Annotated in this window: 50 protein-coding genes and 1 pseudogene (2 of these 51 running past the window's edge); 28 read left to right on the top strand and 23 right to left on the bottom strand. The window is 70.3% G+C overall.

The window, feature by feature from the left end:
* From OG811_RS28945 to OG811_RS28930, 4 genes are all read left to right on the top strand, one after another.
* Positions 1 to 150: the end of a beta-galactosidase gene (locus tag OG811_RS28945; RefSeq protein WP_406070258.1), read on the top strand. 1884 nt of this gene lie to the left of the window's left edge; only the last 150 of its 2034 coding nucleotides appear in the window; its start codon lies off the left edge, out of view; its stop codon occupies positions 148 to 150.
* Positions 147 to 2285: an alpha-glucuronidase gene (locus tag OG811_RS28940; protein WP_406070256.1), complete on the top strand. Its 2139-nt coding sequence runs from the start codon at positions 147 to 149 to the stop codon at positions 2283 to 2285. The genes OG811_RS28945 and OG811_RS28940 overlap by 4 nt, the downstream gene beginning before the upstream one ends.
* Positions 2286 to 2601: 316 nt before the next feature.
* On the top strand, positions 2602 to 3930 hold the full coding sequence (locus OG811_RS28935; RefSeq protein ID WP_406070254.1) for a PHB depolymerase family esterase: 1329 nt from the start codon (positions 2602 to 2604) through the stop codon (positions 3928 to 3930).
* Between the two features lie 40 nt (positions 3931 to 3970).
* The gene (locus tag OG811_RS28930; RefSeq protein ID WP_406070253.1) at positions 3971 to 5353 is read left to right on the top strand and encodes an endo-1,4-beta-xylanase; all 1383 of its coding nucleotides are present in this window, start codon (positions 3971 to 3973) and stop codon (positions 5351 to 5353) included.
* A gap of 102 nt (positions 5354 to 5455) precedes the next feature.
* Here the strand turns inward: OG811_RS28930 and OG811_RS28925 are convergent, their stop codons facing one another.
* From OG811_RS28925 to OG811_RS28905, 5 genes are read right to left on the bottom strand one after another with little or no spacing between them, the layout of a single operon-like run.
* On the bottom strand, positions 5456 to 6934 hold the full coding sequence (locus OG811_RS28925) for a hypothetical protein (protein WP_406070252.1): 1479 nt from the start codon (positions 6932 to 6934) through the stop codon (positions 5456 to 5458).
* The gene (locus OG811_RS28920; RefSeq protein WP_406070250.1) at positions 6931 to 7509 is read right to left on the bottom strand and encodes a hypothetical protein; all 579 of its coding nucleotides are present in this window, start codon (positions 7507 to 7509) and stop codon (positions 6931 to 6933) included. The genes OG811_RS28925 and OG811_RS28920 overlap by 4 nt, the downstream gene beginning before the upstream one ends.
* Before the next feature lie 47 nt (positions 7510 to 7556).
* A complete protein-coding gene (locus tag OG811_RS28915; RefSeq protein ID WP_406070248.1) occupies positions 7557 to 8084 on the bottom strand; it encodes a hypothetical protein in 528 nt (175 codons plus the stop codon).
* A complete protein-coding gene (locus tag OG811_RS28910; protein WP_406070247.1) occupies positions 8081 to 8365 on the bottom strand; it encodes a hypothetical protein in 285 nt (94 codons plus the stop codon). Before OG811_RS28910 ends, OG811_RS28915 begins: the two co-directional genes overlap by 4 nt.
* 46 nt (positions 8366 to 8411) lie before the next feature.
* Positions 8412 to 11315: an AAA family ATPase gene (locus OG811_RS28905; RefSeq protein WP_406070245.1), complete on the bottom strand. Its 2904-nt coding sequence runs from the start codon at positions 11313 to 11315 to the stop codon at positions 8412 to 8414.
* A 362-nt stretch (positions 11316 to 11677) separates the two neighbouring features.
* Between OG811_RS28905 and OG811_RS28900 the strand changes: the two genes are divergently transcribed.
* The 5 genes from OG811_RS28900 (at position 11678) to OG811_RS28880 (ending at position 17620) form a co-directional block, all read left to right on the top strand.
* Positions 11678 to 13258, top strand: coding sequence for a DHA2 family efflux MFS transporter permease subunit (locus tag OG811_RS28900; RefSeq protein ID WP_406070244.1), 1581 nt, complete (start codon positions 11678 to 11680; stop codon positions 13256 to 13258).
* Between the two features lie 167 nt (positions 13259 to 13425).
* Positions 13426 to 14001, top strand: a complete 576-nt coding sequence (locus tag OG811_RS28895; RefSeq protein ID WP_406070243.1) for an IS607 family transposase — start codon at positions 13426 to 13428, stop codon at positions 13999 to 14001.
* On the top strand, positions 13998 to 15455 hold the full coding sequence (tnpB, locus tag OG811_RS28890; RefSeq protein WP_406070242.1) for an IS607 family element RNA-guided endonuclease TnpB: 1458 nt from the start codon (positions 13998 to 14000) through the stop codon (positions 15453 to 15455). Before OG811_RS28895 ends, tnpB begins: the two co-directional genes overlap by 4 nt.
* 222 nt (positions 15456 to 15677) lie before the next feature.
* Positions 15678 to 16844 (top strand): winged helix DNA-binding domain-containing protein, encoded by a 1167-nt coding sequence (locus OG811_RS28885; protein WP_406070240.1) that lies wholly within the window; start codon positions 15678 to 15680, stop codon positions 16842 to 16844.
* A 32-nt stretch (positions 16845 to 16876) separates the two neighbouring features.
* Complete coding sequence (locus tag OG811_RS28880) at positions 16877 to 17620, top strand: YqjF family protein (protein ID WP_406070238.1); 744 nt, start codon at positions 16877 to 16879, stop codon at positions 17618 to 17620.
* A 37-nt stretch (positions 17621 to 17657) separates the two neighbouring features.
* Here OG811_RS28880 and OG811_RS28875 read toward each other — a convergent pair whose 3' ends face one another.
* A complete protein-coding gene (locus OG811_RS28875; protein WP_406070236.1) occupies positions 17658 to 18635 on the bottom strand; it encodes an aldo/keto reductase in 978 nt (325 codons plus the stop codon).
* 297 nt (positions 18636 to 18932) lie between these two features.
* Between OG811_RS28875 and OG811_RS28870 the strand changes: the two genes are divergently transcribed.
* Positions 18933 to 19292 (top strand): GNAT family N-acetyltransferase, encoded by a 360-nt coding sequence (locus tag OG811_RS28870; RefSeq protein WP_406070234.1) that lies wholly within the window; start codon positions 18933 to 18935, stop codon positions 19290 to 19292.
* Between the two features lie 54 nt (positions 19293 to 19346).
* On the opposite strand, the gene OG811_RS28865 is transcribed toward OG811_RS28870, so the two are convergent.
* Positions 19347 to 19757, bottom strand: coding sequence for a VOC family protein (locus OG811_RS28865; protein ID WP_406070233.1), 411 nt, complete (start codon positions 19755 to 19757; stop codon positions 19347 to 19349).
* Positions 19758 to 19851: 94 nt separating this feature from the next.
* On the opposite strand from OG811_RS28865, the gene OG811_RS28860 reads away from it, so the two are divergent.
* The 5 genes from OG811_RS28860 to OG811_RS28840 all read left to right on the top strand — a co-directional run bounded on the left by OG811_RS28860 (position 19852) and on the right by OG811_RS28840 (position 23561).
* The gene (locus tag OG811_RS28860; RefSeq protein WP_406070231.1) at positions 19852 to 20202 is read left to right on the top strand and encodes an ArsR/SmtB family transcription factor; all 351 of its coding nucleotides are present in this window, start codon (positions 19852 to 19854) and stop codon (positions 20200 to 20202) included.
* Complete coding sequence (locus tag OG811_RS28855) at positions 20199 to 20681, top strand: SRPBCC family protein (protein WP_406070229.1); 483 nt, start codon at positions 20199 to 20201, stop codon at positions 20679 to 20681. The genes OG811_RS28860 and OG811_RS28855 overlap by 4 nt, the downstream gene beginning before the upstream one ends.
* Positions 20682 to 20840: 159 nt before the next feature.
* Positions 20841 to 22214 carry a cellulase family glycosylhydrolase gene (locus OG811_RS28850; protein WP_406070227.1) on the top strand — a complete coding sequence of 458 codons (1374 nt, stop codon included), beginning with the start codon at positions 20841 to 20843 and terminating at the stop codon, positions 22212 to 22214.
* Between the two features lie 138 nt (positions 22215 to 22352).
* Complete coding sequence (locus OG811_RS28845) at positions 22353 to 22931, top strand: hypothetical protein (protein ID WP_406070226.1); 579 nt, start codon at positions 22353 to 22355, stop codon at positions 22929 to 22931.
* Positions 22932 to 23006: 75 nt separating this feature from the next.
* A complete protein-coding gene (locus tag OG811_RS28840) occupies positions 23007 to 23561 on the top strand; it encodes a dihydrofolate reductase family protein (RefSeq protein ID WP_406070224.1) in 555 nt (184 codons plus the stop codon).
* Between the two features lie 6 nt (positions 23562 to 23567).
* Here the strand turns inward: OG811_RS28840 and OG811_RS28835 are convergent, their stop codons facing one another.
* Entirely contained in the window at positions 23568 to 26609 is a 3042-nt protein-coding gene (locus OG811_RS28835) for a BTAD domain-containing putative transcriptional regulator (RefSeq protein ID WP_406070222.1), read from the bottom strand.
* Between the two features lie 424 nt (positions 26610 to 27033).
* Here OG811_RS28835 and OG811_RS28830 point away from each other — a divergent pair, with 424 nt between their 5' ends.
* Both OG811_RS28830 and OG811_RS28825 read left to right on the top strand, forming a co-directional pair.
* Positions 27034 to 28908, top strand: a complete 1875-nt coding sequence (locus tag OG811_RS28830) for an adenylyl cyclase (RefSeq protein WP_406070221.1) — start codon at positions 27034 to 27036, stop codon at positions 28906 to 28908.
* Positions 28909 to 29128: 220 nt separating this feature from the next.
* On the top strand, positions 29129 to 31516 hold the full coding sequence (locus tag OG811_RS28825) for a discoidin domain-containing protein (protein ID WP_406070219.1): 2388 nt from the start codon (positions 29129 to 29131) through the stop codon (positions 31514 to 31516).
* 946 nt (positions 31517 to 32462) lie between these two features.
* Here the strand turns inward: OG811_RS28825 and OG811_RS28820 are convergent.
* Positions 32463 to 32804, bottom strand: a complete 342-nt coding sequence (locus OG811_RS28820; RefSeq protein ID WP_406070218.1) for a hypothetical protein — start codon at positions 32802 to 32804, stop codon at positions 32463 to 32465.
* A 71-nt stretch (positions 32805 to 32875) separates the two neighbouring features.
* A complete protein-coding gene (locus tag OG811_RS28815) occupies positions 32876 to 33412 on the bottom strand; it encodes an NUDIX domain-containing protein (protein WP_406070216.1) in 537 nt (178 codons plus the stop codon).
* A gap of 476 nt (positions 33413 to 33888) precedes the next feature.
* Here OG811_RS28815 and OG811_RS28810 point away from each other — a divergent pair, with 476 nt between their 5' ends.
* Positions 33889 to 35298, top strand: a complete 1410-nt coding sequence (locus OG811_RS28810) for an IS1380 family transposase (RefSeq protein WP_406070215.1) — start codon at positions 33889 to 33891, stop codon at positions 35296 to 35298.
* A 113-nt stretch (positions 35299 to 35411) separates the two neighbouring features.
* On the opposite strand, the gene OG811_RS28805 is transcribed toward OG811_RS28810, so the two are convergent.
* Positions 35412 to 36491, bottom strand: a complete 1080-nt coding sequence (locus tag OG811_RS28805) for a hypothetical protein (RefSeq protein ID WP_406070214.1) — start codon at positions 36489 to 36491, stop codon at positions 35412 to 35414.
* Positions 36492 to 36861: 370 nt separating this feature from the next.
* On the opposite strand from OG811_RS28805, the gene OG811_RS28800 reads away from it, so the two are divergent.
* Positions 36862 to 37425 (top strand): helix-turn-helix domain-containing protein, encoded by a 564-nt coding sequence (locus OG811_RS28800; protein WP_406070212.1) that lies wholly within the window; start codon positions 36862 to 36864, stop codon positions 37423 to 37425.
* 668 nt (positions 37426 to 38093) lie between these two features.
* Here OG811_RS28800 and OG811_RS28795 read toward each other — a convergent pair.
* Positions 38094 to 38975 (bottom strand): metallophosphoesterase family protein, encoded by an 882-nt coding sequence (locus tag OG811_RS28795; RefSeq protein ID WP_406070210.1) that lies wholly within the window; start codon positions 38973 to 38975, stop codon positions 38094 to 38096.
* A 141-nt stretch (positions 38976 to 39116) separates the two neighbouring features.
* On the opposite strand from OG811_RS28795, the gene OG811_RS28790 reads away from it, so the two are divergent.
* Positions 39117 to 39968 (top strand): alpha/beta fold hydrolase, encoded by an 852-nt coding sequence (locus tag OG811_RS28790; RefSeq protein ID WP_406070209.1) that lies wholly within the window; start codon positions 39117 to 39119, stop codon positions 39966 to 39968.
* An 83-nt stretch (positions 39969 to 40051) separates the two neighbouring features.
* On the opposite strand, the gene OG811_RS28785 is transcribed toward OG811_RS28790, so the two are convergent.
* The gene (locus OG811_RS28785; RefSeq protein WP_406070208.1) at positions 40052 to 41068 is read right to left on the bottom strand and encodes a methyltransferase; all 1017 of its coding nucleotides are present in this window, start codon (positions 41066 to 41068) and stop codon (positions 40052 to 40054) included.
* Between the two features lie 262 nt (positions 41069 to 41330).
* Between OG811_RS28785 and OG811_RS28780 the strand changes: the two genes are divergently transcribed.
* Positions 41331 to 41879: a DUF1062 domain-containing protein gene (locus tag OG811_RS28780; RefSeq protein ID WP_406070206.1), complete on the top strand. Its 549-nt coding sequence runs from the start codon at positions 41331 to 41333 to the stop codon at positions 41877 to 41879.
* A 48-nt stretch (positions 41880 to 41927) separates the two neighbouring features.
* Here OG811_RS28780 and OG811_RS28775 read toward each other — a convergent pair whose 3' ends face one another.
* The gene (locus OG811_RS28775; RefSeq protein WP_406070205.1) at positions 41928 to 42332 is read right to left on the bottom strand and encodes a hypothetical protein; all 405 of its coding nucleotides are present in this window, start codon (positions 42330 to 42332) and stop codon (positions 41928 to 41930) included.
* A gap of 156 nt (positions 42333 to 42488) precedes the next feature.
* On the opposite strand from OG811_RS28775, the gene OG811_RS28770 reads away from it, so the two are divergent.
* Positions 42489 to 42959, top strand: a complete 471-nt coding sequence (locus OG811_RS28770; protein ID WP_406070203.1) for a molybdenum cofactor biosysynthesis protein — start codon at positions 42489 to 42491, stop codon at positions 42957 to 42959.
* A gap of 174 nt (positions 42960 to 43133) precedes the next feature.
* On the opposite strand, the gene OG811_RS28765 is transcribed toward OG811_RS28770, so the two are convergent.
* The 3 genes from OG811_RS28765 to OG811_RS28755 all read right to left on the bottom strand — a co-directional run bounded on the left by OG811_RS28765 (position 43134) and on the right by OG811_RS28755 (position 44554).
* On the bottom strand, positions 43134 to 43511 hold the full coding sequence (locus tag OG811_RS28765; RefSeq protein WP_406070201.1) for a nuclear transport factor 2 family protein: 378 nt from the start codon (positions 43509 to 43511) through the stop codon (positions 43134 to 43136).
* A 104-nt stretch (positions 43512 to 43615) separates the two neighbouring features.
* Positions 43616 to 44164, bottom strand: a complete 549-nt coding sequence (locus OG811_RS28760) for an ATP-binding protein (RefSeq protein WP_406070199.1) — start codon at positions 44162 to 44164, stop codon at positions 43616 to 43618.
* Between the two features lie 57 nt (positions 44165 to 44221).
* On the bottom strand, positions 44222 to 44554 hold the full coding sequence (locus OG811_RS28755; protein ID WP_406070198.1) for a nuclear transport factor 2 family protein: 333 nt from the start codon (positions 44552 to 44554) through the stop codon (positions 44222 to 44224).
* 180 nt (positions 44555 to 44734) lie between these two features.
* On the opposite strand from OG811_RS28755, the gene OG811_RS28750 reads away from it, so the two are divergent.
* Positions 44735 to 45121, top strand: a complete 387-nt coding sequence (locus OG811_RS28750) for a DUF2267 domain-containing protein (protein WP_406070197.1) — start codon at positions 44735 to 44737, stop codon at positions 45119 to 45121.
* Positions 45122 to 45332: 211 nt separating this feature from the next.
* Here the strand turns inward: OG811_RS28750 and OG811_RS28745 are convergent, their stop codons facing one another.
* A complete protein-coding gene (locus OG811_RS28745; RefSeq protein ID WP_406070195.1) occupies positions 45333 to 47738 on the bottom strand; it encodes a ricin-type beta-trefoil lectin domain protein in 2406 nt (801 codons plus the stop codon).
* 245 nt (positions 47739 to 47983) lie between these two features.
* Positions 47984 to 48856 carry a copper resistance protein CopC gene (locus OG811_RS28740; protein WP_406070194.1) on the bottom strand — a complete coding sequence of 291 codons (873 nt, stop codon included), beginning with the start codon at positions 48854 to 48856 and terminating at the stop codon, positions 47984 to 47986.
* A gap of 103 nt (positions 48857 to 48959) precedes the next feature.
* Here OG811_RS28740 and OG811_RS28735 point away from each other — a divergent pair, with 103 nt between their 5' ends.
* Genes OG811_RS28735 through OG811_RS28725 form a run of 3 tightly spaced genes read left to right on the top strand, consistent with a single transcriptional unit; the run spans position 48960 to position 51586 of the window.
* On the top strand, positions 48960 to 49436 hold the full coding sequence (locus OG811_RS28735) for a hypothetical protein (protein ID WP_406070192.1): 477 nt from the start codon (positions 48960 to 48962) through the stop codon (positions 49434 to 49436).
* A 5-nt stretch (positions 49437 to 49441) separates the two neighbouring features.
* On the top strand, positions 49442 to 50782 hold the full coding sequence (locus tag OG811_RS28730) for a hypothetical protein (protein WP_406070191.1): 1341 nt from the start codon (positions 49442 to 49444) through the stop codon (positions 50780 to 50782).
* Between the two features lie 36 nt (positions 50783 to 50818).
* Positions 50819 to 51586 carry a nucleotidyltransferase domain-containing protein gene (locus OG811_RS28725; RefSeq protein ID WP_406070190.1) on the top strand — a complete coding sequence of 256 codons (768 nt, stop codon included), beginning with the start codon at positions 50819 to 50821 and terminating at the stop codon, positions 51584 to 51586.
* A gap of 107 nt (positions 51587 to 51693) precedes the next feature.
* Here the strand turns inward: OG811_RS28725 and OG811_RS28720 are convergent.
* Positions 51694 to 52653, bottom strand: a pseudogene (locus tag OG811_RS28720) (dihydrolipoyl dehydrogenase family protein); the annotation flags it as partial.
* 227 nt (positions 52654 to 52880) lie between these two features.
* Here OG811_RS28720 and OG811_RS28715 point away from each other — a divergent pair.
* The gene (locus OG811_RS28715) at positions 52881 to 53354 is read left to right on the top strand and encodes a hypothetical protein (RefSeq protein WP_406070189.1); all 474 of its coding nucleotides are present in this window, start codon (positions 52881 to 52883) and stop codon (positions 53352 to 53354) included.
* Positions 53355 to 53433: 79 nt separating this feature from the next.
* Here the strand turns inward: OG811_RS28715 and OG811_RS28710 are convergent, their stop codons facing one another.
* Complete coding sequence (locus OG811_RS28710; RefSeq protein ID WP_406070187.1) at positions 53434 to 55068, bottom strand: hypothetical protein; 1635 nt, start codon at positions 55066 to 55068, stop codon at positions 53434 to 53436.
* A 238-nt stretch (positions 55069 to 55306) separates the two neighbouring features.
* Positions 55307 to 56881 (bottom strand): FAD-dependent oxidoreductase, encoded by a 1575-nt coding sequence (locus OG811_RS28705; protein ID WP_406070185.1) that lies wholly within the window; start codon positions 56879 to 56881, stop codon positions 55307 to 55309.
* Positions 56882 to 56956: 75 nt separating this feature from the next.
* Between OG811_RS28705 and OG811_RS28700 the strand changes: the two genes are divergently transcribed.
* Positions 56957 to 57553, top strand: coding sequence for a helix-turn-helix domain-containing protein (locus tag OG811_RS28700; protein ID WP_406070184.1), 597 nt, complete (start codon positions 56957 to 56959; stop codon positions 57551 to 57553).
* A gap of 11 nt (positions 57554 to 57564) precedes the next feature.
* On the opposite strand, the gene OG811_RS28695 is transcribed toward OG811_RS28700, so the two are convergent.
* Positions 57565 to 57671, bottom strand: the final stretch of a protein-coding gene (locus OG811_RS28695) for a class I adenylate-forming enzyme family protein (RefSeq protein ID WP_406070182.1). Its footprint extends 1327 nt past the window's final position; 107 of the gene's 1434 nt are visible here — the last part of the coding sequence; the start codon falls outside the window, past its right edge — the gene reads right to left on this strand; the stop codon is at positions 57565 to 57567.

The raw sequence follows: 57671 nt of genomic DNA, 5'->3' as shown, positions 1-57671 counted from the left end.
CTGTTGTTCCTGCTCAACCACCGTGCCGAGCCGGTCGAGGTGACCGCCCTGAGCAGTGGCGGCGACCTACTCACCGGTGACCGGCAGGTGGTCGGTTCCTCCCTGCGGCTGCCGGCGTACGGCGTCGTCGTGCTGCGGGAGGACGCGTGAACGCCGATGAGTTCGTGGATTTGGAGAAACTGGTGTTCGTCGAGGAACCGGTGGACAGCGACGAGCCGCGCGTACACGCGGCCTGGCTGCCCCCGGAGGCGTTCCGGGCGCTCGGCGCGCGCCGCGTTCTCGTACACGGCGACGGGTTGCTCGTCGCTACCGTCCTCGACGAGGTCGCGCGTGCCTGCGCACGCTACGGCGGGCGGGTGTGGCATTCCCCCTCCTGGGACGTGGACGTCGACGTGGTGCTCGCCCTACGTGGTGCGGCTCCGCTGCCGAGCCCCGGCGCGGAGGCGGCGCGCGCGGCGGGGGAGTCGGCACTGACGGAGATCGGCGACGGCGAGACGCTCGGCGACGAGGGGTTCCTGCTGGCCCGGGCGGACAACGTGACCGCGGTGCTGGCCGACGCCCCCGCCGGCCTGCTGTACGGGTTGTTCCACCTGGTCCGGCTCTGTGCGGCGGCCTTCGACCCGGCCCGTCCGCCGGAACGGCACCGGCCCGCGCTGCGCCGACGGATGCTGAACCACTGGGACAACGTGGCCGTGCACCCGGTGATGGGCCAGGTCGAACGGGGGTACGCGGGCGGCTCGATCTTCTGGCACGACGGCCAGCCGCGTGGCGACCTGGCCCGGGTCCGGGAGTACGGGCGACTGTTGGCTGCGAGCGGCGTCAACGCGATCTCGGTGAACAACGTCAACGTGGGCCGGACAGAGGCGCTGCTGCTCACCGACCGGCTCGGCGACGTGGCCGAGATCGCGGACGTGTTGCGCCCGTACGGCATTCGGGTGCACCTGTCGGTCACCTTCGCCGCGCCGGTGGTCCTCGGTGGGCTGTCGACCGCGGATCCGTTGGACGGGGCGGTGCGGAGCTGGTGGGCCGCGACCACCCGCAACGTTTACGAGCGTATCCCGGACTTCGGCGGCTACGTGGTGAAGGCCGACTCGGAGGGGCAACCCGGCCCGTTCACCTACGGGCGTGACCACGCCGACGGGGCGAACGTGCTGGCGGAGGCGCTCGCCCCGCACGGGGGAGTGGTGCACTGGCGGGCATTCGTCTACAACCACCACCAGGATTGGCGGGACCGGTCCACCGATCGGGCGCGCGCCGCGTACGACCACTTCGCCCCGCTCGACGGGCGGTTCCGCACCAACGTGGTCGTCCAGGTGAAGTTCGGTCCGGTGGACTTCCAGACGCGTGAGCCGGTCTCCCCGGTGATCGCCGCGATGCCCGCGACCCGGCTGGCGGTGGAGTTGCAGGTCACCCAGGAGTACACCGGCCAGCAGCGACACGTCTGCCACCTCGGTCCGTGGTGGAGTGAGGTGCTGCGGTTCGCGCCCTGGGGGCCGGTCGGTCGGTCGGTGGCCGACGTGGCCGCCGGGGAGGCGGGCGCGGGCGGCGGCCTGGTCGCGGTCGCCAACGTGGGCGACGACCTCTTCTGGACGGGACACCCGTTGGCCCAGGCCAACCTGTACACCTTCGGGCGGCTCGCCTGGGATCCCCGGCTGGACGCGCGGGCGGTTCTCGACGAATGGATCGGGCTGACCTTCCCGCCGTCGGCGATCGCGGACCCGGAGCTGGTCGGTCGGACGCTGCACGAGATCATGGACGACTCCTGGCGTACCTACGAGCGGTACACGGCCCCGCTGGGCGTCGGCTTCATGGTTCATCCCGGCGACCACTACGGCCCCGGCGTCGACGGGTACGAGTACACGCGGTGGGGCACCTACCACTTCGCCGACCGCGACGGTGTGGGCGTGGACCGTAGCCGCGCGTCGGGCACCGGGTTCGCGGGCCAGTACCCGCCGTACTGGTCCGAGGTGTACGAGTCGCCCGACAGTTGCCCCGACGAGGTGCTGCTCTTCTTCCACCATGTGCCGTACGGGCACGTCCTGCGCAGCGGGTCGACCGTCATCCAGCACATCTACGACACCCACTTCGCGGGCGTCGAGGAGGTGGTGGCGATGCGACGGCGGTGGAAGACGCTGAACGGAATGATCGACCCGGCCGTGTACGAGCGGGTGGCCGAACGCCTCGACGAGCAGCTGCGGTGTGCCACCGAGTGGCGCGACCAGATCAACACGTACTTCTTCCGCAAGTCCGGGGTGCCGGACGAGCGAGGGCGGCGCATCCACTGATCGGGGGCGCGGGGAGGCCGGGCCGTACGGCCCGGCCTTTCGTAGGGGTGGCGCGAGAGAGGTGGCAGTCCGCCAGGTTTCGGGAAGGTCCCGATAATAACTCGCGACCAGTCGCCGGTGACCACGCCCGCCGATGTCCAATGCCGTGCAGGTGGCCGCCGAATTCGTTGCAGCGAAAGGTTTCCGGAAGTCTTGACAATCGAGCGTGCTCGATTGAAGCTGACTTGGTCACGCGAGCCGCGGTCAGGGTCGGGCGAAGGGCAGTCCTCGACTTAAGTCCCCTTCCACGCGCCTATCTTCCGAGGGATCGCAACCGATGACACTGAAAACAAGAATGCTTGGCGTCGTCATGGCGCTCGTGACGCTGGCCGCCGCCGCGCTGACGTTCGCCACGCCCGCGTCGGCGGCGACGCTCACGCAGGTGACGAACTTCGGCACCAACCCCACCAACCTGCAGATGCACCTGTACGTTCCGGACCGGGTGGCGTCCCGGCCGGCGATCCTCCTGGCCCTGCACTACTGCACGGGAACGGGCCCGGCGTTCCACTCGGGCACGCAGTACGCGTCCCTCGCGGACCGGTACGGGTTCATCGTGATCTACCCGTCGGTGACCCGCAGCAGCAAGTGCTGGGATGTGGCCTCGCCGCAGGCTCTGCGGCGTGGCGGTGGCAGTGACCCGGTCGGGCTCATGGCGATGGTCGACTACGTGCGGCAGCGGTACGCCGCCGACCCCGCCCGGATCTTCGCCACCGGCACCTCCTCCGGGGCGATGATGACCAACGTCATGCTGGGCGACTACCCGGACGTGTTCGCGGCGGGTGCGTCCTTCGCCGGGGTTCCGTTCAGCTGCTTCGCCACCGGCGGCAGCTCGGAGTGGAACAGCGAGTGCGCGAACGGACAGCTCATCAAAACCCCGCAGCAGTGGGGGGACCTGGTTCGCGGGGCGTATCCCGGCTATACCGGCCAGCGGCCACGGATGCAGATCTGGCACGGCACCAACGATGAGACGCTGCGCTACCCGAACTTCGGCGAGCAGGTCAAGCAGTGGACCAACGTGCACGGGTTGAGCCAGACCCCGACGTACACCGACTCACCGCAGTCCGGCTACACCCGCACCCGGTATGGCAGCAGCGGCCCGATGGCCCCGGTCGAGGCGATCAGCATGCAGGGTGTCACGCACAACCTGCCGGTCGACGCCGCGCAGGTGATCCGCTTCTTCGGGCTGGACGGCACCACGCCGCCGCCGACCACCCCGCCCCCGACCACCCCGCCGCCGACGACTCCGCCGCCGACCACTCCGCCTCCGACGACCCCGCCGCCGACTGCGGGTGGGTGCCGGATCGGCTACACGGTCAATGCCTGGAACTCCGGTCTCACCGCGAGCGTGACCATCACCAACACCGGTTCCACCGCCGTGAACGGTTGGGCGCTGACCTTCACGCTGCCCTCCGGTCAGAGCATCACCAACGGCTGGAACGCGCAGTACTCGCCGGCGAGCGGCGCGGTGACCGCCCGCAACGTCTCCTACAACGCCACCATCGCGCCGAACACGTCGGTCGACATCGGCTTCCAGGCCACCCACACCGGTGGCACCGGTAAGCCCGCGTCTTTCGCCCTGAACGGGGCCACCTGCTCGGTGTCCTGATCTCCCTTTCCAGCCCCACCACCACAGAAGGAGTCGCACGATGAGAAACGCGAAGTGGAAGGCGGCATCAAGAGCCGCAATCGCGCTGACCGGCGCAGGTGCCCTCGCCGCCGGCATGGCGCTGGTCCTGACGGCGCCCGCCGCCGCCGGCACCACGCTCGGCGCGTCCGCCGCTGAGAAGGGTCGGTATTTTGGTACGGCGGTGGCGGCAGGCAGGTTGAATGACGGTGCGTACACCACGATTTTGAATCGTGAGTTCAATATGGTGACGCCCGAGAACGAGATGAAGATCGACGCGACGGAGCCGCAGCAGGGTCAGTTCAGCTACGGTGCGGCCGAGCAGATCGTCAACCATGCTCGTAGTCGTGGGATGAACGTGCGGGGTCACACTCTGGCGTGGCACTCGCAGCAGCCCGGCTGGATGCAGAACATGAGTGGCAGTGCGTTGCGGCAGGCGATGCTCAATCACGTTACGCAGGTGGCGACGCATTTCCGGGGCCAGGTGGTGGCGTGGGACGTGGTGAACGAGGCGTTCGCCGATGGTAGTTCGGGCGCTCGCCGTGACTCGAATCTGCAGCGCACGGGTAATGACTGGATCGAGGCGGCGTTCCGGGCCGCGCGTGCCGCGGATCCGGGCGCGAAGCTCTGCTACAACGACTACAACACCGACGACTGGACGCACGCCAAGACGCAGGCGGTCTACTCGATGGTGCGTGACTTCAAGCAGCGTGGCGTGCCGATCGACTGTGTGGGGTTGCAGTCGCACTTCAACAACAACTCGCCGTACCCGGGTAACTACCGCACCACGCTGTCCAGCTTCGCGGCACTCGGGGTCGACGTGCAGATCACCGAACTGGACATCGAGGGCGCGTCCGCGACCTGGTACCGCGGTGTGGTCGAGGACTGTCTGGCGGTGGCGCGGTGCAACGGCATCACGGTGTGGGGCATCCGGGACAGTGACTCGTGGCGGGCCTCGCAGACCCCGTTGCTGTTCACCAGCAGCGGCGCGAAGAAGCCCGCGTACGATGCTGTCCTGACCGCGCTGAACAACGGCACGACCCCACCGACGACGACCCCGCCCACCACCACTCCTCCGCCCACGACTCCGCCGCCCACCACCCCGCCGGCCAACGGCGGGTGCACCGCGACGGTGACGGTGAACCAGTGGACCGGCGGCTTCGTGGCGAACGTACGGGTGACGGCCGGCTCGTCGGCGCTCAATTCCTGGACGGTGACGATCGCGTTGCCCTCGGGCGCGACGGTCACCAACGCCTGGAGCGCCGACCGCAGCGGTAACACCGGCACGACGAACTGGACCAACGTGGCCTACAACGGCCAGGTCGGCGCCGGACAGTCCACGGAGTTCGGCTTCCAGGCCAACGGCACCGCCGGCAGCCTGAGCCCGACCTGCGCGGCACGCTGACGCCACACCGGCCGGTGTGGAGGGTCTCCCTCCGCACCGGCCGGCACGCCCGCGCCCGCACCGGCCCCGCACCAATCGGTGCACGGTCGGTGCGGGCGTCCGTCAGCTGCGGCAGATCTTTTTGTCTGGCTGGATGTCCAGCTTGTTGAACACGTTGTCGACCTTCCCGATACCGGCCTTCGCGTCGATCGACCCGGCGTTGACCAGATCCAGGAAGGCGTTGATCGCCTTCACCAGGCCAGCGGGGACGCTGTAGCCGACGCCGTAGTCCAGGTAGAGGCCGAGCTGGGTGCTGCGGCAGAGCGCGATCGGCGCACCCAGCGCGGAACCGACAGTCAGCCCGACCGTGGCGGTGACCGTGGCGTACAACCCGGCGGTGAAGCCGAACGCGCCCAGACCGGCCCGGAAGGCCGCCTGGTAATGGACGATGATCCCGCTCACACCGACCGACGGGCCGTAGATCGAGTCGGTGATGCTGTTCCGGACGGTGAGGTTCCAAGGCTCGGTGACGCCGAACTCGCCGTCGGCGTACCCGAACCCCAGTGAGCCGCCCAGCGACCACTCGCCGCTCGCCTTGATGTTGCCGTCCTTCGCGCTGAAGGCCGTCTGCACCCCGATGAGCTGTGTGGCGGTGATGGAGAACGGCACCCCGAGGATCTGGCCAACCGGCACGCTGAAGTCCAGCGGGATCGGGATGCGCTTGTTGATGTTCTGCCCCCGGTCGGTGGCTCCCGCGATCCCGATCCGCAGTGCGGCCAACCCGGCGATCCGCAGCTCTGCCCGTCGGACCGTGGCGCCGCGGATCTCCAGATGGAACCGGGCCGTTGGGCTCTTCATCACCAACTGCACCGTGCCCTCGATGCGGATTCCGCCGCCGTCGTAGCTGAACTGCGCGCCGACACCGCTCGCGCAGCAGATCGGCTTGATCGCGAACCCGGCGACCTGCTGCTCGCCCAGCACCCTCGCCCGCCGCGTGACGCCGAATGTGGCCGCACCACCCACCTGCCCAGCCCGGGCGACCGTCGTCACGGGCGTCGTCGACCCCGTGCCGCCGCCCGCGCCGCCGCCTTCGGCGTCGTACTCGGCCCAGAAGGGCGTGCCGGCGTCGTAGCGGGTCGGGCTCTGCAACGACACCGGCCGGTCGCCGGTGAAGGTGCCGTCGCGGATCACGTCGGTGATGTCCACCGGCCCCAGCAGCACCGCCAGGTCCTCCCCGTCGCGGCGCAGGTCGAGCACCCGTCCCACCGCCCGCCCGGTGAGGAACATGACCTTCCCCCGGGCGAGTTGGTCAGCGCCGTCGGCGTCCGGGTTGATGCGCCAGGTCAACGCGTCGTCGGAGAGCCCGCGCACCGACCCGCTACCGCCGCCCACGAACACCACGTCGGGCTGGTAGGTAACCTTCGGGTCGGGCGCGGGCGCAGCGCCGTACCGCTGGTCCCCGCCGGTGTCGCCGGGCGGCTTCGGACCCGCCGCACCCCGCTCGCAGGCGGCGAGAAGCAACAGGGTCACCGTGAGCAGCGCGGCCGTCGTCCGGCGACGCCACGAACCGGGCGCCAGCACGTCGCCTTTCCCCCCGGTCACAGGCGGCCGGCGACCGTACGGGCCGCGGATTCCAGGGCCGCGCGGTACGTCGCCGGGTCGTCGCTGCGGACCAGACGGACGCAGGCCCACACCCCGCCCTTGCTGACGAAGACGGTGCCGTCCTCGGCGTACGCCTCGTCACCCGCACCGCTGATCGGGTTCAGCTCGTGTCCGAGTTCGCGATCGATGTCGAGGAACTTCTTCGCGCCGTCACCGACGTACACCTCCACCTGTGCTGTCGGGCCGGTCGTCGGCCCGGTGTAGGTGCAGGTGCTCCGATCCGCCGACGGCTTCTCCAGCGGCGGCTCCAGCGGTGTGCCGGCGAGCTTCTCGGCCTCCTGCTTGGGCAGCAGGGCGCAGGCGTCGACGGCCGCCGCGGCCGGTGGCGCCTGCGCCGACTCGTCCGACGGGTCGCCGTCGGGCGTGGCGGCCACGCTGCGCTGAACGTCCACCACCGGGGCGTCCCGGTCATCGTCCGAGCCGCCGACCAGTGCGCAGCCGCCGAGCGCGGTGAGGGTCACGACTGCGGTGAGGACACCGCCGCCGCGTCTCCATACCGGTGCGAGGTGGGTCACCGTCGCTCCCCTTCTTGTCACGGGCTCGGCGTGTCCCGGCCTCGGTCTCACAGCGGGAGGGCGTCGAGCACCGTGCGCAACGTCGACTCGTATCCGCCGGGCTTGGCACTGATCCGCTCGAAGCTGCTCAGGATCACGGTGTAGCTGCCCTTGTCGCTGACCACGACGGCCTCGCCCTCAATGTCCTTGACCGCGAGGTACGCCTTGCGGCCCTTGTCGACGTCCTTCACCTCGCGGTAGACCTGGGTGGCCTGCTGGCGCTGGTAGGCGTAGGTGCTCTCGCCAGCGAGCGGCGAGGCGGTGGTGACGGTGAGCGAGGCGACGCCCTTGCCGTCGCCGAACAGGCAGTTGCCCTTGTCCTGCATCGGTTGACCGACGAGGTCGGAGACCTGGGGCGCGGTGAACGGGCACGCCGGCCGGGGCGCGTCGGGCAGGGCGGCGTCGCCGTCGGCGTCGACCTCGACGCCGGCCCCGGCGGCGGGGTCGCTGCCGCCGGTGTCGTCGGGGCCGCAGGCGACGAGCGGGAGCAGCAGCAGCGAGCACCACAGTGGTGCGATCAGTCGGCGCACAGTCATGCTTCCTTCACCTGTCGTGGGGGGTCCGGGTTGGTGGGGCTGATCTGAGGTGGACGAATCCACCAGGCCGGAATCAGCCGGTCGACCCGCCACGCGCTGCCGGCGGCGGCCGCGGCCACCACCTCCGCGTCGGGGCCTTCGACCAGCGCGATCACGACATCGTCGGTGGGCAACCGGATGGCGGCGACCAGCCGACAGCCGGGAGTGGTGATCAGCGGTGCCGCCGTGCCCGCCTCTGAGGAGCAGTCGTACTGCTCCAGGACGAACAGGTGGTTGGCCATGACCTGACGCTAGGCCGCGGCCGACGGCGAGGAATCGGGTGTTTCCCTATGTTTGCGCGTCTGCCCTGGTCATCGCCGCGCCAAGCTCGGCCCGGGTGGAGATGCCGAGCTTGCGGTAGACCCGGGCGAGATTGGCCTCGACGGTCTTCGGGCTGACGAACAGCTCGTCGGCGATGGCGCGGTTGGTCCGGCCGCGCGCCGCCAGCCGTGCCACCCGCTCCTCGGTGGCGGTGAGGTGCCGTGGTGTCGGTGCGCGGTTACCGACGCGGGCCAACTCGGCCCGGGCGCGTTCCGCGAACGCCGCCGCGCCGATCGCGCTGAACTCCGCGACCGCCGCCTCCAGCGCCTGCCGGGCCGGCAGCTTGCGGCGCGACCGACGGTGCACGATGCCGGCCACCAGCAGGCAGCGTGCGCGGTCCAGTGGCAGCACATCCGACGGTACGGCGTCCCGCGCCGCCGCCAACGCGTCCAGTGACGCGTCGGGGTCGACGCCGGTGGCGCTGTCCAGCAGAGCGCGGGCCCGGGCGGTGCCCAGCGTCGTCCAGGGGCGCGGTAACCGGCGATGTCGGGCGGCCAGGCGCTCCAGCACGGCTGCGGCGCGATCGAGATCACCCGCCCCGACGCACGCCTCGATCCAGTCCGGCTCGAATCGCATCGCCAGTGGCTCCACCAGGCCGTTCGCGTCGATCGTCGCGGCCAGAGTCGTGTAGGCGGCGGCAGCCTCCGCCATCCGGCCGGCGGAGAGCGCCACGAACCCCGCCAACTGCTGGTGGATCCGCCGGCACCAGTCGTCGTCCAGGTCGTCGGCGGTCCGCAGCCCGGCCTGCACGACCCGGCTCGCCTCAGCCAACCGTCCCCGGTGCGCGTCGAGCAGCGCGGCCAGCCAGGTCTCACCGACCAGACCGGTGCCGAGTTGGTCACCAAGTTCTCGGGCGGCGGAGATGTGCCGTTCGGCGTCGTCCCAGCGTCCCGCCAGCAACTCGGCCTCGCCGAGGTGGGAGAGCAGCTCGTGTTGCAGCGGTTCGTCGCCCCGGGCCTCGGCGCGAGCGAGCATCCGGTGCAGCCGGCGCCGCGCACGGTCCGCGTCGTCGATCGACTTCCACCAGATCGCGGGCACCGTGCTCGCCAGCCACGCCGGTTCGTCGCCCTCCAGAGCGAGGGCCCGGTCCAACAGGTCGGTACGCGGTGCCCGCCCGAGTCGTACCTCCTGGAAGAAGAGCAGGACCAGGGCGGCGGCGAGCAGGTCGTGATCGTCGTCGCGTCCGTCGAGCAGTGCGGCGGCGGCTTCGGCGTGCTCCCGGGCCGACTCGGTGCGGTCGTCGAAGACCGCGAGGTGGGCGTGGATGCGGCCGGCCAGGGCCGAGTCGGGCCGCGCTGCCGCCAGTGCTCGGGTGCCATTGTCGATCGCCACGCGGCTGGCCTCACCACCGGACCAGGCGACGACGGCGCGCAGCAGCAGCGACTCGGCCCGTACGTCGCCGTCGAACTCGGCCGCGACCGCCTCGGCCGCGTGCCGGGCGGCGGGATAGTCGCCGCTGTCGAACCGGCAGCGAGCCGCCGCGAGCCGCCGCCGGCCGAGGCGTGCCGGATCGTCGGCCGGGGTAAGTTGGCCGGCGCGGTCGTGCAGCTCGGCGGCGAGGTCGGGCGCGCCCCGGCTCTGCCACCGGTCGGCCGCGTTGGCGAGGATGTCCGCGACCGCCGCGTCCGGTGCTGTCGTGCAGAGCGCCAGGTGCCGGGCTCGCTCGTCCGGATCCGCGAGCCGCTGCGCCAACCGCCCGTGCAGCCGGCGACGCACGCCCGGCGGGATACCGGCCCGGACCGCCGCCGCGTGCACCGGGTGGGTGAACCGCACGGCCGTCGGCGTCACGACGATCAGCCCGGCCTCCTCGGGCGCGTCCAGTGCCACGGTGGACACCCCGGCCGCCGCCAGGTCGGCGAGTGTGGGCACGGTCAGCAGCGCAGCCAGCCGCACCGCGTCGCGGCTCGCCGGGGACAGTTCGGCCAGGACGTCGGCGAGCAGGTGGTGCATCGACGCGGCCACCGGCAGGTCCTCGCCGGCCGAGGGCTGGCGCGGCAGGCGCTGCACCGCGCGCACCACCTCGATGGCCAGCAGTGGGTTGCCCGCGCACTCCCGGGCGACCCGCACGAGCATCGGTCGGGTGAGCGTGACGGCGAGCTGGTCGCGCAGGACGTGGTGCAGCGCGCCGACGTCGAGTGGCGGCACGTCGACCCGTGCGAGCGCCCGGCCGTCGCGGACCTCGTCGAGCCCCAGCGGCACCTCCTCGCGCGTGTCCTGGCTCTGTCGGCGGCTCACCAGCGTGGCCAGCCCGGTGGCCCGGCGCAGCGCGTACCGCAGGGCACGTTCGCTGGGCCGGTCCAACCACGGGGCGTCGTCCACGGCGACGAGCACGACGGGGTGGGTGTGCGCGGTCGTGGCGGCTTCCAGCAGCGACCGGGTGGCCGCCGCGACGACCCGTACGTCGACGGCCTCGTGGGCGTCGCCGGAGAGGAGCACAACCTCGGCCGCGATCCGCTGCGGCCGGGGCAGCGCGGCGACCCGGTCGGCGAGTGGGCGGAGCAGGTCGGCCAGCGCCGCGTACGGTAGCTCGGCCTCGGCCTCGGTGGGCGCGCAGCTCAGCACCAGCCATCCGGCCTGCGTGGCCTGTGCGAGCAGTGCTCGCCACAGCTCGGTCTTGCCGATGCCGGCCGGCCCCTCCAGGAGCACCGGGCCGGGTTGGCCCAGCAGGTGCCAGGCGCGGTCGAACACCTCGTCCCGCCCGACGATGGCGCGTCGCATGCGGGGATTCTGGCACCCGAGCAGGTCGACGGAACATCCCGCCAACGGGTGACCGCACTCGTCGAGGTCGAAGGTCGTCACCACGACCACCCGGATCGGGTCGGCGACGCCCGGCCGCCTGGTGCGTCCGTTGAAGCAGAGCAAAGGATGCACCGAGGGCGGGCACCACCGGCGCCGGCCAGAACCGGGATGCGTACGTCATGCCATCCCGGCACCGACGGCGGACGGCCCGCCACCGGTGTGGTCCGGGCCGTCCCGGTGGGTCAGCGCTGGATGGACCCGTCTCTAGCTCGCGGTTCTGCCGGCTGATCGACACCCCGCCGACCGGCTGTTATCGGACGACCGTTCGGATGCGGGGCCGGGCGGTCACGAAATCCGGCGGCGAATCGTCACAGCTGGCGGATAGTCTGCCTCCGCGCGTCGTTACCTCGGTACGTCGCCGCTCCGCGCCTGGTTGGTGCGGCATCGCCGCCACCGGATACCTTTGGCCGGCTCAAACGACTTCAGGAGAGTCTGTGACACAGCAATCCGTCGCGACATCGGACAAACTCGACGCCGCGGTGCTCAAGGTGGCGGGCGTCGTCGTCCTTGGTGCGATCATGTCGATCCTCGACGTGACGGTGGTCAGCGTGGCGCTGCCCAAATTCCAAAGTGAGTTCGACGCGTCCTACGCCCGCGTCGCCTGGACGATGACCGGCTACACCCTCGCCCTGGCCACCGTGATCCCGCTCAGCGGGTGGGCGGCTGACCGGTTCGGCACCAAACGCCTCTACATGGTGGCGCTGGCGCTCTTCACGATCGGGTCCGGTCTCTGCGCCACGGCCGACTCGATCGGCGAACTGATCGGCTACCGGGTCCTGCAGGGTCTCGGTGGCGGCATGCTGATGCCGCTGGGCATGACCATCATGACCCGCGCGGCCGGCCCGCACCGGATCGGCCGACTGATGGCCGTCCTCGGCATCCCGATGCTGCTCGGGCCGATCGGTGGCCCGATCCTCGGCGGATGGCTGATCGACACCGCGAGCTGGCACTGGATTTTCCTGATCAACCTGCCGATCGGTGTCGTCGCGCTGATCTACGCGCAGATGGCGCTGCCGAAGGACGCTCCCGAGCCGTCGCAGTCGTTCGACTTCATCGGCATGCTCATGCTCTCGCCGGGCCTCGCCCTCTTCCTCTACGGCGTCTCGTCCCTGCCGGAGGCGGGCACGTTCGCCGAGGCCAAGGTGTGGGCCCCGATGCTGGTCGGCGGCGCGCTGGTGGTGTCGTTCGTGCTCTACTCGTTCAAGCCCCGGCACCCGCTGCTCGACCTGCGGCTGTTCCGCAACCGAAGCCTGACCATCGCCTCGGTGACGCTGTTCGTGTTCATCATCGCGTTCATGGGCGCCGGGCTGCTGTTCCCGAGCTACTTCCTGCAGGTGCGCGGCGAGTCGACGCTGGCCGCCGGCCTGCTGATGGCTCCGCAGGGCCTCGGCGCGATGATCACCATGCCGATCGCCGGCACGTTGGCCGACCGGGTGCCGATCGGGCGCACGGTCCCGTTCGCGCTGGCGCTCATCGTCGCCGGGTTCTTCAGCTTCACGCAGGTCGACCCGCAGACCTCGTACTGGCTGCTCGGCGGCTCGCTGTTCGTCATGGGCCTGGGCATGGGCGGCACGATGATGCCGATCATGACGTCGGCTCTGCGGACGTTGCAGGCGCAGGAGGTGGCACGCGGCTCGACGCTGGTCAACATCCTCCAGCAGATCGGCGGGTCGGTCGGCGCCGCCGTGATGTCGGTGATCCTCACCAACGAGCTGAACGGCTCCCGGCCGATCCCCGGCCTGGTGGACCCGAGCGGTAAGCCGATCACCGAGGCCGGGCTGGCCATCGCCGCCCAGCAGCGGCCGGAGCTGCTCCAGCAGATGCCGGTGGATCCGTCGATCATCGAGCGCGGGCTCGACTTCGCCGCCAAGTCGTTCGCGACCACGTTCTGGGTCGCGTTCGCGCTGGTCGTGCTCACGTTCATTCCGGCTGCCCTGCTGCCGCGTCGACGTCGGCCGGCGCAGCTCGACGACCAGCAGGCGGATCAGGTCAAGGTGCCCGTCGTCATCCACTGAGCGACCCGCCCGCCGCGCTCGACACCACACGAGATGTCGAGCGCGGCGGTTGCGGACGGGGCGTCAACGGTGAAGGCGGGGCCCCCAGGCCAGCGCCGAGGGGGGTTGGCAACAGCTCCGGGTTTTATGGGCAATTATAGTCGAACATTTACATGTATTGTGGGGGTGTGAAGCTCTCAGGCTGGGCACGCGGGCAGGGCGTGACCTATCAGACCGCCTGGCGGTGGGTGAAGGACGGCAAGATGCCCGTCCCTGTCCGTCAGGCGCCGTCGGGTACGTGGATCGTGGAAGAGGCGCGGTGCGCAGCCGGTCGCGTGGTCGCTTACTGCCGCGTGTCCTCCAGCGATCAGAAGGGTGACCTGGACCGCCAGACCGTGCGGGTTGTGGAGGGGGCAAACGCGCAGGGCCTCGCCGTGGCGGAGATCGTGACTGAGATCGGCTCTGGCCTGAACGGCAAGCGCCGCAAGCTGCATCGCCTCCTCGCCGACCCGACTGCGGCGGTGATCGTGGTCGAGCACAAGGACCGGCTGGCCCGGTTCGGTGTGGAGCACCTGCAAGCCGCGCTCGCTGCGACCGGGCGTCGCCTGGTGGTTCTGGACCCGGAGGAATCCACGAACGACCTGGTCAAGGACATGGCCGACGTGTTGACGTTGATGTGTGCCCGGCTGTATGGGCAGCGGGCGGCGAAGAACCGTGCCGCTCGCGCTCTGGTCGCCGCGACCGGCGAGGAATCGTTGGTGTGAAGAAGTTCGAGCCGCGGCCCGGTTTCGTGGTCCAGGCGTTCCGTTTCGCGTTGGATCCGAACGCCACGCAGGAGCAGCGGCTGCGGTCGCACTGTGGTGCGGCTCGCGCCGCCTATAACTGGGCCGTCTGCTGGGTGATGGCGTCGTGGTGGCAGCGGAAGGCGGAAGGGTCGTACGGCATCGCCGAGGAGGAGCTGACGCCGTGGCGGCCGTGGTCGCTGCCGGCGTTGCGGAAGGTGTTCAACGAGGTCAAGAAGACCGACCCGCGTTTCGCCGGCTGGTGGCAGGAGAACTCCAAGGAGGCGTACAGCACGGGCCTGGCGAACGCGGCGGCGGCGTTCGACAACTACGCCACGTTCAAGCGCGGGCAGCGTGAGGGCAAGCGGGTGGGCATGCCCCGGCCCAAGTCCAAGCACACCGCCCGGCTGGCTTGCCGGTTCACTACCGGCGCCATCCGTGTGGAGCCGGACCGGCGGCATGTCACGTTGCCGCGGCTGGGGACGATCCGCACCCACGAGTCCACCCGCAAGCTGCACCGCCGCATCGGCAACGGCACCGCCCGCATCCTGTCCGCCACGGTCAGGTTCGAGCGGGGCCGGTGGTTCGTCTCCTTCCAGGTCGAGATCCAGCATGCCACCGGCCGCGCTGCGGCACGTCCGGACGTGGTCGCGGGTGTGGACCTGGGCGTGACGTGCCTCGCGGTGATCGCCGACAGCCAGGGCGAGGTGCGGTTCGTGCCGAACCCGGCGCACTACGACGGCGCGCTCAAGCAACTCAAACGGCTGTCCCGGCGGGTCTCCCGCCGCCAGGGGCCGGACCGACGCACCGGGCAGCGGCCGTCCAGGCGGTGGCTCGCCGCGAACACCGAACGCAACCGCGTGCACCATCGGGTGGCGAATCTACGCGCCGACGCCCTACACAAGCTCACCACCGACATCACCGCCGAGTACGGCACCGTCGTGGTCGAAGACCTCAACGTGGCCGGCATGCTCCGCAACCGACGCCTCGCCCGCAAGATCGCCGACGCTGGCTTCGCGGAGATCCGCCGGCAGGTGGAGTACAAAACCGCATGGAACGGCGGTCGGCGGTTAGTAGCCGACCGCTGGTATCCCTCCAGCAAGACCTGCTCGGCTTGCGGCGCCGTGAAAGCCAAGCTGCCGCTGCACGTCCGAGTGTTCACCTGCGATGCCTGCGACCTGGTTATCGACCGGGACGCCAACGCAGCCCGCAACCTCGCCGCCCTCGCCGCGGCAGAGACAACGGGTACCGGAGTGGCCGGAGACCCGGGCGTGCAAGCGCCGAAACCGCGTGGAGCCGACCAGAAGACCCGCACCACCACCCGCAGCCGCAAGGCCGCGGGTGGGCGGGCAGGTGGCGAAACCCTGCCACACCAACGGCAGCAGGAAACGCGAGACCGTCATCAGGACACCGAAACGCAACCCGCGCTCCGGTGACACCGTTACGGACCTTTCCAGCCGAAAGGCTGGGATTGCTGACATCCGACTACGGAATCAGCAACGGAGTTCCGGCTGACCGACCGTCCGGGCACCCGATGCCGGCGACGGCTGCGGAAAAGTGACGTACGTCGGTCGTAGCGTGCGTGGCATGAGAACCTGTGTTGGCGAAGCCCTGTGGTCGCGCGCGGCCGACATCCGCGCCTTCTTCGGGGCCCTGCGATGACCGATCTGAGCTGGGCGCAGGTGTCCGCCCGGCGTCTTCAGCGGCACGGGCTCTCGGCACCGGCGTCGTCCGGGCCGGACCCCGCACCGGACGCCGAGCGCGTCGCCGACGTGGTGTCGGCGATGTGCGGCGCGCACGCCCAGGTCGCCTCCGCCGCCGAGCTGTCCGTCGGGCTACGAGTCCCTGGCGCCACTCGTGGTCTGGTGCGCCAGGCGCTGTGGAGGGACCGCACTCTGGTCAAGACCCGTGGGCCGCGCGGGACCGTGCACCTGCTCGCCGCTGCGGACCTGCCGATGTGGACCGGCGCGCTGACCGCGTTGCCGGCACCGTCGTGGGAGCAGAGCCGTGACCTGTTGACTCCCGAGCAGACTGGCCAGGTCCTCGCCGCCATCGCAGACGCGTTGGCCGAGGCCGAGTTGACCACCGCCGAGTTGACCGAGGAGATCGTGGCCCGCACCGGCCCGTGGGCGGGCGAGCGGGTCATGGAGGCGTTCCAGGACAACTGGCCCCGCTGGGTCGCGGCGATGACAGCCGCCACCCGGGGTGGGGTGATCTGCTTCGGCCCGAACCGGGGCCGCGCCACCACCTACACGAGCCCGGCGCGTTGGCTGCCCGGGTTCACACCGATGTCCGGTCCGGCAGCGCTGGCCGATCTCGTCCGCCGCTACCTGTACGCGTACGGGCCGGCCACTCCGGCACAGTTCGCCCAGTGGCTGTCGACGCCGGTGCGGTGGACGACGTCGCTGTTCGACTCACTGGACCTGACCGAGGTGACCGTGGAGGGCACGCGGGCGTGGGTGGCTGTCGACGACACCGACTTCCCGGACGACCGGCCGTCCGGGTTGCGGTTACTGCCCTACTTCGACGCGTACGCGGTGGGCTGTCACCCGCGTGAGCGGCTCTTTCCCGGCGCTGCCGCCGAGCGGGCGTTGGCCCGTGGGCAGGCCGGCAACTATCCGGTGCTGCTGGTGGACGGGGCGGTCGCCGGAGTGTGGCACCAGCGCCGTTCGGGCCGCACGATCCAGGTCACGGTCGAGTCGTTGCGGGCGCTCGACTCCGGCCGACGGCGGGAGTTGGAGCAGGAGGTCGAGCGGCTTGGCCAGATCCTGGAGGCGACGCCGTCGCTGACCGTCGGCACGGTCGCCGTCGGCCCCCATGCCTGATAGGTGGGCGTTCGGTGAGCCAGGATGAGGTCGTGGACATCGAACCCGTCGACTACGCGCCCCGGCAGGCGTTCCCGTGGGCGATCCTGCGGCAGCGCTGGGAGGATCTCACCTTCCTGCATTGGGCCGTCGCCCCGGAACTCGTCGCGCCGTTGCTGCCCGCCGGCACTCGTCCGGACACACTGGAGGGCGTCAGCTACGTCGGCCTGATCGGCTTCCGGATGGTCGGGCTGCGCTTTGGTCGTGGCCCCGGGTTGCCGTACCTCGGCACCTTCTGGGAGACCAACGTCCGGCTGTACTCGGTCGACGACACCGGCCGGCGGGCGGTGGTGTTCCGGTCGCTCGACGCGTCCCGGCTGGTGCCGGTGCTGGTCGCCCGGGCGACACTGCGTCTGCCGTACCTGTGGTCGTCGATGCGGTTGGACCGCGACGGCGACCGCCGCACCTACCGGTGCCGGCGACGCTGGCCCGGGCCGGCGGGCAGGACGAGCCGGATGGTGGTGCGGGTGGGGGAGCCGATCGTCGAGCCGACTCCCCTGGAGCACTTCGTCACCGCCCGCTGGGGGCTGCACACCCGGGCGTTCGGGCGCACGCTGCACCTGCCGAACTGGCATCCGCGCTGGCCGCTGCACCGGGCCGAGCTGCTGCACCTCGACGACGAGTTGGTCGCCGCCGCCGGGCTGCCGGCACCGGTCGGGCCGCCGGCCAGCGTGCTCTACTCGCCCGGTGTGGGGGTGCGGTTCGGCCCTCCGGTGCCGGTGCGTCGGCCCGGCTGACCGGGAACGGCCTTGACCGTTCCCGGTCGGCGTCGCGTCAGTAGCGACCGCCCTCCGGTGCGGGCAGGGCGTCGAGGTCGGCCAGGTCCTCGGCGCTGAGCCGCACGTCGCCGGCGGCGCAGTTGTCCACCAGGTACTTCGGGGTCTTGGTGCCGGGGATCGGAATGACCTGGTCACCCTGGGCGACCACCCAGGCGAGCGCGACCTGCGCGGGGCTGACTCCGGCCCGGTCGGCGATCTCCCGGACCCGGGCGACGATGGCGAGGTTGGCGCGGAGCGCGTCCTGCTGGAAACGCGGCAGGCCGCGGCGGAAGTCGTCGGCGGGCAGATCGTCGAACGAGCTGAACCGGCCGGCGAGGAAACCGCGACCGAGCGGCGAGAACGGCAGGAAGGCGATGCCCTGCGCGACGCAGTACGGCAGCACCTCGGCCAGCGGGTCACGGGTCCACAGCGACAGCTCGGACTGCACCGACGCCACCGGGTGCACCGCCTGGGCGCGCTCGATCTGGGTCACCGTCACCTCGGAAAGGCCGATCTGCCGCGCCTTGCCCGCGGCCACGACCTCCGCCATGGCACCCCAGGACTCCTCGATGGGCACCTCCGGGTCGACGCGGTGCAACTGGTAGAGGTCGACGTGGTCGGTGCCGAGCCGGCGCAGGCTGTCGTCGATCGCCGTGCGGATGTGCTCCGGGCGGCCGTTGTTGCCGACCTTCGGTGAGTTACCGGGACCGCCGGTGGGGGAGGTGACGACCAGGCCGGCCTTCGTCGCCAGGACGGCCCGCTCCCGGTGACCGCCGGCCAACGCTCGCCCGACAAGCTCCTCGTTGGTGTACGGCCCGTACACGTCCGACGTGTCGATCAGTGTGGCGCCCAGGTCCAGTGCCTGTCGGATGACGGAGATCGACGTGTCGTCGTCGCGAGGGCCGGTGATGTCGTATCCGTGGCTCATGCCCATGCATCCGAGGCCGATGACGCCGACCTCGGGACCTGCGCTGCCCAGCGTGGTGATTCGCATGCGACCTACGCTACGGCCGGCTCGGACGTACCGCGCGCCGGTTTTGCCCCCGCTCGGGCAGACCTCGCGGTTCGTGGGCGGCCGGCGCGGCCGGACCGCAACCAGCGCGCCGGGCCAGTAGGGTCCGATGCGTTGACTGCTGTCTCTGTCGTGCGACTGGGAAGGACGGCGTCGTCTACGCCGCGTGCGACGTGGCGGGCGAGCCCTCGTACGGCAGCGTCCTGTGAGAGGCGCGCCCTGATTCACGTTCGCGAGTTTGACTGGCACGACTACGACCGCATCGCGGCGCTGTGGACCGTGACGGAACGGGACGTGCTGCCCCGTGCCGAGCTGACGGCGAAGCTGACGCGGGATCCGCAGCTGTTCCTGGTCGCCGAGGTCGACCAGGAGATCGCGGGAGTCCTGCTGGGCACGTACGACGGCCGGCGCGGGATGATCCTGCGCCTGGCCGTGGACCCGGCGCACCGCCGTCGAGGTCTCGCCACGATGCTGGTCGCCGAGATCGAGAAGCGGTTCCAGGCTCTGGGTTGTCCGCGGGTGAACCTGTTGGTCCTGCCGCAGGACACGGCGGCGCTCGGGTTCTGGCAGGCACTGGGCTATCTGCCCCAGCCCGACGTTCTCTGCTCCAAGCCGATGGGCGTCAACCCGAGCAGGTAGGGGCGTCGGGGCGGTCGGACCGACCGCCCCGACGTCAGGCTGTCGCGCCGACCCTCAGGACTTCAACTGGGTGAAGCGGACGCTGTTGCCGAAGGGGTCGCGCAGGCCGCAGTCGATCCCGTAGGGGCGATCGGTCGGTTCCTCGGTGAACTCGACGCCCCGACCCAGCAGCGTCTCGTAGGTCTTGCGGCAGTCGTCGGTGGCGAAGATGAGCGAGCCGCCCATCGCGCCCTTGCTGACCAGGGCGCGGACCTCCTGTGCGGTCTCCTCGGACATTGCCGGTGGGCCGGGCTTCTCCAACAGGATCTGGCGATCCGGCTCACCGGGGACGTTGACGGTCAGCCAGCGCATGAAGCCCATGTCGACGTCGGCGTTGACCTCCAGGCCGAGCTTGCCGACGTAGAAGTCGAGGGCCTTGTCCTGATCGAGGACGTAGATCTGTGAGTGCGTGATTGCGGTGAACATGCAGTTCACGCTATGGGGGACTCGGGCGGACCGCTTATCCAAAACTACTCAGTGACCCTTGACCTCGGCCAGGCAGGGCGCAATAGTTAGGCATATGCCTAAGCATGCGGACGGGGAGGGCGGCGCACTGGACGGTGTGTTCCACGCGCTGTCCGACCCCACGCGCCGCCAGGTCGTCGAACGCCTCGCTCAGGGGCCGGCCACGACCAGCGATCTGGCTCGTCCGTTTGACATGGCGCTTCCGTCGTTCACCCAGCACCTGCACGTCCTCGAGCGCGCCGGTCTGGTGACGTCGGAAAAGACGGGCCGGGTGCGCACCTACCGGCTCGCACCCCAGCCGTTCGCACACCTCGACACCTGGCTCGCCGTGCAGCGCGCGCGGTGGACCCGACGCCTGGACCAACTCGACTCGCTTCTCTACGACCTCAAGGAGCAACAGCAATGACCGTCTACACCGTGAACCCCGAGCTCGACCTCGTCCTGGAGCGCACCGTCGACGTGGCACCCGAGCTGGTCTGGCGGGCCTGGACCACGCCCGAGCTGCTCATGCAGTGGTTCACCCCGAAGCCCTGGTCGACCGTCGCCTGCGAGATCGACCTGCGGCCCGGCGGCAGGTTCGACAACACCATGCGCTCGCCCGAGGGCGAGGATTTCCCACACAGCGGGTGCATCCTGGTGGCCGAGGAGAACTCGACGCTGGTTTTCACCTCCGGCCTCGGCCCTGGCTTCCGCCCGCAGATCACGCAGGAGGGTTTCCCGTTCACCGCGGTGATTCGGATCGAACCTGACGGCACCGGCACGAAGTACACCGCCATCGCGATCCACGCCGATGCGTCGGCGAAGAAGTCGCACGAGGAGATGGGCTTCCACGAGGGCTGGGGCGCGGCCCTGGACCAGTTGGTCGACCTCATGAAGTCGCACTGAGCGTTGGCCAAAACGGGGCGGACGTGTCGAGGACAGGCCCCCGGCCATCGGGACATCGGCCGCCCGGTCTTGAACTTGATAGCCGGTGATCGATATTGTCGGCCGTAGGCGCCGCCTCGCCTCAGGCCATCACCGTCGATTGACCGAAGCGGGTTCAGCATGCGCAAACTGAGATTTGTCACGACTCTGGCCGTCGCCGGCCTGCTCGCCGGTGGGGTGGCGATGGTCGCCACACCGGCCAGCGCGGCGACCGCCGTGTTCTCCGTGACGAACAACTGGGGCAGTGGCTATCAGGGACAGGTCACCGTCACCAACAACACCTCCGGACAGATCACCAGTTGGCGGGTCGAGTTCGACCTGCCGTCCGGGTCAAGTGTCAGCCAGTCGTGGAACGCGCAGCAGACGACCTCCGGCAGCCACTACACCTTCACCAACGTGTCCTGGAACGGGACACTTGCCGCCGGCGCGTCGACCTCGTTCGGCTTCCTCGTCAACGGCTCCGGCACCCCGGTCAACTGCACCGTCAACGGCGCGTCCTGTGCGGGCGGCCCGCCCCCGACGCCCACGCCGACCACTCCGAGGCCAACCCCCACCACTTCGACGCCAACCCCGACCGTGCCGCCGCCGACCACCGGCACCCCGGTCGAGCGGTACGGGCAGCTACGCGTTTGCGGCACCGCGATGTGCGACAAGAACGGCTCGCGGGTGCAGCTGCGCGGCATCAGCAGCATGTGGCTCAACTGGGAGACCGCCCCGTACGCCGAGAATCTCTCCGCGCTGACCTGGATGCGGGACAACTGGAACCTCCAGGTGATCCGCGCGGCCATGGGCGTGGAACCGGCCGGCGCGTACCTCAGTGACCCGGTCAAGGCGCGGACGCAGGTGGAGACCATCATCAACAACGCGGTCACCGCCGGGGTGTACGTGATCGTCGACTGGCACGCGCACGAGGCACAGAACAACCAGTCCCAGGCGGTGGCGTTCTTCGGTGACCTGGCCCGCCGTTACGGCAACCTGCCGAACGTCATCTGGGAGCCCTACAACGAGCCGTTGCAGGTCAGCTGGACCAGCGTCATCAAGCCGTACCACCAGGCGGTGGTGTCCGCGATCCGCGCCGCCGACCCGGACAACATCGTGGTGCTCGGCACCCCGACCTGGTCGCAGGACGTGGACGCCGCGGCGGCCAGCCCGGTCACCGGCACCAACCTGATGTACACGCTGCACTTCTACTCGTGCACGCACGGGGCGTCGCTGCGCGCCAAGGGCGACGCGGCGATCCGCGCGGGTCTGGCGCTGTTCGTCACGGAGTGGGGCGCCAGCCACGCCGACGGTGGCCTCGACGGCCGGTCCTGCCTGCCGGAGGCGCAGTCCTGGATCGACTGGATGAAGGCGAACGGCATCTCCTGGACGGCGTGGAAACTCGACGTCGGCACCGACACCACCAACCTGCTCAGCCCCGGCGCGCCGGTGACCGGCGGGTGGAACAACTACCTGCACGGCCACGCGCCGTTCGTGGTGACGAACATGAGGTGATCCGGAGCGGCCGATCCGTGCCGTGATCGACTCCAGATCGGCGATGTCGGGGTGTCCAGGCCGGTGGGACACCCCGACATCACCGGCCCCGCACCTGGACACCGTGACCACCGTCTGCTGAGGCGATATCCTGCGCCGGTGGAGGTCACGGCGCAGGGCGAGCGGTTGGCCGCGGACCTGGTGGGCTGGCTGGCCGAGCTGACCTTCGTCGACCTGGACACCGATGAGGTAACCGCACGAATCATCGACTCGGTGGTGCGGTGGGCCGAGGCCCAGGGTTGGCGGGTCTACCGGCGCGCGCCCAGCGTGTTGCCGTTGCCACCGCCGCTGGAGCAGCGGCACTCGGTGATCGACGTGGCGTGTGCCCGCCCGGACGGCCCGCCGGTCGTCGTGGAGGTCGACCACACCGACCGGGGCCGTACGGTGCAGAAGTTGCGCGCCGAGGCGGACGCCGGTCGGATCCCGATCTGGGTGCGGTGGGGCGTCGGGCGTTTCACCGCCCCGCCACCGCCGGTGCGGATGGTGACCGTGGAGGTGACCCGGCGTGCCGGGCCTCCGGGGCGCGGACGGCTGCACAGCCGCACCGGAGAGCGCCCCGCGCCGGCGCATTCGACCGGCGGTGGCACGGTGGCCACGCAGGCGCTGCCCATCCCGCTCACCGACCCGGTCCCGGGCGCGGGTAAGGGCGCGGGTAAGGACGCGGGTAAGGGCGTCTGAAGCGAATCGTAAGCAGGAGTCGGCAGAGTTCTGGGTGTCACCGGAGAGCACGACCGGACAGCCAGGAGAGATCCGATGCGCAAGCTCATCAACTCGACCTACATCACCCTCGACGGCGTCATCGAGAACCCCATGTGGACGTCGCCGTACTTCGACGAGGAAGCCGCCAGCCTCGCCGGTGCGCAGACCGACGAGGCGGACGCGATGCTGATGGGCCGAGCCACCTACGACGGCATGTCGGTCGCCTGGCCACAGCAGGACGAGAGCGACCCGAACACGGGCGCCGCGTACTTCAACAACGTCAAGAAGTACGTCGCGTCGACCACCCTGACCAGCCCCACCTGGAACAACACAGAGGTGCTCCAGGGTGACCTGGTCGAGGCGGTCACGGCGCTCAAGGCCCAGGAGGGCAGGAACATCATCCAGTACGGCTTCGGCTCGGTCACCGCGCAGCTGATCCGGGCGGGCCTGGTGGACGAGGTCCGGTTCTGGATCCACCCCGTGCTGGAGGGCGCCGCCAGCCTGACGGTGCCGCTGAACGACTTCAAGGCGTCGTTCGACCTGATCGACACCCGGGTGCACAAAAGCGGCGTGGTCGTCGCCTCGTACCGGCCGAAGGTGACCGCCTGACGGCGGTCAGAGCTGGGCCCGGGCCTCGCGCGGGCTCAGCTTCGCGCCCTCGGCGACGAGCGCGTCGAAGCGCTGCGGCCCAAGGGCGGCCCGCAGGCGCGCGGTGACCCGGTCGGTGTCGTCGCGTTCCGCCGGGGCGGCCGGGGCCTGCGCGGCGAGCCGAGCGGCGGCCGCGGCGCCCAGCAGGCGGGCGGCGACCTCGGGGGAGCGCACCGCCGACGCCATCCCCTCCAGCGGGTTGATCGCGTCCCGCGGCGTCGCCATCGCCTCGGCCACCTCGAACGCCTCGATGTGCAGGGCCAGCGCGGCGTCCGGGTCGCCGCCCTGCTCGACCGCGTGGCCCAGCTCGACCAGGATCATCGGCAGGTAGAGCGCAGGTCGGGTCTCGGCGCGGCCCTGTTCGGCGAGTCGGGTGAGGTGGGCGACGGCCACATCGAGCTTGCCGTCGCGGCGGGCGGCCAGTCCGAGGTTCATCTCCGCGAAGACCAGCGCGCCAGGTGCGTCCTGCTGCACCGCCAGCAGGTACGCGCGCTCGGCCAACTCCCGCGCCTGCGTGTAGTCGCGGGTCTGCACCGCGAGCCAGGCCAGCCAGGACAGCCTGCTGCAGACCTGCGGCCACAGCGCCAGCTCCTCGGCCCAGCGCAGCCCCTCCCGGTGCAGGGCGGCGGCGCGCTCGTGTTCGCCGCGCATGTCGGCCAGCCCACCCACCCACTCGGTTGCCTGCAGTCGGCCCCACCGGTCGCCGATGCTCGCGAACAGCGCCGCGCTGCGGGTCGCGGTGCGCTCCAGCGTGGCCTGGTCACCGTTGGCATGCGCGATCTTGGCCCGGGAGGCGAGCACCGCGGCCTCGGTCCACGGGTCGTCAACGACGGTGGGCAGCAGCTCCGACGCCAGGACCAGATCGCTGTGGTCGATCACCGCGTTGGCCGCGAACCAGGCGGCGCGGCCGTCCGGGTCACCGGTCACCGCGTCGCGTACGTCCGCTGGCGCGATCACGGCGCCCTGCAGGAGCGCGAAGCCGACCCGCCAGGCTGCCGCGCGGGACTCCTGCGCCGGGTCACCACGCACCGCCAGGGCGCGCCGTGCCTCGGTGAGCCGGCCGCGCAGATACCAGTACCAGCTCAGTGCGACCGCCAACCGCAGCCCGCCACCGTGGACGAGCGCCGATCGCAGGTTCGCCGTCTCGGCGTCCAGTCGTGCCAGCCACCGCTGCTGGTCGGTCCCGCGTAACCCTGGGTCGGCGCTCTCGGCCAACTCCGTGTAGTAGGCGGCGTGCCGTGCGCGCACCTCGTCTGCGTCGGTCAGGCGGTTCAGGCAGAAGGCGGCGACCGATTCGAGCAGCCGGTAGCGCGGGTCGGCGCCGGAGTCGTCGAGCACCACCAGCGACCGGTCCACCAGCCGAGCGAGGGTGTCCAGATCGGTCCGGCAGACGTGCTCGGCGGCCTCCGGGGTGCAGCCGTCCCGGAACACCGCCAGTCGGGCGAGCACTAGCCGGTCGGCCTCGTCCAGGAGGTCCCAGCTCCAGCCGATCACCGCGGTCAGCGTCCGCTGTCGGGGTGGCACATCCCGCTGCGCGGTGGTGAGCAGCCGGAACCGGTCGTCGAGCCGGTCCACCACCCCCCGCACGCCCAGCGCCCGGACCCGGGTCGCGGCCAGCTCCAGCGCCAGCGGCAGGCCGTCGAGGCGGCGGCAGAGCTGGGCGACCGCCGCCGCGGTCCGCGCGTCGAGGCAAAAACCGCGCTGCTGCGCGGCAGCGCGGGCGGCGAACAGCTGAGCCGCCGCCGAGCGCCGGACCGCATCCAGGTCACCGTCGTCCGGCACCGGCAGTGGGGGTACCTCCCAGAGCAGCTCGCCGGTCAGCCCGAGGGGCTCCCTGCTGGTGGCCAGCACGCGTACCCCGGGCACGTCGCGCAGCAGCCGGGCGACCAGCTCGGCGACCGGTGCGACGACGTGTTCGCAGTTGTCGAGCACGAGCAGCAGATGTCGGTGCCGCAGGGCCGTGACCACCCGGTCGACGGGGGACAGACTCGTGCCGGCGGCCTCGTAGGTGCCCAGCGCGCCGAGGACCTGCTCGGCGACGAGTGCGTCGCCGGCCGGCAGCGGGGCCAGCTCGACCAGCTGGACGCCGTCCGGGAAGGATTGCGTACGGGCAGCCTCGATGGCCAGTCGGGTCTTGCCGACGCCACCCGGCCCGACCAGCGTGACCAGCCGCTGCCGGGGCAGCAGAGCCCGCAGCTCGGCCAGCGCCTCGGCTCGCCCGACAAGTTCGTCGAGCGGCGCAGGCAGCCCGGTGCGGACGATCGCGGCTCTGGGGGGCGCGCTCAGACCGGCGTCCTGTTCGAGGATCCGGCGGTGCAGGGCGACCAGCTCCGGGCCGGGGTCGAGGCCCAGCTCCTCGGCGAGCCGGTCACGCAGCTGGGCGTAGCTGTCCAGCGCCTCGGACTGGCGGCCGGCCGCGTACAGGGCGCGTAACTGCACTGCCCGCAGGCCCTCGCGCAGCGGATGCCGGGCGACCAGTTCGGCCAGGTCAGCGGCGACCAGGTCATGCTCACCCCGGGCCAGCCGGGCCTCGGCGAGCCGCTCGTGCACGGCGAGGCGCTGCTCGGCGAGGCGGGTCGCCTCCGGACGCACGAATTCGGCGTCAGCCACGTCGGCGTACGCCTCGCCGCGCCACAACGCGAGGGCCTCGGTCAGCCGCTCGACGTCCGTGCAGCAGGCCAGCTCGTCGAACCGGGCGGCATCGACCGCGTCGACCCGTAGGAGATAGCCGGGTGGGTGGGACTCCACCAGATCGCGGGCACCCGGCTCGGCGTCGTTGAGCGCCTTACGCAACTGGGACACCCGCACCTGCAGGGCACCGGCGGGGTTGGCGGGGGCGTCCTCGCCCCACAGGTCGTCGATGAGGCGGTCCGCTGAGACCACCCGGTTGCGGTTGGCCAGCAGGTCGGCCAGCAACGCCCGTACCTTGGTGCCGGGCACCACCACCGGCTCGCCGGCGTCCGTGGTCACGGCGAGCGGCCCGAGCACCCCGAACTGCACGGCGGTCATCCTAACGGCGGGAAGGCGACCCGAGCTGCACGGAGAACGGCACCCACGGTGGATCGGCGTGTGTCGGGTGAGGTGATCCGCGCAGCGGTAGCTCGGCCGCGTGGACGCAGGGACGCGCCTGGTGTCGGAGCAGGGGTGGGCATCCCCGGCGACCGAATCTGCAAGATCGCTGGACCGACCCGGGACCCGAGGGCCCGGGCGAGGGGCTGGAGTCGGGCTTTCGGGGACGGTGGTCGTCGTACCGCGAGCGCCTGGTCCCGCCAACATTCGCGGTGCGGCGCGCGTAGCGTGCGGCCGATTTAACGGGTAGAAACATGTCAACCCTTCGTTCCGGCCCAACCTCCGGGCGCAGGGGCAAGAGAGCGCTCTCACCGCCCCAGCTGTGCCCGGGAGTACGCCCCGGCCAGCGGAGAGGACGAACCACATGACAGTCCCGTCCCGAGGCGTACGCCGGAGATCCGGTCGTACCCTCCTTGTCGCTCTGGTGTTGACCAGCTCCGTCACGATGACCAGCACCGCCGCCACCGCCGGCCGCCCGACGGGCGGCGCACCCGACTTCGGCCCCAACGTGACGATCTTCGACCCGAGCACCCCGGTCGCCGAGATCCAGCAGACGCTCGATGCGGCGCACGCCCGGCAGGTCGACAACGAGATGGGCACCGAGCGGCACGCCTACCTGTTCAAGCCAGGCACGTACGGCACGACCGAGCAGCCGTTGCAGGCCAAGGTCGGCTACTACACCGAGGTGTCCGGCCTGGGCGCCGCACCCACCGACGTCACCGTCAACGGCAAGCTGGAGGTCTACAACCGCTGCCTCGCCGACGGCGGCACCGGCAACTGCCTCGCGCTGGTCAACTTCTGGCGCACCCTGTCCAACCTGTCGCTCACCATCAACGCGGCGGGCCAGGACAGCTGCCGGTCGTCGGCGAACTTCTGGGCGGTGTCCCAGGCGGTGTCGATGCGCCGACTGAACATCGGCGGCGGTGGTCTGTCGCTGATGGACTACTGCACGGCCGGCCCGCAGTATGCCAGCGGAGGCTTCATCGCCGACTCACGTCTGCCGGCCACCACGAACGGCTCACAGCAGCAGTGGTTGACCCGCAACAGCGAGGTCGGCGGCTGGTCCAACGCGGTGTGGAACCAGGTCTTCGCGGGGGTCGAGGGCGCGCCGGACGACGCCACGTTCCCGGACCCGCCGTACACCACGCTGGAGACCACGCCGCTGAGCCGGGAGAAGCCGTACCTGTTCGTCGACGGCAAGGGTCGCTACAACGTGCGGGTGCCCGCAGCGCAGCGCGACAGCCGGGGCGTCTCCTGGGCCGACGGCCTGACGCCGGGACGGACCATCGGGATCGGCGACTTCTTCATCGCCAAGCCGTCCGACTCGGTGCGCGTCATCAACAGTCAACTCGCGCGCGGAAAGCACCTGCTGCTCACCCCCGGCACGTACGACATCGCCCGGAGCATCGAGGTGCGGCGTCCCAACACCGTGGTGCTCGGCATCGGGCACGCCACGCTCACCGCGGTGAACGGCGCGATCCCGCTGGACGTCGCCGGTGTCCCCGGTGTGATCGTCGCCGGTGTCACGATCGACGCCGGCCTCGTCGAGTCGCCGGTCCTGCTGCGGGTGGGGCGGCAGCACGGCCGCAACGACAGCAGCCCGCACAACCCGACCACGCTGTCCGACGTGTACTTCCGCGTCGGCGGCCCGCACATCGGCCGGACGAACACCGCGCTGGAGGTCAACAGCGACAATGTGCTCATCGACCACACCTGGGTGTGGCGCGGCGACCACGGCGTCGAGGGCTTCACCCAGGGCGTCAACGGTGACACCGACCGCTGGCGCACCAACACCGGTCGCTACGGCGCCGTCATCAACGGCGACCACGTGACCGCGACCGGCCTGTTCGTCGAGCACTTCCAGCGCTACAACACCGTCTGGAACGGCGAGCACGGCACCACGATCCTGTATCAGAACGAGCTGCCGTACGACCCGCCGACGCAGGCCGACTGGATGAACGGCACGGTCGAGGGCTGGGCCGGATACAAGGTCGGTGACCGGGTGCGTCACCACACCCTGTACGGCGGCGGGGTGTACGTCTTCAACCAGAACAACCCGTCGATCCACACCGAGAACGGCTTCGAGGTCCCGAACAGGCCGGGCGTGCAGCTGCACCACATCATGACCGTGAATCTCAGCGCCGGCACGATCGACCATGTGGTCAACGGGGTGGGCGACGCGGCTGACATGACCAAGATCGGGGCGCCGATCTACGTAACGCGGTACCCGACTTCCTGACGGATCGGGCGTACTGAACGAGGGGTCGGAGCCGACGAGGCTCCGACCCCTCGTCGTCGTGCAGTCGGCCGGCCGGCCGGCGCGATCGGCAGATCGAGCCCGCTCACGTCCTTCCGGCACTCTGACCGTAAATTTCATCGATCAGTCTAACTCTTGCGGGTCAGCATCCGCTGCTGCCACGATGACCGTCAATGCCTTCCGTCCCGAAGGAGTGGTCGTCATGGCGGTCTCCCGCCGCAGGTTCGTCACATCGGTGCTGGCGGGGTCCGCCCTCGCCGCCGCCTCCACCACCGAACTGCTCACCACCTTGTCCAGCCCCGCCTCCGCCGCCAGTCCACCCGGGGACGTGGTCGGCAAGGTGACGGTCGGCTACCAGGGCTGGTTCAGCGCCCCCGGCGACTCGGCACCGATCGGTGGCTGGTGGCACTGGAGCCGCGACCGGTTCCAGCCGCCCTCGCCCGCCAACACCACGATCGTGTCCTGGCCGGACATGCGCGAGTACACGCGCAGCTATTCCACCGCGTACCCCAACCTGGGCAACGGCTCGCCGGCCACCCTGTTCTCCTCGTACGACCAGCAGACGGTGGACACCCACTTCCGGTGGATGCAGGAGTATGGCTGCGACACCGCCGCGCTGCAACGGTTCAACCCGATGGGCGACGAGGGCCCGACCCGCGACGCGATGACGCAGAAGGTCCGCTCCGCCGCTGAGCGCTACGGCCGCAAGTTCTACATCATGTACGACGTCACCGACTGGTTGACGTTCCAGTCGGACATCAAGACCGACTGGACGACGAAGATGGCCGCGCACACCGCGTCCAGCGCGTACGCCCGGCAGAACGGCAAGCCAGTCGTCTGCATCTGGGGCTTCGGCTTCAGCGAACCCAGTCGGCCCTTCGCACCGGCGCCCTGCCTGGAGGTCATCAACTGGTTCAAGGCGCAGGGCTGCTACGTCATCGGTGGCGTGCCCACCTGGTGGCGGCAGGGCATCGAGGACTCCCGCCCCGGCTTCCTCGACGTCTACCACGCCTTCCACGCGATCTCGCCGTGGATGGTCTACCGGGCCAGGACCGTGGAGGAGCTGGACTCCTACTACAACAACGTCAACGTCGGTGACATGGCCGACTGCGCGGCGCGCGGCATCGACTACCTGCCCTGCGTGATGCCCGGCGACCTCGCCGGGGGGCACCGCAAGCACGGCGACTTCTACTGGCGGCACATCTACAACATGGTCCGGCTCGGCTCCCAGGGCCTGTACGTGTCCATGTTCGACGAGTACAACGAGGGCAACCAGATCGCCAAGACGTCCGAGACCCAGGCCACCACCCCGACCGGGGCGAACATCCGGGCGCTGGACGAGGACGGCGTGGCCTGCTCCTCCGACTACTACCTGCGGATCACCGCCGACGGCGGCCGGATGCTCAAGGGGCAGCTCGCCCTCACCGCGGTGCGTCCGACGCCGCCGATGGTCGGCACCCCGCCACCGACCGGCGGTAACCTGGCCGCCGGCCGACCCACCTCGGCCAGCAGCCAGGGCGGCAATTTCCCGTCGGGCAACGCGGTGGACTCGAACGTCGGCAGCTACTGGGAGAGCGGCGGCGGCGCGTTCCCGCACTGGTGGCAGGTCGACCTCGGCGCCAGCCACCAGGTCAACCGGCTCGTGGTGCGGCTGCCCACCGGCTGGGGCGCGCGTACCCAGACCATCACCGTGCAGGGCAGCGTCGACGGCAGCAGCTTCAGCACCATCAGCCCGGCCGCCGGCTTCGCCTTCGACCCGGCCACCGGCAACACCGTCACCCGCACGCTGCCGACCACCACGGCCCGCTACGTCCGCCTCAGCGTCGGCGGCAACACCGGCTGGCCGGCCGCCCAACTCGCCCAGGTCGAGGTGTACGCCGGGAGCACCGTCCCGGACAACCCGCCGACCGCGCCGAGCGGCCTCACGGTGACCGGCAAGACGTCGACAAGCGTGTCCCTGTCCTGGACGGCCTCCACCGACGACACCGGAGTGACCGGTTACCAGGTACGCCAGGGCGGAACGGTCGTCACCACCGTCACCGGCACCACGGCGACCGTGAGCGGGCTCAGCCCGTCCACCGCGTACACCTTCACCGTCACCGCCCGCGACGCCGCCGGCAACACCTCCAGCGCGTCCAACGCGGTCACGGTCACCACGGACGCCGCGACCAACGCGGATCTCGCCCGGGGTCGACCCACCAGCGAGAGCAGCCACGTCCAGAGCTACGCGTCCGGCAACGTGGTCGACGGGGACCCGAACAGCTACTGGGAGAGCGCCAACAGCGCGTTCCCGCAGTGGGTCCAGGTCGACCTGGGGGCGACGCGCACAGTCGGGCGGGTGGTGCTGAAGCTGCCCCCGGCCACCGCCTGGGGCAGCCGGACGCAGACCCTCTCCGTGCAGGGCAGTGTCGACGGAGGGAGCTTCGGCACGCTTGTTGGTTCGGCGGGGCGGACCTTCGACCCGGCCAGCGGCAACCAGGTGACGCTGACGTTCACCGCCGTGCAGACGCGCTACGTGCGGATCACCGTCACCGGCAACACCGGCTGGCCGGCCGGGCAACTGTCGACGCTGGAGGTTTACGCCAGCTGACCGAGCGTGGGGCGGCCGCCGGACGCCGACCGGCGGTCGCCCATTGCATCGAGCGGACGCAAGCCGCACCTCGCCAAGGTCCACGTCATCCTGGCCCTGGCCAGCCCCGGCCTATCCCCATACTCTCCGACCAGAGAGCCCGCGCCTACCTCCACCTACGCCGACCTACGCGCCGAGTTCGTCGCCCTCACTGTTTGCTTCTACAGGAGCATCCGGGGCCTGTCCTGGGTGCACGCGCCGCATCCCCACCACGGCATCGCGTCGCCGCCAGCTCGTTCACAAGAAGGAGGTAACGAACCTCGGTGTGGCAGCCGGTCAGGACCAATTCGGTCTCCACATGTAGAGGTTAGAATCGTCCGCCACAGCCACGACTGCGGGTACTCCATCGCCGCTTATGTCCCGCACAGCAAAAGCGCGGAACCCTGGCAAACTGTCAGCCGTATCGGATTCATTGCGATCAAGTAGGTATCGTTGGCGCACTTTGCCTTCGTGGGTTAGGAGGTATAACCCATTGACAGAGGGCCAAGCGGCGGATCCGTGTGCAAACAACTAGAGTATCCGGTTCTCCTGTCGCAACCCACTCCATTCGCATCGGAAAACCCGCGACTTCGGCCGTCTCCCATGCGATATCAACTCTCTTCGGTCTAGGTCATGTCAATAGCCTCGCTTGGCTGCCGGCAGCTAACCACGCCGTGCCGGGCCGTGGGGCGCGCAGGGGGCACAGAACACGTGTAACTTCGTCAAGCGGCGAGCCCACCGACACCTGAACAAGAACCAGCTCAAATCCTTGATCAGGTCTCTGAGCTCAGAGGCGGCAGGGGTCGTAACCGCTTTCCCTCGCTGATTAAGCCGGCAAGGGGTGCCCACCGGCACCCCTTGCCGAGCCCTGCCCGGTGCCGGCCATCACTCTCACGCCCTGATCACCCGGTAAGTCCACCGAACCTGATCAGTCTCCAACAAAGTGCAGTTGATGGTCCTGCCCCTGCGCTGAGCACTTCTCCGCCAGCGCCGTGATGCGGGTTAGCTGGTGCTTCTCGGCGTCGGAGACAGCACTATGAGTGATAACTGACAGCTCTTTAATGAGCTTCCGGATGTCAGCGCCGTGCAGGGTGGTGCTGGCATACGGGTCGATCCTGTCGAGGGTTGGGTTCTGGCCTGATTTGTAGTACTTGTTGAGTAGTGCGACGAAGACATCATGTGCGTCAATGACGATATCGACTGTGGTTGTCGGCACACGGCCGCGGCGTGGCGCCGCACCCTGCCGACGCAGCTCAACATTGACTCCCATCTGATGAATGTTAGCTCCTCTAAGCTGAGTTGGTGGGCGACGGACGAGTCGACCTGTGCGACGAATTGTGTTCACGCAGTCTGCGGCCGAGGCCCTGCCTCGTGTTCTGCTTCATCAGCGGATGACATTGGAACGACCGAGCCGCCAGCAAGATACAGCGGAGCGTGTAGGTCACGCGCGCTCGTCGCGGCACGAACTCGTGTGGCGACGTTGTCGGGAAGACGCTGCGCGGCGTCTTGGGGCGAGAAGAAAGCGACGTCCTCCAACTCCTGTCCTGGCAGGACGAGACCGTCGAGGTTGGCGATGGACCCGCAATCGAACGTGAAGCTGACTATCGCGCGTGGCCGCTGCCCGGCAGGCGGCGCCCAATCCACTAAGAGAAGGCCCCCCACCACCACAGAGATCCCCAACTCCTCGCGGATCTCACGGGCGCAAGCGCCATGTGGGTATTCGCCCTCGTCGACATAGCCGCCAGGGAAGGCCCAGTGGTCACGGTACGTGGGCTTGACGAGCAGCACGTTGCCAGCCGGGTCGGTGATGAAGGCCGCGGCGGCGGCGTAGAAGGAGGCCAGGTTGGCGTACCACGTGGCGGGCTCCGTCCAGGTCACCTCGGTGACGCTAGCGGACGGGTCCAGGCGGGGCTCTCGCGCTACGCGGCTGTCGGTATGGTCGCGAGGCTATGCAGGACCTCGTTGACCTGGGGCGACGCCTGCTGCGGGCTGAGCGTTGCAGTCAGTTCGCGGACGCGCTGTTGAACACGCGCCGAATGGATGCCCGAAGCGTGCTGTGCCAACTTCCGACCCCAGTCGCAAGCGGCGTCGGTGTCCCCAGCGCGGGCATGAGTCACGGCGACGAGAGGGGTGTGCAGGGCACGCGTCCGGGTGTTCTCGCTGGCGAGGGTAAGGGCGTCGGGAGCGTGGTCAAGGGCCTGCGAAAATAGCTGTAGGTCGCCCAGGCACCTTAGCCTCGGCCCTTCGTTAAGGGTTGTCCAAGGAGTGGGCCGGAAACGCAGAAGTGCCTTCTGATCAGGGAAAATAGGGCTTGTCGAGAGTCCTGTTAACCCGTCACGGAAGGCACTTGCTGGGTGAAGGCTACCGCAACACGTCCGAAGATCACGGTGACCGGGGACGGGCGGGGCGTGGTCGGTCACGCCGGTGCCCGGCTGATCGCCGATCTCGCTGACGTGACTGGTTTGACCAGCGCATTCAGCCAAGCGTTGGCCGGGCTACGGCAGCGGCAGCGGCAGCGGCAGCGCGGGCACGACCCGGGCCGGATCGCGGTCGACCTCGCCGTGATGCTCGCTGACGGGGGCGAGGCCATCGCCGATCTGGCGGTACTGCGTGACCAGGCGGCCCTGTTCGGGCCGATCGCGTCCGACCCGACCGCGTGGCGACTGTTATCGCAGCTCGACGCCACGATGCTGGCCGAGCTGCGGGCCGCCCGAGCTCATGCCCGCGAGATCGCCTGGGCCCAGCACGCCGACACCCGCGGCGACCTGCCACAACCGACAGTCGCCGGCCAACCGGTCGACGGCCTGGTCCTCGACATCGACGCGACCATCGTGATCTGCCACTCCGACAAGGAATCGGCCACCCGCACGTGGAAGAAGACCTTCGGCTTCCATCCGCTGCTGTGTTTCCTGGACAACACCGGCGAAGCCCTCGCCGGCCTGCTGCGCGAGGGCCGGGCCGGCTCGAACACCACCACCGACCACATCACCGTCCTCGACCAAGCCCTCGCCCAGATCCCCGACGCTCAGCGGCACGGCACCCCGATCCTGCTCCGCGCCGATTCGGCCGGCTCCAGTCACGGCTTCCTCGCCCACATCAGGTCCTTACGCGAACACCACCTCGACATCCGATTCAGTGTCGGTGCCGCGATCACCGAACCAGTCAGGGCTGCGATCCGGGCCGCGACCGGCTGGGTCCCCGCCGTTGATACCAGTGGTGACCTGCGTGAACATGCCGAGGTCTGCGAGATCACCGGCCTGTTCGACGCCGCAGGCTGGCCTGAAGGCACCCGGTTCCTGGTCCGCCGGGAACGCCCGCACCCCGGCGCCCAACTGAGCTTGTTCGACACCATCGAAGGCTGGCGGCACCAGGTCGTGGCCACCGACACCCCGCCCGGCACCGGGAGTATCCAGCACCTGGAGGCCCGGCATCGGGCACACGCCCGCGTCGAAGACCGCATCCGCACCGGCAAGAACACCGGCTTCGGCCGGTTCCCGTCCCGGATCTTCGCGATCAACCAGGCCTGGCTCCAACTCGCGCTGACCGGCATCGACCTGCTCGCCTGGACCCAGGCTCTGCTACTGGACGGCGATCTGGCCACCGCCGAACCGAAGAAGCTGCGCTACCGGCTGCTGCACGTCGCTGCCCGGATCACCCGCACCGCTCGGCGGACCCGGGTCGCTATCGCCGCGAACTGGCCCTGGACCGATGCCCTGACCAGCGCATTCAGCAAGCTTATGGCGTTGCCCCGGCCCACCGGCTGACCCTTACAACTCACGCCTCGACCAGCAGCACGGAGGAACCCGGCCTCGCGCCGGACTCTTGGCATACCAACAAAACGCCATCAACCACGCGAATCGAACTCATCGAATCCCGGCTATCGGCTGACGTCCAAGTGAAAGACCGAGGTTAGTGCGGCTCCAGCGAGGTGGGCTGGGCTGAAGTAGGTGACCCAGCGTGGGCCGGGGACTGCGCCTGTGCGGTCGAGAGCACGCTCGGCTCTGGCGAGCGCGAGTTGGCAGCCACGCCGCTCGCCTGACTGCCCGTATGCGGTGGCGGCGGTGGCGTGCAGCCGAGCGAGCACGGCGGTCGGCACACGCCCTGCCCCGTCGATGGCCGCTTCGGCGAGCCGGGCCGCGTCCCGGGAGTGGCCCAGGTGCACGGCCTGGGTAGCGAGGTTGGCCAGCAGGTGAGCGCCGTATAGGCGGTCATCGGCAGCCTTGGCGAGCCGCAAGGCGACGGTCACGTGTTGTTGGGCAGTGGCATGGTCGCCGGCGTCGTATGACATGAAGGCGAGTTGTCCGCATAGTGTCGCGGCTGCGCGCAGGAGGTCGCGTCCCACGGCTTCGGTGTAGGTGCCGTGCAGCATGAGGGTGACCTGGCGTACGAGGAAGTCGGCCATGACGGCACGGGTGCGCGGAGAGCCGCTGCCGTGTCGTCGGTCGAGAGCGGTGAAGTGGTCCGCCAGCGCGTACAGCGACTGAACGTCGGTGGGGGAGACTTGCTGTCGGCCGCTCCTGCTGATCGTCTCGTCGCGCAGGTCATACCGCCAACCGAGTGCCGCCTGTAGTGCTTTCCCGCTGTCGAACGCCCCGCTGACCTGTGGGTTGAGGTGCTTGGCGAGCCTCGTCCAGATCTGCTCGGCGGTATCGATCGCACCATCGACGGACGCAGGGTAGACACACATTCCGATGCTGTCGTCCGTGCCGAAGCCCAGCTCCGTAGGGGCGACCGAGCGACCGAGCTTGCGGGCAAATGTTTCGGCCATGGCGGCCTGGACGTGCTCGCCTGGCCGGCGACCGCGTAACCACCAGTAGACGCTGGCAGCGTCGTACCGCCAGGTGCCCTGGTCGCGGCCGCCGTGATTGAGCTGGCGAGCGAAGGCGGCGTGGGCGTTGCCGTAACCGGCGGCGAGCAGCAGCCCTTCGAACGCCGAGTTCGTCACCGGTCGCGCCATGGTTCCGCCTCCAGGCATCAGTCAACTACAACTAGTGACGAGCCTATGGGTTGACTCGATTCTATGGGGACCTGCGCAACCCTGCGCAACCCACGTCCTGAGCAGCGCAATCGCACGCATCGCTTGCCATCTGGTCCGTCGATCGGCAACCGGCTTCGGTGATTGCAGGAGTCCTGGGTGCCGACGAAGTCCTAGCGGCGGCGCCGGCTGACGGAGGTGGGCATGCACGGCGACGAGGCGACGAGCAGAGGCGAGCAAAGTGAGGCGGCCGAGCGGGAGGCTGCCAAACAGCGTCTCCTGGCTCAGGCCGAGGCGGAGCGCATGCCCGTGGAGGACACGACCCGTGCGGTCCCGGATCGGCGGTGGCGGCGTGACCAGCGATGACCTCCCGATCGGCCGTCGCGTGGCGCGCTGGCGGGTGCGGCGGTCGATGACGCAGCAGATGCTCGCGGACCGGCTGCGTAGGTCGAAGAGTTGGGTGGACAAGGTGGAGCGGGGCGTGCGCTCCCTGGACCGGTACTCGGTGATCCAGGAGCTGGCTCACGTCCTGCGGGTCGATCCGGAGGTGCTGCTCGGCCAGCCGTGCAGCACCCCGACGGGCCCGCTGGACGGGGTGGATGACATTCGGGCCGCGCTCGCCCGCTACGACATCCCGCAGGGCCCGTCGCAGACGGACGAGTTGAGAAGGCAGGTCGGGTATGCCTGGTTGAGCTACCAGCACGCGCACTATGGACAGTTGGTGAGGGTGTTGCCGGGTCTGCTCGACGCCGCCCAGGCCGTGCAGACACGGAGCTTCTGGTGCAGGCGTACCGGATCACCTCGTCGCTGTTGGTCAAGCTCGGCGAGGCCGACCTCGCCTGGCTCGCCGCCGACCGCGCGATGTCCGCCGCCGCCGACGACCCGATCCTCGCGGCAACAGCAGCTGTCTCGGTAGCCCAGGCGCTACGCGCGTCAAACCGCGACCGCCTAGCCCTAACCGCGACTCTAGCTGCGGCGAACCGCATCATCCCCGCCCCAGCGCACTCCCGTGATCATGAGGTTAACGGGCCGATTGAAGATCAAACCGCCCGTCAACATCATGATCAACGAAGCGAGGGTGCGCCTGCGCGGCAGCGACCGGCGGGGGAGTGGGCCGTGGGCGGGACGTTGCTGGTGCAGGCCGCGCTTGCTACTGCCGGGTGTGGCGAGCAGCGCCGCGCCGAGGAGCTGATCGACCGGGCCGCGGGCGTCGCGGCAAACCTTCGGGGGTACGACGACACGCACCACACCAGCTTCGGGCCGGTCGCCGTGGAGCTGGCCCGGGTGGTGGTGGCGGCGCAACGGGGTGACGCCACCGAGGTGCTACGACGGCACTCGACAATCGTGCGGCGGGAGACGTGGCGGCGGTTGCCGGCCGAGTATCGGGGCGCCTACCTGGTCGACGCCGCGCGGGCGTACCTCCAGATCGGTGACCTGCGCGGGGCGGCACGCGCGCTGGTGGACGCGGACAGTGTCGCGCCGGCTGAGGTTCGGTGCCGGCCGTTGGCGCGTACCGTGATCGCCGAGATCGCCCGCGCACAGCCGGCGCCGGCCGGCGTGGCGCGACTGGCCAGCTCGTCGGCATCACCAGCTGACGGGCGGCGGCTGATCGGCGAGCCGCCGGCGCAGGTCATCCGCCGGGTGGATGGTGCGCACCGGGTTCGGTACCGACCCTCGGGGCTGCCACTCGCGCGGATATCCGAGGGAGACCTCCTCGAAACGCACCCCGTCGTAAAACGTGGTGCGGGGTATGTGCAGATGCCCGTACACCACGGTGGACGCACCGAAGCGCAGGTGCCAGTCGCTGGTGCGCACGGTGCCGCACCACTGCGCGAACAGCGGGTACCGCAGGACGTCGGTGGGTGCCCGCACCAGCGGGTAGTGGTTGACCAGCACGGTCGGCAGCGCCGGATCGCGCTCGGCCAGTCGGCGTTCGGTCTCGGCCACCCGGGCCGCGCACCACGCCTCCCGGCTCGGGTGGGGGTCGGGGTGCAGCAGCGCCTCGTCCGTGCACACCACCCCGGCCGCGTACGCCAGGTCCAGTGACTCCTGCCGGGTGCGCGCCTCGGGAACCCGGAACGTGTAGTCGTAGAGCACGAAGAGCGGGGCGATCAGGGCCGGCCCGCCGTCGCCGTCCCACACCGGGTACGGATCCTCCGGGGTGACGACCCCCAACCGCCGGCACAGCCGGACCAACTCGCGGTAGCGCTCCTCGCCGCGCAACGTGACCGGGTCGCCGGGCGGCGTCCACAGCTCGTGGTTGCCCGGCGCCCAGACAACCCGTGCGAACCGACTGCTCAGCAGGTTGAGCGCCCACTCGATGTCGGCGTACCGGTCGGCCACGTCGCCGGCGACGAGCAGCCAGTCGCCGTCGTGCTCCGGGCGTAGCTCCTGGACGAACGACCGGTTCTCCGGGTGCCCGACGTGCAGGTCGCTGACGGCCCGCAACCGGGGTGGAGGATTCACGCCCCGAGGTTAGGCCGGCACAGCCAGGTCGCGAAACCCTCCGATCTGCCGTGTTCTGGTCGATCTGACGGCCGGCATATCCGTCGACCTGGCGGGAAAGCGCTGACGTCCGACAGCCCGAAATCGGAGCAGGAGACAAACATGCCTTTCATCACCGTGGGGACGGAGAACTCCGCGCCCATCGACCTGTACTACGAGGATCACGGTTCCGGTAAGCCAGTGGTGCTGATCCACGGATTCCCGTTCAACGGGGCGACCTGGGAGAAGATGACCACCGCGTTGCTCAACGCCGGATATCGGACAATCACCTACGATCGGCGCGGTTACGGCAACTCGGCCCAACCAACGTTCGGGTACGACTACAACACGTTCGCCGCGGACCTGGACGTGTTGATGACGGAGCTGAACCTGAGCGAGGCGACCCTGGTGGGGCACTCGATGGGCACCGGCGAGGTGATCCGCTACCTGGGCAACTACGGCTCGCAGCGAGTGAGCCAGGCCGTGGTGCTCAGCCCGCTGCAACCCATGCTGGCCAAGGCCAAGGACAACCCGGAGGGCGTCGACACGAGCCTCTTCAAGGGCTTCCAGCAGGCCATCATCAAGGACCGGTTCGCCTACCTGACGTCGTTCTGCGACGCGTTCTTCAACCCGGATCAGAACATGGGCAAGCGGGTCAGCGAGGAGGCGTACCGGGCGCACTGGCAGATCGGCGCAATGGCATCCGCCAAGGGCACCCACGACAGCGTGAACGCCTGGCAGGAGGACTTCCGCCCCGACTTGCCGAAGATCGACGTGCCGCTGCTGATCGTGCAGGGTGACCAGGACCGGGTGCTGCCCTACCCGGTGACCGGTCAGCGGCTCGCACCTATGATGCCGACCGGCCAGCTCATCACGCTCAAGGGCGCGCCGCACGGCATTCCGTGGACACACGCTGACGATGTCAACAAGGCGATCATGGACTTCATGAAGCAGCCGGCCAAGGCTCGCGCCTGACCCCGTACCGGTAGCCGATCGGACACCAGCGTTGCGAGGACGCTGCGACACCCGGCCCTTCCTGGGCCGGGTGTCGTCGGCGGTCAGGGCCGGCGGGCCACGACCGCACCGTTGGCGCCGGGAGCGTCGAACGGCACCGTGCGGACGTCGACGAAGCCGGCGTCGGTGAGCCAGGCCGCGTACTCGGCACCCGAGTAGTTCCGGCCGCCCTCGGTTTCAACCAGCATGTTCATGCCCATCAGCGCTGCCTCCGGTGGCCCGGTGCGCTCGTCGTTGAGCAGCAGTTCGCAGACGACGACCGCCCCGCCCGGCGGCAGCGCCGCGTGGCACCGGGCCAGCAGCGCCCGGTTCGTCGGCTCGTCCCAGTCATGCAGGATCATGCTGAGCAGGATGACGTCGTGCCCGCCCGGCAATGCCGGGTCGGCGAGGAAGTCACCGGCGACCGTGCCGATCCGCCCGGTCATCCCGGCCTCCGCGATCCGCTCCTGCGCCCGTACGCAGACGTGCGGCAGGTCCAGGATGGTCGCCCGCAGCTCGGGCAGACGCCGGCAGAACTCGATCGGGAACGCGCCGGCCCCGCCGCCCACGTCGAGCAGCCGACCGTAGCCGGAGAAGTCGTACGCGTCGGCCAACGCGGCGGCGGTGAAGCTGGACGTGGAGAACATGGCGTCCCAGAACTGGGCCAGCATTTCCGGGTCGGTGGTGTCGAACATCGACTGCTGGGCCTGCGGGTCCCAGGTCAGCGGCCGATCGGTGCGCAGCGCCTCGCCGATGCGATGCCAGGGCAGGTAGGTGCGCAGGTCGGAGTAGCGGACCTGGGCTCCGAAGTAGTACGGGTTTCCCTCGACCAGGAACTGCTCGGCCAACTCCGAGTTGCGGTAGCCGTCGCCGGCCTTCTCCAACAGACCGAGCGAGGCGCTCGCGGACAGCAGCAGGTCTGCCGGGCGGTCGGCCAGACCGAACTCGGCGGCGGCCTGCTCGACCGTGAGCGTTCGGCCACCGGCGAGGCGGGTGAACAGGCCGAGCTCGACGCCGACCGCGAGGGTCTTGAACCCCCACACACCGGACACCAGGTGCATGAGGGGAGTCGGAGTGACCATGACGACATCAGATCACAGATGGCGATCGTCCACTGTGGCGAAGGCCGCCGATCCCGCCGGATCGAACCTGGCGGTGAGGCGCTCGAAAACCAGTGGCGCGGCGCCGCCGTGCGGCATTACCGTGCCGCCGAACCACGTCGTCTAGTCAAAGGCGTGCCGTTGTACACCCTGTGAGACCTCCCGAGGGCTGATTTGTCGCGCGTCGCGCATGTGCGCCGCGCTCCTTTTGCTGCGGACTTCTCACTGAAACCGGTGTACTTCTGTGCTCAAAATCTGGGCGGTCGTGCCCACCTGCCTGCCACTCATTCGCCGCCGTTGCCACGCGTGCGCATCCGAGCGCTACCAGGCAAGCGGAAAATTTCGCGTCAACGCAAACCACAAGCTCATCGACGTCTGGCTCCTCGCGCTCTGTACCGCTTGCGGGGAAACCGCAAAGCTCACGGTCCTGGAGCGGATGACTGTGCGCTCCATACGACCTGAGCTGCTGGACCGGCTGCATGACAACGACCCTGGCCTGACAGCTGAGCTGCTCCAGGATCCGGTCGTGCAGCGCCGTAATCGCATCGCCCTCGACTGGCGCAATGCCTGGCGCCTCGACACCGGCGGAACGGATCACCTGCACCGCGAAATGATCGACGTCTCGGTCCGCTTTGCGGCGCGGACCCCTGTCCGGCCGGTGCGACTGATCGCTGAAGGTTGCGGTCTTTCGCGGGCCGAGGTCGACAGACTGATCACGGAGGGGAAGCTCGTTTCGGCCATCCGGCTGAGCGGCAAGCTCTCCGGCGACTTCACCTTCACGCTCAAGCGCTGAGCCTCCTCGGGACCACGGGCCTGTCCGGCGTGATCCGCCGGGCAGGCCCTAGCCGCGGCGGCCGGCCGGACGACGGCTGAGCCGCCGTGCCGCGAGGCTCACCAGCGTGCTGCCAATCGCCATCCCGAGCAGCACCAGGACCGCCCCGACAGCCCACAGCCCGCTGTCGTCACTGGACGCCGCCCGCCAGGACCAGGCCGTTGTGAAGGCCACCGTCATTACCGGCGCCACCAACCACGGGCTGAGTCGCGTACCGGCGAGGGCGGCCAGCAGCACGAGCGTCAGCACGCAGCCGATCACCTGCCACGGCTCGTAAGGGCCGCTGGTGTTGCCGGTCTGCGCATCCACCGTGTATTGCGTGTCCCAGCCCAGCCAGAGCAACCACACCCCGACCGTGGCCGCCGCCAGGAACAGAACACCGAGCAGTGCGCGCGTACCCCTTGTCACCATCATCCGGCGATCATGCCCGGCGTGGCACAGAAGCGGAATGAGCACCGGTGCCCAGATGCGGGCCGGCGCGATCCCGACCGGAGACCGTCGGCGCCCGTCGCGCGGGCCGGTCCGCCGACCTGGCCCGGAGGGGCTCTGTTGGTTCGTAGAATTCCTGCCATGCCGGAGATCGTCGAATTGCTGGCCTCACCCGTGCACCGCTTCCTCGGCCGGCCCGCCGACGGCCCGGCGCCCGCCCCGCCCGGTGAGATGGTCGACGTGGTCCAGATCCGGGCCGGCCTCGGCATCGTCGGCGACCGGTACTTTGGGCAGCAGGCGCACCGCGACGCCAGCGTCACGCTCATCGCCCAGGAGTCACTGCCGATCGGCGTCGGCCTGGCGGAGGTCCGGCGCAACATCCTCACCACCGGCATCGCCGTAGACGAGTTGATCGGCAGGGTGCTGGTCCTGGACTCCGGAGACGGCCCGGTCAGTCTGCGGGTCAACCGGGCGGCCCGACCGTGTGCCTGGATGGACGTCACCGTCGGCCCGGGGGCGTGGAAGGCGCTGCGTACCACGGGTGGCATCCGCTGCACGCCACTCAACGACGGCACCCTGCGCATCGGCCCGGTCGACGCCGCTGTGAGCTGAGGAAAGGACTCGACGGTGGCGCCCCGGAACCGGCATGGTGTGCACCGGACACCGCCCGGTTGTTCTCGGTCCGGGACCGTTCCGTGCGGCGTGCGGCGTGACGGCCTGGGAGGTCGCTCAACGACCTGGTGGTGGCGGTCCGGCTGGCGGATCCGCAGACGATCGGTGGGTCGGTCAGACCGGGCTGATGTGTGCCGCGAGGACCCGCCAGCCGTGCTGGTCGTCGTGGGCCCAGGTCCGGGTGTAGCGCAGGCGCGTCGCGACCGGCGCCCCCTCGAACACGCCGGCCACCCGGCCCAGGAAGAACGTCACCCCGGTCGACCCGACGACGAGCAGGTCCAGCTCCTCCTCGACCAGCTCCTCCACCACGGAGCGGCGGTCCCGGTACGCGGCCAGGTCATCCTGCTTGCGGTACGTACGACCGTCGGGGCCGATGGCGATCAGCTGGTCGATGAGCAGCTGATCGAGGGCGTCGACGTCGCCGGCCCGCTGGGCGGCCTGCAGGGTGCGCTCGGCATCGAGCAGCTCTGCCTCGCGTGCGCTGTCCGGCATCGTGCCGTCCTCCCGATCGGGTCCAACCCGGTGTCACCGTCCGTCCGGGCTGTCCGCATTGTGGCAGTGATCGTGGCCCGAGCGGGTGTGGATCGCCGCCCGGTTCACAGACTCAGACGGATCCGTACGACGGTCCCGTCGGGGCCGGTGAGCACGGCGACCTCGTCGCAGACCTGCTCCACGATTGCCAGCCCACGACCCCGCACCGCGTCGGCGGTCGGCATGCCGCGGCCGAACACCCGCGTCGGCCCCTGGTCGACGACGTCACAGAACAGCTGGCGCGACTCGGCCCAGAGTCGGACCCGGCCGCCGTCGGTGGTGTGCTGCAACGTGTTGGTGGCCAGCTCGCTGACCGCCAGCGTCAGCAGCTCGACCCGCTGGGGCGGCAAGCCCCGGGCCAGCGCCCCGGCGCTGACGAACGCGCGTAGCGCTCGCACGTCGGTCGCCACCTGGTACGCCATGGTGTCCGCGAGGCGGGCGGGGACGGGCTGCTCGGCCACGGTCTCCCGTCGCTCGGCTGGCATCAGCCCGCCGGTCGCGGGCCGCCGGTCACCGTCACCACGATCCGTCCGGGTGCCGCGGACCTGCGAGCCTCGAAGTGCGCCATCGGGCAGCAACAACCCTTCTCGTAGCGACAGCTGGTATCGCGACATCATGTCACCCACCGGCCCCTTGGCCGTCTCGTCCGTTCGGCGGTCGACCAGCCGCTGCTACGGGCGGATGTCCAGGGCGCCGATCAGGTCGTCGCGCAGTGTGAACCGGTACCGCAGCTCGATCGGGCTGCCGGGAAAGTCACCGGACACCCGGGTGAGGACCAGGTACGAGTCGCCCGCCTGCGATGTGACACCGACCGGCTCGGCGGTGTACGCGTAGGCATCCATCGTCTTCTGCCGCCAGGCGCGGATCGAGGCCCGCCCGTCGTACAGCCGGTCCTCGTCGGCAACGCTCGCGGTGTCCGCGAAGCAGGCGACGAAGGCATCCAGGTCCCCCTCGTTGCTGGCCCGGAAGTACCGGTCGATCACATCGGGCAGGTCGACCGCCATCTGCTCCTCCTGCGGCACGGGCCGCCGCCGGGCAGCGGCCGGGTTCCCGGTCCGAACCTCACCGTACGAGAAGGGGACAGCACCGCGCGGAGCAACCAACAGACCCGTCCCGCTCCGGTTGCCGGGTTTGCCGCCAGTGGGCCCGGGTAGCCACGCGTCTCCGGAACGAAGGGCGGGGGCATGGCCGAGCTGACGTTCGTCGACAAGGTTGCGGCGCGGGCGGGCGTCCCGCCGGAGCAGGCGCGCCCACTGACCGAGGCCGTTCTGCGGACCCTCACCGAGCGGCTCAGCGGCGGTGAGGCGGGCGCGTTGGCCCCCCACCTGGCCGACGAGCTGAGCCCGCTGCTGGTCAAGGCCGCGGAGCCGCCGGAAGCGTTCGGGTACGACGAGTTCCTGCGCCGGGTGGCCGACCGCGCCGAAATCGACCGGCCTGCTGCCGAGCGGGGCATCCGGGCCGTCCTGCAGACCATGCACCGGGTGGTCGGGCACCGCGAGTTTGAGGACGCCCTGGCCCAACTCCCGGCGGACCTGCGGGCGCTGGCGCAGCCGCTGCCGCACGGTCCCTGACCGCCGCCTCCACCCGTCGGACGCCCAGGCATCGATGACCGGTTACCGATCGAACGCGCAGTGGTGGTGCCTGGTCGCACCTGCTCGACTCGATCGAGGACATCAACATCGGGGGTCAGCTGGTCGGTGCCCGGGCGAATCGACCGGTGCTTTTCCGCTGAGCGACCGGGCGCGGCCTGACCAGCGGTCAGACCACGCCCCTCGCCCAACCTCAGCCGGTTACCCCGCTACTGACCACCCACTTCTGGTGGGCACCGCCCGCGTACGTGCCGAGCTGGATCTGTGTGCCATCGCCAGTGGCACCGCCGGCGGCTTCCAGGACCTTGCCGGACTGCGGATTGCGGATCGACCCGTCGGTTTGCGGCTGCCAGACCTGTGCGCCGGTGCCGTTGCAGGTCCAGAGCTGCACCTTCGTGCCGTTGGCGGTGCCGCCGTTGTCCACGTCCAGGCACTTGCCCAGCACCCGGTACGTCTCGCCGACCCGGGTCCACGACTGCGCGCCGGTGCCGTTGCAGGTCCAGAGCTGGATCTTCGTGCCGTCGGCGGTGCCGGCGTTGTCGACGTCCAGGCACTTGCCGCCCACCCCGGTGATGGTCCCGCTGGTCGGCGGGGGAGGGCTACCCGGGATCGAGTTGAGCGTGTACCACGCCTCGGTGCTCCACAGTGACTGGCCGCTGGTGGAGATGAACGGGCGGGGCGAGCGCAGGTGGACGACCCGCCCGGCCTTGCGACCGGCCACCGCGAGGGTGACCTTCTTCCCGTCCGCCGAGAGGGTGGCCGAGGTGACGGTCAGCGTCTCCTCGTCGATCTTGGGACCGCCGTAGCTGGCCGTCGCCTGGTACCGCCACTGCTTGACCTTGTAGCGCGCGGCCAGGTCGGCGGCGGTTTCTGTCGAGACGGGCTGGGTGTACTCCACCTCGAAGCCGGCCGTGGTGGCCCGCATGGCGAGCATCTCGAACGCGGTGGTGCTGTTCGGGGTGAGCTTCTGCAGGCCGTACGACAGCTTGCCGGTCTGGCCCCAGTTGCCGCCCGCGCCGAGCCCGCCGACGTAGATCGCGCCGTCCGGGCCGACGTTGACCTCGGAGACGCCCGCCTCCAGGCCCTGGGTGAGCCGGAACAGGGCCCCCTGGTACTCGCCGTTGACCTTCTCCACGGAGGCCCGTTGGAGGCCGCCGTACGTCACGTCACCGATGACGAACTGACCGGCGTATCGGCCGCTGGTCAGGTACAGCGGAGTGCTGGGCGAGTTGGCGATCTCGTTCTGTGGCATCCAGAGCACCGGTGGGGTGACCGGGTTGGTGTCGAACGGGCCGGCCGGGTTCGTGTAGTGGTTGAAGAACCGGCCCTGCTTGACGTGCACCAGCTTCGATGAGGGCAGCCAGCCGCCCTGGTTGTCGGTGACGAAGATGCCGCCCTCCGGGCCCCAGCCGATGCCGTGCGGGGTCCGCAGGCCGCCGGCGACGTAGCTGACCGCGCCGGTGTCCTTGTTGACCTTGAGGGTGGTGCCCCGGTTGGCGGCGGGCTGCGGGTTGGTGGTGGCGCCGCCGGAGTTGATCGACACCGACAGGTTCACGTAGAAGGACCCGTCCTGGTAGAGCAGGCCAAACGCAAACTCGTGGAAGTTGCCGCCGTACGGCCAGGTGGCGACGGTGTCCAGGCGCTCGGCAACCTCATCGCCGCCGGTGTTCACCAGCCGGGTCAGCCGCTGCTTCTCCGAGACGTAGACCACCCCGTCGACGACCTTCAGCCCCATCGGCTCCTTCAGGCCGCCGGCGATCTTCTTGGTGGTGACGTTTCCCGGACTTGTCGACCCGCCGGTGTTGCCGAGGATCCAGACCTCGCCGTCCTGGGAGGTGCCGGACTGGTCGCTGCCGCCCCAGGTGCAGATGACCAGGCGGCCGTCGGCCAGCCAGTCCATGCCGGTGACCTTCGGCTGGAAGCCGGTGGGCCGCAGGTTGGTCAGCGTGTAGCCGGGGTGCACGGCGGTAAGTGGCAGGCCGTCGCCGGGTGAGTCGGCGATTCCTTCGCACTCCTTGCGGCCGGGTGCGGTCACCCGGACCACACCGGCGTCGGTGCTCAGCGCCGAGTTCGGTACGACCATGAAGGACGACGAGCCGGGCGTCTTCCACTCGAGGGTGATCTGCTGTCCGCCCCCACGCTCGAAGTGGTCGATGCGCAGCGCGTGCAGACCGGCGGTGAGGGTGACGGTGCCCTCCTTGGGCGGGGTCGCGCCGTGCAGACCGTCATGGTTGATCACCACGGCGTTGTCGATCGACAGTTTGGATCCGTCGTCGCTGCTGAGCCGGAAGGTGTAGCTGCCGGCCTGGGTGGTGGTGATGTTGCCGAGCACCTGCGAGACGAAGTTGTCCTCGAAGCCGAAGTCAGCCGCCGAGGTCCAGTTGATGGTGGACATCAGCCTGTCCACGTTCGGGGTCTGCGCGGGCTTGAGTGTGCAGATCTCGGAGAGCGGCACCTGCACGTCGAAGACGCGCAGCGTGACGCCTGGTTCCTGTGCGGGAGCGGCGGTGGCGGGGGCGGTCCAGAGGCCGGTGGTGAGGACGAGTGTCAGCACACCCAGGATTGGACTGCGGAGTCGGCGTTGCAGGCGTGTGCCCATCGTTCCTCCAGAGGTGAGCGGAGTGTCCGACGGCCGGCGCGGAGCAGTGGTGGGGGTGGCCGCCGGCCCGGGTCCGAAACGTCCTCGACGCCGACGAGTGACGTTGCGGAAACACCGAGTTGATGGGTCGAGACATTAAAGCGTTTCGATTGGACTGTCCATGGCTTCGCGTCGATGCATCAAAAGTTTTCGATGTTCGTGCGAAAGTTCGTGGCCGTACGCGGAGAATGCCGGGTTCGGTGGACCTATCGCCGTCCGCGCCGCGCCGGACCGCCAGCTCGATTGCCGGGTTTACGGGTCGAGCTGGCGGACTTGCGGGCCGGGGAACCGGCCCTGCCAGCCGAGCCTGAGCCGGCGGGCCGGCGGTTCGGGGTGGAGGCTCCGCGTGTGGCGGGTCGACGGCGGGCCGCCACCAGCACGATCGCGGCGACCACGACGACGATCAGAAGCGGCACCAGCCAGGCCGGGAACCCACCGCCCGGCTTCTTCTCCGTGGCGCCGGCCGGATCGTTCGCCGGGGCGTCGGTAGCGCCCGCCGGGCTGGCAGCCGCACCCGGGCTCGCCGACGCCGTGCTTTCGACCTGGGCGAGCAGTGTTGGATCCGGCCCCGCCGTCGACGCCGCCCAACCGGCCGGCGCGGCCGTGCTCGGCCCCTGGTAATCGAAGGTGACGTTGCCCTGCACCGCTTCACCATCGGAGGCGACAGAGAGGTAGGTGGCGGTGTAGCGGCCCTTCGCCGGCCAGTGCGCCACGGTCACCATGGCCGGGAAACCGGTGTGGTACAGCCGCGGCTCGAACACGCCGTTCACCATGAAGTACTCCTGGACCGGCTTGTCCAGTCGCTTCGGCTCGCCGTGCGACCAGCCGTTGTCCACCCGCGACCCGTTCGGCCCGGTGATGGTGAAGTGGGCGTTGGAGGCCGGCTTCTCGGTGAAGTACAACCCCACCTGCGTCAGTGGCTCGCGAACGACGGTGCCGGTCAACGGGGTGGACGTCGCCAACTGCCCGTGCGCGGACGCCGGAGCGACGGGCAGCAACAGCGACACCACCAGCGTCGCGGCCAGCGCCGCCATGGTGCGGCTCAAGATGTTACGCGCAGTGACCAGCCTCGCTCGCATCCGTTCATCATGGTCATTTCCCCGCCGCCGAACAAGACGTAGAGTTCTCCTCCCCGACGATCAACTCGAAACCCGTCCCCCTCGCGTCGTTCGGAGTCCGCCCGTGTTCGTCCGTACCCCCGCCCTCCGCACCTCCGGCGTCCTCGCCGCCAGCGTCCTTGCCGCCCTGCTCGTCACGGGTTGCGGGCAGGGCGACGGCCCATCCGTGGCCACCCCCTCGACGCCGCCGACGTCCGCCGCGCCGCCGATTGCCACCGCCACCGCGTCGACCCCGACACCCAGCCCGACGCCCAGCGCCACCGCCAGCACCCCGGCGGTGGACAAGGAAATCACCGTGACGATCGCGAAGCGGCGGGTCGCTCCGCCGACCGGACGGGTCACCGTGAGTAAGGGACAACTGGTCCGGATCACGGTCACCTCGGATGTGTCCGACGAACTGCACGTGCACGGGTACGACCTGGGCGCTCGACTGCCGGCCGGCACGCCTGGCTCGGTGGAGTTCCGGGCCGACAAGACCGGGCTGTTCGAGGTCGAGACGCACGAAACCGAGCTGGTGTTGTTCCAGCTCGTCGTCCGCTGAGCGACATGACGGCCGCTCCCACGTTGCTGGCACACGGCGTCGGCGGCCGGCAGGACCTGCCGATCACGCTGCCGCAGCTCGTCATCGCCGCCGCGCTGACCCTCGTCGTCACGTTCCTCGCGCTGGGCCTGCTCTGGCGCGAACCTCGACTCGACCGGGACGCGACCGGTGGCCACCCGGTGCCGCAATGGCTCGCCCGACTCGTCGACGCACCCACATTTCGGTGGGTGCTGCGCGGCTTCGGCCTGCTCGCCGCCGCCTGGTTCTGCCTCGGCCTGCTGGGTGGGCCGGACACTGCGAACAACCCGACGGCCGGCGCGCTCTACGTGCTGCTCTGGGTCGGGCTGGCGCCGCTGTCGCTGCTGTTCGGCCCGGTCTGGCGGGCGGTCAACCCGCTGCGTACGGTGCACCTGCTCGCGACGCTGACAGCGCGGCGCGACCCGGACCGTGGGGTCCGTGAGCTGCCCGCCGGCGTGGGGATGTGGCCGGCCGCCGCCACCCTGTTCGGCTTCGTCTGGCTGGAGCTGGTCGCACCCGAACGGGCCACCCTGCCGGTCATCACCGCCTGGCTCGCCGCGTACACGGTGGTCATGCTGGCCGGGGCGGCGTTGTTCGGCGCCGGCTGGTTCGACCGCGCCGACCCGTTCGAGGCGTACAGCGCCCTGATCGGTCAGCTCGCCCCGATCGGCCGGGCCACGGACGGCGTGCTGGTGTGGCGCAACCCGCTCGACGGGATCGCCGGGCTGCGGCCCCGCCCCGGGCTGGTCGCCGTGGTGATCGTGCTGCTCGGCTCGACCATGTACGACAGCCTCTCCAACGCTCCGGGCTGGCTGCGCTTCAGCCAGGAGAACGGCCTGCACCCCGCGATCACCGGCAGCGCCGGGCTGATCCTGGTCGTCGCCGCCGTCGCGGTGGCGTACCTCGCCGCCACCGGGGCCGCGGCGCGCATCGGCCGCGCCGACCCGGCCGACGCCCGAGGGGCGCCGGGCGAGATCGCCCACTCGATCGTGCCGATCGCGGTGGGCTACGTGGTGGCGCACTACTACTCACTGCTGATCCTGGAAGGCCAGCGCACCATCGCGCTGCTCTCCGACCCCCTGGGCACCGGCGCCAACTGGCTCGGCACCGCCGGCTGGGAGCCGCACACCGGGCTGGTCACGCCCTCCGGGGTGGCCACCCTCCAGATCACCGTCATCATCCTCGGACACCTGCTCGGCACGCTGCTCGCCCACGACCGCGCCCTGTACCTGTTTCCCCGGGCCCGGGCGGTCGCCGGCCAGCTGCCGCTGCTGGCGCTGATGGTCGCGTACACCGTCGCTGGTCTGCTGCTGCTCTACGCGGGGTAGTCCAGCCCGGTTCCGACCCGTGCGTCAGGATGGCCCGTGGACTCCGATCTTCAGCGCTACCTCGACGACCTGGTCGCCGCTGCCCGGGACGTGCTCGGGGCCGACCTGGTCGGCGCGTACGCGGCCGGCTCGGTGGGGCTCGGCGCGTACCAGGCCGGCCGCAGCGACGTCGACGTGGCGCTGGTCTGCGCCGGGCCGCTCGCCGAGGCCGCCAAACGGGCGTTGGTGGCCCGTCTACGGCACGAGGTGCTGCCCTGCCCGGCGCGAGGGCTGGAACTGGTCGCCTACCTCCGGGCGGTGGCCGCCTCCGGAACCCCGGAGCCTGGCTTCGAGGTCGAACTCAACACCGGGTCCGGCATGCCGTTCCGGTGCACCCTCGACCCCGCCGACCGGCCGGCCGCCGACGGCCGCTTCTGGTACGGGCTGGACCGCAGCATCCTGCACCAGAATGGGCTGCCGCTGCTCGGCCCGCCCGCCGGGGAGGTCTTCGCCGACCTCACCCCGGCGGACCTGCGCCGCCTGCTCATCGAGGCGCTGTCCTGGTGGCTGGCCCTGCCGACACCGCCGGACGACCAGCCCGCGCCCGGCACGGAGGACGCCGTGCTCGGCGCCTGCCGATCGCTGGTGCGGCACCGCGACGGCATCTGGCTCGCGAAGGTGGCGGCTGGTCAGCGGCTGATCGACGCCGGTGACCGGGCCGAGGTGATCCACCGCGCGGTCGACGCCCGGCACGGTGGGCCGCCGCCCACCGGAGCGCAGGCCCGCGCCTTCCAGCAACGGGTACGCGACGAGATCGCCGCGTAGGCAACCGGGGTGGTGAAGACGGTGTACGGGATCAGCCGGTCGGCGGTGCTGCGTTGTCCGCCAGCGAGGTTCGCCCGGATGATCCGGTAGTCGTCCAGCGAGACATGGGTGAACTGCGGGCTACCGGCGACATCTCCGGCAGCCCAGGTCCGTTCGGCGGTGGTGCGCAGGTGCTCGTCGACCACCACGAAGCCACGGTCGTTGAGCCGTACGCCGGCCGCGTCCAGGCCAAGCCCATCGGTGACCGGTGCCCGACCGGCTGCCACCAGCACGTCGTCCCCGGTCACCAGACTGCCGTCGTCCAGGGTCACCCGGAGCATGCCGTCGACGTCACGGTCGACCCGCGCGACCGCGACACCCACCCGTACGTCGATGCCATCGTCGAGGAAGACGCGCATCACCGCGTCGCTCACGTCGGGATCCTCGCGGGTGAGCAGTCGAGGGCCGCCCTCGATCAGCGTCACCGTGCTGCCGAACGACGCGAACATCTGCGCGAACTCCACCCCGACGGTGCCGCCGCCGAGCACCACCAGCCGGGCCGGCAGCCGGTCCAGGCGCAGCAGCGTGTCGCTGGTCAGCACCCCGGCCTCGGCCATCCCGGGCACCGTCGGCAGGTGCGGGCGGGTGCCGGTGTTGATCACGACGTCGGTGCCGCGTAGCAGCCGCTCACCGCCGTCGGCGAGCGACACCCGAACGGTCCGCGGGCCGACGAACCGGGCCTGGCCGATCACCAGGTGCAGGCCGGAGTCGAGGAACTGCTGCCGGTTGGCGGCCACCATCCCCTCGACGACGTACTGCTTGTGCGCGCGCAACAGGTCCACGTCGACCCGGCCGCCCTCGACCACCAGGCCGAGTGCGGACGCGTCACGCAGGTGACGTGCCGCCCTCGCGCTGGTCACCAGCGCCTTCGTCGGGATGCACGCGACGTTGATGCAGCTGCCACCGATCATGCCGCGCTCGACCATGGCGACCCGCTGCCCGGACCGGGCGACGTCCATGCTCAACGTCTTTCCGGCCTTGCCGCCGCCCACGACGAGCAGGTCGAACTCCTCCGGTCGGTCGGTCACCGGGCGCTCCTCTCGGTCACCGGGCCGGGCCGGCGGCCGCCGCTGGTGCGCGGCGGCCTGCCCAGCCTGCCAGCTCCGACCCGACCGGCGACCCGGTTCCGCACAGAATCGCCCGAGGTCAACGGCCGCCGATGGGCTGTCGTTCGAGTGCCGCTGACGCGATTGTGGCGGCGATCCCCGGGACGTCGGCGACACACGCGACGAGCCCAGTGAGGGATCATCGGTGGATGGCTGACATTCCGCTTCAGTTCCGTGCACGGGTCCGCCATGAGCCGGACCGCTCCTATGCGGTGCTGGTCGAAGGACCTGAAGGGGAGGTGCTGGTTTGCACCACCGGCAGCATGAGGGAGGTGCGCAGGGCGGCACGCGAGGGTGCGGCTCGCCTGTTCGGCGTGCCGGCGGATCGGATCGCCGGGGAGGACCTGGACGTGGTGATCCCGCAGCCGCCGTACGGGCGCGACGGGCAGTGGGTGCGGATCGTCTCGGCAGGCGAGTCCACCGATCCGGACGACGTCGTCGACCTTGGTGTTGTCGGACAGGCGCACTGGTTCGGCCACGAGGGGGCCTGGTTCGTCACGGTGGCCGACTCCGGCACAGCCATCTACCCCAGCGAGTGCCTCGACTTCACCCCCGTCCTTACGGACAAGGAGGTCGCCGAGTTGCAGAGTTATCTCGCTCGGCCGGCCCAGCCTCGTTCTTGAGTGGCTGAGGTTTTGAAAACGGCAACCGGGCGGTCGTCCCGGGCCCGTCGCTCCGGACCCGGGTCAACCGCTGCGGAGGTCAGTGTCGGCCGGCGCCGTTCTCGCTGACCGGCTGCCCGAAGGCCAGGAACGGCACGGGCGTCGGGGCGTCCGGTCGGGTGAAGATCCGCTCGGCCTCAACGGCCGGCTCGTCCGGGGTGGCCGTCCGATCGCCAGACGCGGTCACCGGCTCGTCCAGGGTGGTCGGTCCGCTGGAGCGCTGACCACCGCTCTGGTCGCCACCGCTCTGGTCGCCACCAGACTGCTCGGCAGCGGACTGGCCAGCGCTGGGCTGGTCGGTGGCGGACTGGTCGTCGGCGGGCCGGTCGACCTCGGTCCGCGCACCACCGGTCCGGTCGGCGTGGTACCGGTCGGGAGCGGGTCGATCGGCGCTGGAACGGGCACCCACCATCGGGTACTCGGCGGTCTCCGAACCGCCGGCTGCCGCGGCCATGACCGCGGCGGCGGCGAGGTCGGCCACCCGCTTCGCCTCCCGCTGCACGCGGGCGCGGACCTCCTTGGCGTGCCGCTCGGCGGAGTCCCCGGCCCGTCGGGCCTCGTCCAGCCGGGTGTTTTCGGCGGTGAGGTCGCGGCGAACCTCGCTGAGCCGCTGCTGCATCTTCGACAGCTCGTCCTCCAGCGTCTCGCCCTCCTGGCGGACCTCGGCGAGCTGCTGGCGAGCAGTGTCCAGCTCGGCGTTCAGCTGGGCGGCCTCCTGCCGGCGCTCCGCAAGCTCCTGCTGCAGGACGGTCAGCTGCTCCTGGTGGCTGGCGGCCTGCTCGTCGGCGCGGTTGCGCAGCTCGGTCACGTGCTGCTGCGCCTCGGCGAGCAGTGCGGCGATCTGCTGCTCGGTCGTGCTGCGCTGCTCGTCCAGCTCCTGCTCAGCGGCGGCCTGCTGCTCGGCGATCTCCTGCTCGGCGGCGGTCCGCCGCTCGTTGACCTCCCGCTCCACGTTGGCCTGCCACTGGGCCATCTCCTGCTGGTTCTTGGAGCGGGCCGACTGGAGCTCCTGCTGGATCTGGGTACGGGCCGACTTCATCAGCGCGTCGGCGGCGACCCGGGTCTGGTTGAGCTGCTGCGCGCTCTGCTCGGTGATCCGCTTCGCTTCGTGCTGGGCGCGCTCGTGCGCGGCCTCACCGTCGGCGCGCAACTGCTCGGCGTGCTCGCGGATCGCGGTCAACTCGGCCTCGGCGTGGGTGCGCCGCTCCTCGTGCGCCTGCTCCTGCTCGGCCCGTCGGGCCGCCAGCTCCTCCGACAGGTCCTGGCGTGCCTGCGCGGCCCGTTCACGGGTGTCGGCGATGATCCGCTCCGACTCGCTGCGCAGCTCGTTCGCCCGGTCGGCGGCCGATTCGGTGATCATGTTGGCCTGCTTCTCGGCGAGCGCCATGATCTCGCCGACCATCGGGCCCAGATCGTGAAACGAAGCGCGGTCCACCTGCACTGGTTGCTCCTGCAGTTCGGCCAGTTCGGCACGCAGCCGCTGCACCTCGGCCGTCAGCTCGCGGACCCGGACGGCGGAACGCCCGTGCTCCCCGCTCAGCATCGTGATCTGACCGTCGAGTTGCTCCAGGTGCCGGTCCACCTGACGTTTGTCGTAGCCGCGCAGGGCGAGCTCGAAGCTCGGCCGCGAGGCCGCATCGTCGCGTACTGCGTGCGGCTCAGCGCCGATGGACATGCGCCATCCTCCGTACGATCGGGGCGTCAGGGCCGGCGATCGCCTGCCCCGCGGGCCGTCAGTGTGGCGCAACGCTACCGCCGAGCCGACCTCATGCGAAGTCCCGCCCCACCACCTCTCATCCCGCCCCGCCCTGTCACCCCGTTCCCGCGTCGACCATGGACGTGTGGTGCCGGGAAGGTGGTGATCCGCCACCTTCGTCACCCACCACAACTCCATGATCGGCGCGGGTCGCTGATCAGCGGCGGCGAGCTACGAGGACCGCGTCGTGGAGAGTGATGTCCTGGCCGTTCGGGTCGGTGGCTGGACGGGGGCGGGCCTCGGCGGCCAGCACCTCCCAGCGGGCCGGGTCCAGGGAGGCCGCCACATCCTCGGCGGTGTACATCATGTCCGGCATGTGCAGCCGATGCGCCGACGTCCACAGATCCGACGGGTGGTGCCCGACGATCAGCAGGACCCCGCCCGGCGCCACCGCCGCGGCCAGCCGGGCGAACAACTCCCGCCGCTGCACCGGGGGCAGGTGCATGAACTGCGCGGAAACCAGGTCGTACGTCTCCTCGGCCGGAGGCTTTTCGCGCAGGTCGGCGTGCGTGAACTCGATCCGGTCGCCGACCTGCGCGGTGTCGGCGTGGGCGGCGGCCCGGCCCAGCGCGGTGGTGGAGATGTCCGCCGCTGTCACCCGCCAGCCGCGTTCGGCCAGCCACACCGCGTCGGCGCCCTCCCCGCTACCCACGTCCAGCGCGTGCCCCGGGCTCAGGTCGGCGGCCTCGGTGACCAGCTGCGGGTTCGGCCGGCCACTCCACACCGAGGGCCGGGACTGGTAACGCTCCTCCCACGCCGGCTGCTCGAACGCCGTGGCCACCAACTGCCGGTACGCGGTCACCGCCGCGCGGGTCTCCTCGGTGATGAGGTCGGCGTTGATCGCCGCCCCCGCGGTCAGGCCAGCCGCGGCGGACGTGATGACCTGGCCGCGGAGGTCGGCCAGGTTGCCGGCCACCCAGACACCGGGGATGGTCGTCGCGCCGGTGGCGTCGGCCGGGATCTGGGCTCCGATCACGTGCTCACCCATCGTCACCTCCTCCGGGGCCAGATCCAGCCCCGCCAGCAGATCGGCACGCGGCGTCAGCCGCGTCGCCACCACGATCGCGTCCAGCGCCACCACCCGGCCGTCGGCCAGCCGTACGCCGGTCAGCGCGTCCCCGGTCACTTCGACCTCGGCGACCGGACCCGGCACCACCGCGATGCCCCGGGCGGCGAGCCGTTCGGCGGTCTCCTCGTCCGGCGTGGGGACGTCGTGCAGCAGGAGCAACACGTGGGAGCTCCACTGTCGCCACATCTCGGCCTGGTGCACGGCCAGCGGCCCGGTGGCCAGCACGCCGATCCGCCGGTCCTGGACCTCCCAGCCGTGGCAGTACGGGCAGTGCAGCACCTCGCGGCCCCACCGCTGTGCCAGACCGGGTACGTCGGGCAGCTCGTCGGTCAGCCCGGTGGCCACCAACAGTCGTCGGGCCCGCACCGAGCCCCCGTCCTCGAGGCTGAGCCGGAACCCGTCGTCGTCCCGGGTCGTTGCCTGCACCCGCCCGGTGCGGAACTGCCCGCCGTACCCGGCAACCTCAGCTCGCCCGACCGCGACCAGCTCGCCCGGCGGCGTCCCCTCCCGGCCCAGGTAGTTGTGCACCTGGTCGGCCGGAGCGTTGCGTGGCTCGCCGGAGTCGATCACCAGCACCGACCGTCGGGCCCGGGCCAGCGCCAGGGCTCCGCTGAGCCCCGCGGCGCCGCCGCCCACCACCACCACGTCGTATGTCTCGTCCACCGGTCTCTCCCTCTGACTTGTCGGCTGAGCCCACCATCCGTCGCTGCCGGCCAGGTAGCAACTATCCTTGCCGTTATGGCAAACGAGGACAGCGCCGCGCTGGCGGCCGTCGGCCCCCGGCTACGCGCCCTGCGCCACCAGCGAGGGACCACGCTCACCCAGCTCGCTGAGCTGACCGGCATCTCGGTGAGCACCCTCTCGCGGCTGGAATCCGGCAGCCGCCGGCCCACCCTGGAGCTGCTGCTCCCGCTGGCCCGGGCCTACCAGGTGGCGCTGGACGAACTGGTCGAGGCCGCGGCCACCGGCGATCCTCGGGTACGTCCCAAACCGATCGTCATCCACGGCATCACGTTCCTGCCGCTGACCCGCCGACCCGGCGGCCTGCAGGCGTTCAAACAGATCATTCCGCCGGACCCGTCCGCCGGGGAGCGAACCCCGCAGACCCACGAGGGGTACGAGTGGCTCTACGTGCTGTCCGGCCGGCTACGCCTGCTGCTCGGCGAGCACGACCTGACGCTCACCCCGGGCGAGGTGGCCGAGTTCGACACCCGCATCCCGCACCTCGTCCGCAACCCCGGCCCCGGCACCGCCGAGGCCCTCAGCATCTTCGGACCGCAGGGGGAGCGGCTGCACGTCCGGGCCCGCCCCGCCGCGCCCGACAAGCAACGGTGATCAACACGGGATCAGCCCCACCTGCGCAGGATGGCTGGTTTGTCGAGCTTTCCGACCGGGGTGTGCGGAAGCTCGTCGACCACCTGTACGCGGTCAGCCAAACCGTGGTCACGCAGGA

It is taken from the genome of Micromonospora sp. NBC_01638 (genome assembly GCF_045209745.1).
Classification (GTDB): domain Bacteria; phylum Actinomycetota; class Actinomycetes; order Mycobacteriales; family Micromonosporaceae; genus Micromonospora.
Note: the sequence above shows the minus strand (reverse complement) of the source record. Positions and strands in the feature narration are given on the sequence as shown.

Excerpts from the sequence above, each read along its gene's own strand:
- OG811_RS28935 (WP_406070254.1), top strand. The coding sequence starts at position 2,602 with ATGACACTGAAAACAAGAATGCTTGGCGTCGTCATGGCGCTCGTGACG.
- OG811_RS28930 (WP_406070253.1), top strand. The coding sequence starts at position 3,971 with ATGAGAAACGCGAAGTGGAAGGCGGCATCAAGAGCCGCAATCGCGCTG.
- OG811_RS28915 (WP_406070248.1), bottom strand. The coding sequence starts at position 8,084 with ATGACTGTGCGCCGACTGATCGCACCACTGTGGTGCTCGCTGCTGCTG.
- OG811_RS28910 (WP_406070247.1), bottom strand. The coding sequence starts at position 8,365 with ATGGCCAACCACCTGTTCGTCCTGGAGCAGTACGACTGCTCCTCAGAG.
- OG811_RS28885 (WP_406070240.1), top strand. The coding sequence starts at position 15,678 with ATGACCGATCTGAGCTGGGCGCAGGTGTCCGCCCGGCGTCTTCAGCGG.
- OG811_RS28875 (WP_406070236.1), bottom strand. The coding sequence starts at position 18,635 with ATGCGAATCACCACGCTGGGCAGCGCAGGTCCCGAGGTCGGCGTCATC.
- OG811_RS28865 (WP_406070233.1), bottom strand. The coding sequence starts at position 19,757 with ATGTTCACCGCAATCACGCACTCACAGATCTACGTCCTCGATCAGGAC.
- OG811_RS28860 (WP_406070231.1), top strand. The coding sequence starts at position 19,852 with ATGCCTAAGCATGCGGACGGGGAGGGCGGCGCACTGGACGGTGTGTTC.
- OG811_RS28855 (WP_406070229.1), top strand. The coding sequence starts at position 20,199 with ATGACCGTCTACACCGTGAACCCCGAGCTCGACCTCGTCCTGGAGCGC.
- OG811_RS28850 (WP_406070227.1), top strand. The coding sequence starts at position 20,841 with ATGCGCAAACTGAGATTTGTCACGACTCTGGCCGTCGCCGGCCTGCTC.
- OG811_RS28840 (WP_406070224.1), top strand. The coding sequence starts at position 23,007 with ATGCGCAAGCTCATCAACTCGACCTACATCACCCTCGACGGCGTCATC.
- OG811_RS28835 (WP_406070222.1), bottom strand. The coding sequence starts at position 26,609 with ATGACCGCCGTGCAGTTCGGGGTGCTCGGGCCGCTCGCCGTGACCACG.
- OG811_RS28830 (WP_406070221.1), top strand. The coding sequence starts at position 27,034 with ATGACAGTCCCGTCCCGAGGCGTACGCCGGAGATCCGGTCGTACCCTC.
- OG811_RS28825 (WP_406070219.1), top strand. The coding sequence starts at position 29,129 with ATGGCGGTCTCCCGCCGCAGGTTCGTCACATCGGTGCTGGCGGGGTCC.
- OG811_RS28820 (WP_406070218.1), bottom strand. The coding sequence starts at position 32,804 with ATGGGAGTCAATGTTGAGCTGCGTCGGCAGGGTGCGGCGCCACGCCGC.
- OG811_RS28805 (WP_406070214.1), bottom strand. The coding sequence starts at position 36,491 with ATGGCGCGACCGGTGACGAACTCGGCGTTCGAAGGGCTGCTGCTCGCC.
- OG811_RS28790 (WP_406070209.1), top strand. The coding sequence starts at position 39,117 with ATGCCTTTCATCACCGTGGGGACGGAGAACTCCGCGCCCATCGACCTG.
- OG811_RS28785 (WP_406070208.1), bottom strand. The coding sequence starts at position 41,068 with ATGGTCACTCCGACTCCCCTCATGCACCTGGTGTCCGGTGTGTGGGGG.
- OG811_RS28775 (WP_406070205.1), bottom strand. The coding sequence starts at position 42,332 with ATGATGGTGACAAGGGGTACGCGCGCACTGCTCGGTGTTCTGTTCCTG.
- OG811_RS28770 (WP_406070203.1), top strand. The coding sequence starts at position 42,489 with ATGCCGGAGATCGTCGAATTGCTGGCCTCACCCGTGCACCGCTTCCTC.
- OG811_RS28765 (WP_406070201.1), bottom strand. The coding sequence starts at position 43,511 with ATGCCGGACAGCGCACGCGAGGCAGAGCTGCTCGATGCCGAGCGCACC.
- OG811_RS28760 (WP_406070199.1), bottom strand. The coding sequence starts at position 44,164 with ATGTCGCGATACCAGCTGTCGCTACGAGAAGGGTTGTTGCTGCCCGAT.
- OG811_RS28755 (WP_406070198.1), bottom strand. The coding sequence starts at position 44,554 with ATGGCGGTCGACCTGCCCGATGTGATCGACCGGTACTTCCGGGCCAGC.
- OG811_RS28750 (WP_406070197.1), top strand. The coding sequence starts at position 44,735 with ATGGCCGAGCTGACGTTCGTCGACAAGGTTGCGGCGCGGGCGGGCGTC.
- OG811_RS28745 (WP_406070195.1), bottom strand. The coding sequence starts at position 47,738 with ATGGGCACACGCCTGCAACGCCGACTCCGCAGTCCAATCCTGGGTGTG.
- OG811_RS28740 (WP_406070194.1), bottom strand. The coding sequence starts at position 48,856 with ATGCGAGCGAGGCTGGTCACTGCGCGTAACATCTTGAGCCGCACCATG.
- OG811_RS28730 (WP_406070191.1), top strand. The coding sequence starts at position 49,442 with ATGACGGCCGCTCCCACGTTGCTGGCACACGGCGTCGGCGGCCGGCAG.
- OG811_RS28715 (WP_406070189.1), top strand. The coding sequence starts at position 52,881 with ATGGCTGACATTCCGCTTCAGTTCCGTGCACGGGTCCGCCATGAGCCG.
- OG811_RS28710 (WP_406070187.1), bottom strand. The coding sequence starts at position 55,068 with ATGTCCATCGGCGCTGAGCCGCACGCAGTACGCGACGATGCGGCCTCG.
- OG811_RS28700 (WP_406070184.1), top strand. The coding sequence starts at position 56,957 with ATGGCAAACGAGGACAGCGCCGCGCTGGCGGCCGTCGGCCCCCGGCTA.